Below are 53,469 nucleotides of genomic sequence, written 5' to 3' on the forward strand. Positions count from 1 at the left end.
CACCAGGTTGGGAGTCGCTCGCCATAACGGCGAGGATCCACAACGGTGCACCGGAAACCCGGTGAACGTTAGTGGACACCGCACTAGTCGGGCCCGAACCATCCTTGATCCACTCCAAGTCGCGGAAACGGCGGTAACCGACACCCGCCGACACCGCCACATCCCCGACGCGGCGTCGGGGGTGGCCGCCGCCGGGTACGACGCGTCGGGCTGGGACAGCCGCCTGTTGCCGCCGAACGTCGTGTTCCCAGACGTTCTGAGACATCGGCCCTCGACGGGGCGACGTCACACTTTCCCCGAAAACGGCACTCCGAGCGCCCAAAGGCCACACTTTCGGTGAAACCGCACGCTCGGGCCGTCCGGACCCGGGCACGGTGGGCCACACCCCTAAGCGCAACCAGAAACCAACCAGGGCACGCCGGGTCAGGTGGCGAGGAGGGCGTCGGCCGCGGCGGAGAGCAGCTCCCAGGCCTCGTCGACGTGCTCCTGCCCGGTGAGCGGCGAGCCGACCGCCAGGCGCAGCGCGTACCGTCCCTCGATCCGGGTGTGCGTGAGGTGCACCCGCCCGGTGCTGTTGACCCGGCGCAGCAGCTCCGCGCTCGCCTCGTCGCCGGCCCGCAGCCGGAAGCAGACCAGCGAGAACGGGTGCGGCGCGGCCAGCTCGAACCGGTCGTCGGCCGCCACCCGCGCGGCGAACCGGTCGGCGAGCGCCACCCCCGAGCGGATGTGCGCCCGCAGCCCCTCGACGCCGTACCAGCGCAGCACGAACCAGAGCTTGAGCGCGCGGAACCGGCGGCCCAGCGGGACCTGCCAGTCCCGGTAGTCGATCACCGCGCCGGACTCGGTCGCCGCGTTGCGCAGGAACTCCGGCATCACCGTCAGTGCCTCGATCAGCTCGCCCCGGTCGGCCACCCAGAACGCGTCGCAGTCGAAGCCGGTGAGCAGCCACTTGTGCGGGTCGAAGCAGTACGAATCGGCGTACTCGACCCCGGCGTGCGACCAGCGCAGCTCCGGGCAGACCGCGGCCGCCCCCGCGTACGCGGCGTCGACGTGCAGCCAGACGCCGTGCTCGGCGCAGATCGCGCCGATCTCCGGCAGCGGGTCGACCGCGGTGGTGGACGTGGTGCCGATGGTGGCGACCACGATCGCGGGCACCACCCCGGCGGACAGGTCCGCCTCGATCGCCGCGCGCAGCGCCGCCGGGCGCAACGCCTGCGTCGCCGGGTCCACCTCGATCGCCCGTACCCCGTCGGTGCCCAGCCCGGCGATCCGGGCCGCCTTCTCGATCGAGGAGTGCCCCTGCGTGGAGGTGTACGCGCGGTAGCGCCGGTCGACGCCGTCGGTCCGCCAGCGGCCCTTGCTGGCCCGGTGCAGCGCGCCCAGCGTGGCGACCAGCGTCGCCGACGAGGCGGAGTCCTGGATCACCCCGCCGCCGCGGCCGGTCGAGTGGAACCGCTCCGGCAGGTCGAGCAGGCCGGCGAGCCAGTCCAGCAGCACCGTCTCCAGTTCGGTGCAGGCCGGGCCGGTGGCCCAGAGCATCCCCTGCACGCCGAGCCCGGAGCTGACCAGGTCGCCGAGCACGCTCGGGCCGGAGGTGTTGGCCGGGAAGTAGCCGAAGAAGCCTGGGTGCTGCCAGTGGGTCAGCCGGGGCGTGACGATCCGGTCCAGGTCGGCCAGGACGGCCTCGACCGGCTCGCCCCGCTCGGTCGGCCCGGCGGGCAGCGCGGCGGCCACCGCGCCCGGCGGGTCCTGCGACGTCACCGGCCGCTGTCCGAGCGTCGTCCAGTAGTCGGCGATCCAGTCCACCACGGCGTGCCCGGCGCGGCGGAACTCCTCCGGGTCCATGTGCTCAGCCATGGGGTGGAGTCGATCAGGTGGGCCGCCGTGGGGGCAAGGGTCGGGCGGCGGGCGAGACCGGCCCGGACGAAAAAAGCACCGGGCCGCCAGCCGCGGAACCCGCAGCGCTGGCGACCCGGTGCACCACACCGCGGCACCCCCGACCCGTCCCGACCGGGAGTGCCGTACCACCACCGGTCATCAACCTACGGGTGCCGCGCGACGGAGGGGTGACACGGCTATGAAGAGCATGTTTCAGGCATCCCGGCGAAGCCCGCCGGCCACCTTCTCGGCGATCAACTCGAACGAACGGACCCGGTCCGCCACGTCGTACACCATCGTGGTCAGCATCAGCTCGTCCGCGCCGGTGCGCGCCAGCAGCGCGCCGAGCTGCCGGGCCACCGTCTCCGGCGAACCGGTCGCCTGGCCCTCCCGGCGCTGGGCCACGAAATCCCGCTCCAACTCGGTGTACGGGTAGGTCGCCGCCTCCTCGGGCGTCGCCAGCGGCTCCGGCCGGCCCGAGCGCAGCTTCAGGAAGGACAGCCCGGCCGGCCCGGCCAGCCACTCCGCCCGCTCGTCGGTCTCCGCGCAGACCGCGTTCACGGCGACCATCGCGTACGGCTGCTCCAGCCACTGCGACGGCCGGAAACTCTGCCGATAGAGCTGCAGCGCGGGCAGCGTGTTCTGCGCGCTGAAGTGGTGCGCGAACGAGAACGGCAGCCCGAGCAGCCCGGCGAGCTGGGCGCTGAAGCCGCTCGACCCGAGCAGCCAGACCGCCGGCGACTGCCCCCGGCCCGGGGTCGCGGTGATCGGCCCCGGCTCCGCGCCGCTGAAATAGTTCATCAGGTCGGCCAGCTCCCGCGGGAAGTGCTCGGCCGACAGCCCCTCCATGCTCCGGCGCAGCGCCAGCGCGGTCACCTGGTCGGTGCCGGGCGCCCGGCCGATGCCCAGGTCGATCCGGCCCGGGTGCAGCGCCTCCAGGGTGCCGAACTGCTCCGCGACCACCAGCGGCGCGTGGTTGGGCAGCATCACCCCGCCGGAGCCGAGCCGGATCGTCGAGGTGTGGGCCGCCAGGTGGGCGAGCAGCACCGCCGGGGCCGAACTGGCGATCGCGGGCATGTTGTGGTGCTCGGCCACCCAGAACCGGCGGTAGCCCAGCTCCTCGGTGCGCCGGGCCAGCTCGGTCGTGTGTCGCAGAGCCTCACCGGCGCTGCCGCCGGCCGCGACCGGAGCAAGATCAAGAACAGACAAGGGTACGTCGATCACGCCTCTGAGCAACCCGCCGCGCGCCGGACTTGTTCCGGACGGTGCCCTAACCCATACCGCGCGCCTGCTCGAAGATCAGGCTGGTCTGGGTGTGCTGCACCGCCGGATCCACCGCCAGATGGTCCAGCACGAAGTCCCGCAGCGCATCCCCGGACGCCGCCCGCACGTGCAGCACGTAGTCCTCCGCACCGGCCACGTGGAACACCGACACCACCCCCGGCAACCGCACCGACCGGGCCCGGAACGCGTCCACCACCGCCCGCTCGTGCGCGGCCAACCGCACCGACACCAGCGCCTGCAACGGCAACCCCACCGCCGCCGGGTCCACCTCCGCGTGGAACCCGCGGATCGCCCCGCACTCGCGCAGCGCCCGGGTACGCGTCAGACACGTCGACGGGGCCACCCCGACCCGCTCGGCGAGGGCATTGTTCGGCAGCCGGCCGTCGACGGCCAGCTCGGTCAGGATCGCGCGGTCGATGTCGTCCAGCGCCGCGAACGGCCGTACATCATTCGGTGCCACGGGCATGCGAGCATCATCCACCGAATCAGAGGATGGCGAAAGTGCAATCGGCAGAATCTTGTTCGCCTCTATTGCTCTGTGCTGGTCTGATGTTCGACGCTTCGGGACATGACCGCCGTGGACACCAGAGCCGTGCACGCCGGGCGCGACGACCTCGCCGGTCTCGGCGTCCACGTACCGCCCATCGACCTCTCCACCACCAACCCGCTGCCGTCGGTCGCCGGCGGCGGCGACGCCTACGAGACCCTCGCCACCGGCGGCACCCTCCCGCCCGACGGCAGCGCCGTCTACCAGCGGCTCTGGAACTCCACCGTGGCCCGCTTCGAGACCGCCCTCGCCGAACTCGAAGGCACCGCCGAAGCCGTCGCCTTCGCCAGCGGCATGGCCGCCCTCACCGCCACCCTGCTCGCCGCCACCCGCGACGGACGCCGCCACGTCGTCGCCATCCGCCCCCTCTACGGCGGCACCGACCACGTGCTCGCCACCGGCCTGCTCGGCACCGAGGTCACCTGGGCCCGACCCGACCAGGTCGCCGCCGCGATCCGCCCCGACACCGCCCTGGTCGTCGTCGAGACCCCGGCCAACCCCACCCTCGACCTCGTCGACATCGCCGCCCTCGCCACCGCCGCCGGCGACGTCCCACTGCTCGTCGACAACACCGTCGCCACCCCCGTGCTCCAGCAGCCCGCCCGGCACGGCGCCGCGCTCGTACTGCACAGCGCCACCAAGAGCATCGGCGGCCACGGCGATGTCCTCGCCGGCGTCGTCGCCTGCGACCCCGGCTGGGCCGCCCGGCTACGCCAGGTCCGCGCCGTCACCGGCGCGATCCTGCACCCGCTCGGCGCGTACCTGCTGCACCGCGGCCTGCAGACCCTGCCGCTGCGGGTCCGCGCCCAGCAGGCCGGCGCCGAGAAACTCGCCGGCTGGCTCGCCGGCCACCCCGCCGTCACGCGCGTGCACCACCCCGCGCACCACGACCCGGCCGGGCTGGTCGGCCGCCAGATGTCCGGCCCCGGCAGCCTGCTCGCCTTCGAGGTACGCGGCGGTGCCCCCGCCGCGGCCGCCGTCGCGGGTGCCTGCCGGCTGATCACCCACGCCGTGTCGCTCGGCGGCGTCGACACCCTCATCCAGCACCCCGCCTCGCTCACCCACCGACCGGTCGAGGGCGACGCCAAGCCGTGCGGGGGCCTGTTGCGGGTCTCGGTCGGCCTGGAGGACCCGGAGGATCTCCGGGCGGACCTGGAGCAGGCGCTCGCGGCGATCTGACCCGTCGGGCTGCGCCGCGGGCGCTGCTTGGCCTCAGGACTTCGGGCCGACGTGGCGGTCCAGCGCGGCGACCCCGTCCCGCCGGGCCACCGAGAGGCAGTTACGTCGGTTCATCTTCCACGCGATGCCGAGCAGGTCGAGCGCCCACTGGCAGAGGCCCATGATGTCGATGGATTCGTTGGTGAACATGTAGCGCGGGTAGACGTACTGCTTGCCCCGGACGGTGACTCGGTTGCTGAACCGGCAACCATCAGAGTGAAACAGGCCACGCAGAAGGTCGCCCGGCTGCGCCGTCGCGATCTCCTGCTGCCAGTCGGTCAGGACGATCGGCCGCTCATGCTTTTTGCCGGGGCCGTGCTGCGGCAACAGGCACGGCCAGTGTTTGCCGTAGCTCTGGACATTGACGCAGCCCTGTTGTTGGACGCGCTGAACCTTGGTTGCGAGCACCGCTCGCATGGCCTGGTCGCAGGCGTCGATCAGTCCTGGCCAGGCGTTGCTGCAAGAGATACGCAACACGGGCACCCGTGCCGACGTCACAAGGTGCCCGTCCCCGAGGTAGAGGCCGAGCAGGTAGGCGTAAGCGGCCGGATCTGTCGTATTGTCGACGTCCGGGCGGCAGCGGAAGCAGCGCAGCGCGGTGCCCTGGGTGATCGGCTCTGGCCGGTCCCGGCACCAGTGCCACACGGTGCGATAGGAGAGCCCGACGCTGCGGGCAGCATCAGCGATGCTGCTGCCGGACAGGTAGCGTTGCCGCGCTCGGGCGCGTATCTCGGGCGAGTGCACATGAGTATCTTCGAACGCCTGTATGACAGTTTGTGCCCCCGGTGGGATTCGAACCCACACTTTATGGCTTTTGAAACCATCGTCTCTGCCGTTGGACTACAGGGGCCTTCTGTTGATTGGCCATGACAGGTTACCCACTACGCTAGGGGCGGCGACACCCGGTATCGCGGGTGTCGAGGCTCAGACTGGTGGGAGAGGCTCGTGGCCGAGACGCAGACGGATGGGGAGCGCAGGCGCGTACTGATCGCCGAGGACGAGGCGCTCATCCGGCTGGACCTGGCCGAGATGCTGGTCGAAGAGGGCTACGAGGTGGTCGGCGAGGCCGGTGACGGCGAGACCGCCGTGAAGCTCGCCGAGGAGTTGAAGCCGGACCTGGTCATCCTCGACATCAAGATGCCGATCATGGACGGGCTGGCCGCCGCCGAGCGGATCGCCGGCGCCCGGATCGCCCCGGTGATCATCCTCACCGCATTCAGCCAGCGGGACCTGGTGGAGCGGGCCCGGGCCGCCGGCGCGATGGCGTATCTGGTCAAGCCGTTCCAGAAGAGCGATCTGGTGCCGGCGGTGGAGATCGCCCTCTCCCGCTACTCGGAGATCGCCGCGCTCGAGGCGGAGGTGGCCGGCCTCACCGACCGGCTGGAGATCCGCAAGACCGTGGAACGCGCCAAGGGCGCGCTGATGACCACGTACGGGATGACCGAGCCGCAGGCGTTCAAGTGGATCCAGCGGACGGCGATGGACCACCGGATGACCATGAAGGAGGTCGCCGAGCGGATCCTCGCCGAGACCGCCGGCGGCGAGGTGGCCCAGCCGGCCTCCTGACGGCGCCGGTCGGCCGGTGCGTTGGAGCGGCGGGGATCGATAGACTCCGGTCCGTGGCGGCGCGGCGGCTGGTGGCGATGCTCGGTGTCGTCGTCGTGCTGCTCGCCGGTTGCGTACGGGCGAAGGCGCACGTCGAGCCCGGGCCGCTCCGTCCGCGGTGGCAGCCGCTGGCGCTGCCGGTACCGCCGGGACCGCCCGGCCGGTTGCTGCTGCGCGACGTGGCGGCCTGCGCCGGGCGCTGGTTCGTGGTGGGCGGGGTGGCCGACCCGGCGGGGGAGACCCGCCCGGCGGCGTGGGCCAGCGTGGACGGTCTCTCCTGGTCGTCCGTGCCGATCGCGTCGTCGAGCTTCTACGGCGCGCGGCACGTGCTCTACGCGGCGGCCTGCCGGCAGGGTCGGCTGGGGGCGTTGGGTGCGCGGAACGGGGGCGTGCACGGCAATCCGCGTTCGGGCACCTGGGTGCAGGACGCCGGCGGCACGCTGCGGGAGGCGGTGGCCCCGTTCGAGCTGTACGGGGGGCCCCGGGCGGTGAGCGTCTCCCGGCTGGTCGCGGGGCCGGGCGGGTGGCTGGTGGTCGGATCCCGGGCCGACGGGGCGGCGGTGTGGACGTCACCGGACGGGGCGCGGTTCACGCTGCACGAGGGTGTGCCGGAGTTGGCCGGCGACGCTCGGGGCCGGACGGTCGGGTTGGACGCGGTGGCCGTACCGCCGGGGTGGCTGGTGGTGGGGGCGGTGCTGCCGCAGCACGGGACGGCGGCGCTGCCGCTCGCCTGGGCCTCGGTGGACGGGCGGGCCTGGCGGCGGATGGAGTTGCCGGCGTCGGACGGGCGGAGCCAGGCGCAGCGGGTCGCTCTGGTGGGCGGCGCGGTGGTGGCGGTCGGTCCGGTGCGGGACGGGTTCGGGGTGTGGCGGGCGGCGGACGCCGGCGGCGGTGCGGGGTGGGCCGGTGCCGCGGGCTGGCGGCGGGTCGGCGGTTTCGGTGCGGCGGGTCCGGGGGTGTCGTCGGTGCATGGGCTCGTGTCGGCCGGCGGCGGGTTGCTGGCGGTGACCGGCGACGGGAATCGTCACGGTCTGTGGTTCTCGGTCGATTCGGGCGGTTCATGGCGGCCGATGGTGCTGCCGGTCGCGGTGCCCGATGGTGGGGACACCGCGGTGGCGGCGGCGTTCGACGAGGATCGACTGATGTTGGTCGCTGACGACGGTGGAGAGTCTCGTGCCTGGTGGGCGGCGGTGCCGACCGTCGATCGGTAGCGGGTGGAGCGGCGTTTGCTGCTTACCGACGAAACAAAGGTGAAAGTCCCTCGCGACCGACGGTTCTTACAGCGATCGCTTCCAATCCGCCACGGCGTGTAACGGTTCGGTCAACCCGCTCTCCTGGGACTTACGCCACAGCTCCCACGTGGGATAACGTCCCGGCCCAGACCGGCGACGACGGTCTGGTTCGTTCGCCCCCCGCAAGGGCCAATTGGCAGCGGGTGGTTGGGGCCATGCGACGGAGGAGGGTTCGGGCCTTGAGGCAGAAGCTCGCGCGCGTGATCGGTGGAGCTGCCATGCTGGCGCTCGTCGCCGGCGGCACCGCCTGCAGCAGCAGCGGTGGGGACAGCGCGTCCGGTGGTGACAAGTGTGGCAACAAGATCGCGTTCTTCGGTGCGCTGACCGGCAGCTCGGCGGCACTCGGCATCAACGAGAACAACGGCGTCAAGCTGGCCGTCGACAAGTACAACAAGGAGAACGCCGACTGCAAGGTCGAGCTGGTTCCGCTCGACTCGCAGGGCAGCCCGGACCAGGCCCCGGGCCTCGCGCAGAAGGCCATCGACGACCCGAAGATCCTCGGCATCGTCGGACCGGCCTATTCCGGTGAGTCGGAGGCCGCCGACCCGCTGTTCGCCGAGGCGGGCCTGGTGCACATCACCGCGTCCGCGACCCGGCCCAGCCTGTCGCAGCAGGGCTGGAAGACCTTCTTCCGGGCGGTCGGCAACGACTTCAGCCAGGGTCCCGCGGCCGGTACCTACATCAAGGACGTGATCAAGGCCGACCGGGTCTACGTCATCGACGACCAGTCGGCGTACGGCGCGGGCCTGGCCGACGAGGTCAAGAAGGTGCTCGGCGGGGCCGTCGTCGGCTCGGACAAGGTCCAGGGCGAGGGCAAGCAGACCGAGTTCTCCGGCGTGGTCACCAAGGTGAAGGCCGCGAACGTCAAGGCGATCTTCTACGGCGGCTACTACCAGGAGGCCGGCCTGATCCGCAAGCAGCTCACCGCTGCCGGGGTCACCGCTCCGCTGGTCGCCGGTGACGGCGTGAACGACAAGGCGTACATCGACTCCGCCGGTGCGGCGGCGGCCGAGGGCACGATCCTCACCTGCCCGTGCCAGCCCGCCAGCGAGGCGCGCGGCACCTTCAAGGAGGAGTACAAGGCGCTCAACGGCACCGACCCGGGCACCTACAGCGACACCGCCTACGACGCGGCGAACATCCTGCTGGCCGGCATCAAGGCGGGCAAGACCGACCGCGCCGGCCTGCTGGACTTCGTGAAGAACTACAGCGGCGAGGGCGTGGCGGCCAACTACAAGTTCGTCGAGGGTGGCGAGCTGGACCCGGCGCAGGTGAAGGTCTGGGCCTTCAAGGTCCAGGGTGGTCAGGTCGTTCCGGACCAGGAGATCAAGAAGTCCTGACGCCGGTCGCTGCTACAGCGATTGAGTCGTGATCGCGGGTGCGGCCGGGAGCTCGCTCCCGGCCGCACCCCGTTTTTTTCGCCACACCTGATGGAGCGTCCCTCCCTTGAACTTCGACGGACTGTTCTCCAATTTCGGGGAACTCACCACGACCGGCCTGACACAGGGCGCCATCTACGCCCTGGTCGCGCTCGGCTACACGCTGGTCTACGGCGTGCTGAGACTCATCAACTTCGCCCACTCCGAGGTCTTCATCGCCGGCGCGTTCGCCGCACTGTGGACCTGGAACGGCTTCGGCCTCGACCAGAACTCACAGGTCAGCGGGGTCGGCTCGATCATGTTCTATCTGCTCGTGGCGGTGATCGCCGCGGCCATCGCCTCGGCGGGCACGGCGACCGTGATCGAGCGGGTGGCGTACCGCCCGTTGCGTAAGCGGAACGCTCCGCCGCTGGCCTTCCTCATCACGGCCATCGGCGCCTCGATCGCGATCTCGGAGGCGTTCGGCGTCTACACCCGCCGGCTCCCGCAGGGCGCGCCCGGGCTGGTCAACACCAAGCCGTTGTTCGAGATCGCCGGTGTACCCATCGACGCGGTGCAGCTGCTCACCGTCGGTGCCGCGCTGGTGATGATGGTCGCGCTGGACCTGTTCATCAACCGCAGCCGGCTCGGCCGCGGCGTCCGGGCGGTGGCCCAGGACGCCAACACCGCCGCGCTGATGGGCGTGAACAAGGACCGCATCATCATGCTGGTCTTCATCGCGGGCGGGTCGATGGCCGGCGTGGCCGGCCTGCTCTACGACGTGAAGATCGGCACGCTGACCTACAGCGTCGGCTTCCTGCTGGGCCTCAAGGCGTTCACCGCCGCGGTGCTCGGTGGCATCGGCAACCTGCGCGGCGCGCTGGTCGGCGGCCTGCTGCTGGGCGTGGTGGAGAACTACGCCTCGGGTCTGTTCGGCTCCCAGTGGAAGGACTTCGCGGCGTTCGCCGTGCTGGTGGTGCTGCTGATGTTCCGGCCGACCGGTCTGCTGGGCGAATCGCTGGGGAGGGCACGGGCATGACGACGACCGTTAATCCGCCGAACCCGGAGCAACGGGACGCGGCAATGGACCGGCTGCGCCACGGCCGCGAGGCGATCGCGCAGCGGTGGCGCGACGCGCCGCGGTGGGTGCGCTGGGCGGTGCTGGCGGCGGTCATCGTGTTCTTCTACGCGCTGCCGAACAAGGAGTTCTACCAGTACCTCGGGCCGATCCCGACCCCGGGCGCGAACTTCACCCAGGTGATGTTCACCGTCTCGATCTACGTGCTGATGGCCGTCGGGCTCAACATCGTGGTCGGCTTCGCCGGCCTGCTGGACCTCGGCTACTTCGGCTTCTTCGCCGTCGGCGCGTACACCGTGGCGGTGCTGACCTCGCCGAGCAGCAACATCAAGACGCTCTGGCCGTGGCTGCTGGTGGTGCCGGTGGCGATCGCGCTGACCATGGTCTCGGGTGTCATGCTGGGCACGCCGACGCTGCGGCTGCGCGGCGACTACCTGGCGCTGGTGACGCTCGGCTTCGCCGAGATGATCCGGATCGCGGCGGTCAGCTCCGACTTCCTCAAGGGGCAGCGGGGCTTCAACCAGATCCCGCACCCGCCGGGCAAGTACGCCGACGGCAAGCCGTTCTTCGGCGTGCTCGACGCCCGGCCGTACTACTGGCTGGTGCTCACGCTGATCATCCTGGTGGTGATCGGGGTGCGGAACCTCACCCACAGCCGGGTGGGCCGGGCGTGGATCTCCATCCGGGAGGACGAGGACGCCGCCCAGCTGATGGGCGTGCCGACGTTCAAGTTCAAGCTCTGGGCGTTCGCCTCGGGCGCGGCGATCGCCGGCCTGGCCGGCGCGCTCTTCGCGGGCAAGCAGAACTTCGTCAACTCGCAGAACTTCGAGTTGCTGAACTCGATCATCATCCTGGCCGCGGTCATCTTCGGCGGCTCCGGCAACATCGTCGGCGCCATCGTCGGCGGTGGCCTGGTGGCGTACATGATCGAGCGGTTCCGCGGCATCGAGCTGTTCGGCCTGGAGCTCTACGAGTACCGGTTCCTCTTCTTCGGCCTGGTGCTCGTGGGGATGATGATCTTCCGGCCGCAGGGCCTCATCCCGAACCGACGACGGGCGGCGGAGTTCAAGGACCGCCGCAAGGAGGTGATCGTCGGTGAGTGACATCGAGCAGACGCCGGCCGTCCCGGCGCAGGCTGCCGCACCCGCGGTGGAGGCGGTGCCCGCGCGGGAGCCGCTGTTGGAGGTCGACAACGTCACGCTGCGCTTCGGCGGTGTGGTCGCGCTGAACCAGGTGGACTTCACCCTCTACAAGGGTGAGATTCTCGGTCTGATCGGCCCGAACGGCGCCGGCAAGACCACCTGCTTCAACGCGATGACCGGCATCTACCAGCCCACCGAGGGGCAGATCAGGTTCCGCGGCGAGAAGATCAGCGGCAAGAAGCGCCACCAGATCACCAAGATGGGTATGGCGCGGACGTTCCAGAACATCCGCCTCTTCCCCGAGATGACCGCGCTGGAGAACGTCCAGGTCGGTGCCGACGCGCACCACAAGACCAGCGTCGTCTCCGCGCTGCTCCGGCTGCCGCGGCACTGGCGGGAGGAGCGGGAGGGTCGCGAGAAGGCCGAGCGCCTGCTGGAGTTCGTCGGCATCCGCAAGCGGATGCACGAGTTCGCCCGCAACCTCTCCTACGGCGAGCAGCGGCGGCTGGAGATCGCCCGCGCGCTGGCCACCGACCCGGTGCTGCTCTGCCTGGACGAGCCGGCTGCCGGCTTCAACCCGGCGGAGAAGGAGGAACTGCTCCAGCTCATCCGGCAGATCCGGGACACCGGCGTGACCGTGCTGCTCATCGAGCACGACATGCGCCTGGTCATGGGGGTCACCGACCGGATCGTGGTGCTGGAGTTCGGAAAGAAGATCGCCGAGGGTCTGCCCGCCGAGGTGCGGGACGACCCGAGGGTGATCGCGGCGTACCTGGGGGTGCCGGACGATGCTGCTTGAGATCGACGATGTGAGCCTGCTGTACGGGCGGATCCAGGCGCTGCACGGCATCAGCCTCACCGTGGACGAGGGTGAGATCGTCGCCCTGATCGGCGCCAACGGGGCCGGCAAGTCGACCACGATGCGGGCCATCTCCGGGATCCGGCCGGTGGCCTCCGGGCGGATCCGGTTCAACGGCGAGGACATCACCAAGCTCCGGGCGGACCTGCGGGTGCGGCGCGGGCTGTGCCAGGCCCCGGAGGGGCGCGGCATCTTCCCGGGCATGACGGTGCTGGAGAACCTGGACATGGGGGCGTACACCCGGCGGGACCGGGCGGGCGTCGCGCAGGACCTCAACCGGGTGATGGAGCTCTTCCCCCGGCTGGCGGAGCGGCGCAAGCAGGCCGGGGGTACCCTTTCCGGCGGCGAGCAGCAGATGCTGGCCGTCGGGCGGGCGCTGATGAGCCGACCGAAGCTGCTGCTGCTCGACGAGCCCTCGATGGGTCTCGCACCGATGTTGATCCAGCAGATCTTCAACATCATCACCGAGATCAACGAGCAGGGCACGACGATCCTGCTGGTGGAGCAGAACGCGCAGCAGGCGCTGGCCCGGGCGCACCGCGCGTACGTGTTGGAGACCGGACGGATCGTCAAGAGCGGCACTGGCGCCGAACTGCTGCACGACCCGTCGGTCAAAGAGGCCTACCTCGGCGTGGCCTGACCGGCCGTCACCCCTATCGCAAGGAGTAGGACATGTTCAACATCAGTGGTGGCCGGCGGGCGGTCGTCGGGGTCACCGGCGCCGCGCTGCTGGCCCTGTCGGTCGCCGGGTGCGGCGAGAAGGAAGCCACCGACCAGCCCGGTGGCGGCCCGTCCGTGACCGCCGCGGCGGACTCGGCGCTGGCCGCGAAGGTGCCGGACGCGATCAAGGCGGACGGCAAGATCGTGGTCGGCAGCGACACGTCCTACGCCCCGGCCGAGTTCCTCGACACCGACGGCAAGACGGCCATCGGGTTCGACGTCGAGCTGTTCACCGCGGTCGCCGCGAAGCTGGGGCTGAAGGCGGAGTTCGTCTCCGCTGACTTCGGCGCCATCATCACCGGCGTGTCGTCGGGCAAGTACGAGGTCGGCGTCTCGTCGTTCACCATCAACGACGAGCGCAAGGCCCAGGCCAACATGGTCAGCTACTACCAGGTCGGCACCCAGTGGGTGACCAAGAAGGGCAACCCGGCCGGCGTCTCGATCGACAACGCCTGTGGCAAGAAGATCGCCGTGCAGAAGGACACCGTCCAGGTTGAGGACATCGAGAAGCGGTCGAAGGCGTGCACCGACGCCGGCAAGCCGGCGATCACCGTCGAGCAGTTCCCGGGCCAGGACGCGGCGACCGCCGCCGTGGCTTCCGGCAAGGACGACGCGATGCTCGCCGACTACCCGGTCGGGGTGTACGCGGTGACCCAGTCCGAGGGCGCGCTGGACCTGCTCGACAAGATGTACGAGGCGGCGCCGTACGGCTACGTGGTGGCCAAGGACCAGACCGCGTTCGCCGAGGCTGTCCGGGACGCGACGAAGGCGCTGATCGCGGACGGCACGTACAAGAGCATCCTGGACAAGTGGAAGGTCGGGGACGGCGCGATCACGGACCCCGCGATCAACCCGTAACGCGATGACAACCGAGGAAACGAAGACCGTACGGGCGCGGCCTGAGCCGATCAAGGCCGTGCCCGTACGGCACCCCGGCCGCTGGGCCGCCATCGCAGTGCTGGCGGTCCTGGCGGCGATGTTCGTGCATCTGCTGGTCACGAACGACAAGTTCAAGTGGTCGTTCATGGTCGACAACATGTTCCGGCCACCGATCATCGAGGGACTGCTGCGCGGCACGGTGGTGATGACCATCTGTGCGATGGTGCTCGGGGTGTCCCTGGGCATCGTGGTAGCGATCATGCGGCTCTCGACCAACCCGATTCTGCGGGTGGTCGCCTGGCTCTACACCTGGGTTTTCCGGGCGGTGCCCCGGCTGGTGCTGCTGGCCGTCTTCGGCAACCTCGGCATCCTGTGGAGCCGGATCGAGTTCGGCGTGCCCTTCGACACCCAGATTGGCCAACTCTTCGGGATCGACAACCTGCAGCTGCGGGTCTTCGGGTTCACCTCCCGGGACGTGCTGACCGGCTTCGTGGCCGGCCTGCTCGGCCTGGCGCTCTCCGAGGCGGGCTACATGGCGGAGATCGTGCGGGCAGGCATCCAGTCGGTGGACGAGGGGCAGAGTGAGGCGGCCTCGGCGCTGGGCATGAGCCGGGGCCAGATCCTGCGCCGGATCGTGCTGCCGCAGGCGATGCGCGTGATCATCCCGCCGACCGGCAACGAGACCATCGCGATGTTGAAGGACACGTCGCTGCTGCTGGCCGTGCCATACAGCGTCGAGCTGTTCTTCCAGCTCGACGCGGTGGGGAAGCGGACGTTCCAGATCTTCCCGATGTACGTCGCGGCCGTTCTCTGGTACCTCTTCCTGACCAGCATCCTGCTGATCGGGCAGTACTTCCTGGAACGGCACTTCGGCAAGGGGTATGGAACGAGCGGACGGGCCCGGATGCGGCTCCGCGGGATGACGGCGGAGGCCGGAGGCAACGCGGGGGTGGTGGATCCGTCATGAGCGAGCTGATCGTTTCCGCCCAGGCGGGGGCGCCTGCAATGGAGTCGGGCCCGATGGTGCGGGCCGAGCAGGTGCACAAGTCGTTCGGGCCCCTCGAAGTGCTCAAGGGCATCGACCTGGAGGTCCGCGCCGGGGAGGTGTGCTGCCTGCTCGGGCCCTCCGGCTCCGGCAAGTCGACCTTCCTGCGCTGCATCAATCACCTGGAGAAGATCAACGCCGGCCGGATCTGGGTGGACGGCGACCTGATCGGCTACCGGGAGCGCGGCGGGAAGCTGCACGAGCTGCGGGACAAGGAGGTGGCCGCGCAGCGTCGGGCGATCGGCATGGTGTTCCAGCGGTTCAACCTGTTCCCGCACATGACCGTGCTGCAGAACGTCGTCGAGGCGCCGGTGCTGCTGCGCCGGGCCAAGAAGGCGGAGGCCCGGGACCGGGCGGCGCAGCTGCTGGACCGGGTCGGGTTGGGGGACAAGCTCGGCGCGTACCCGGGGCAGCTCTCCGGCGGGCAGCAGCAGCGGGTGGCGATCGCCCGGGCGCTGGCCATGCAGCCGAAGCTGATGCTCTTCGACGAGCCGACCAGCGCGCTGGACCCGGAGCTGGTCGGCGAGGTCCTGGACGTGATGAAGGACCTGGCCCGCGACGGCATGACGATGATCGTGGTGACCCACGAGATCGGCTTCGCCCGGGAGGTCGGCGACTCGCTGGTCTTCATGGACGGCGGCGTGGTGGTCGAGCAGGGCAACCCGCGCGAGGTGATCGCCGCCCCGAAGCACGACCGGACGAAGGCGTTCCTGGCCAAGGTCCTCTGATCGTCGGGTCCGGTGCGGCACGCGCCGCACCGGACCCGGCAGACCGGGCATCGCCGCCGATGTCCGGCGGATCGCGGCCGTTCGGGCCGCGCCGCGGGTCGGGGTTGTCGGCGGTACGGACTAGAGTCGCTGCCGTGACAGCTACGACGCCGCGCCTGCTCCTCGTCGACGGACACTCCCTGGCATACCGGGCCTTCTTCGCCCTGCCGGTGGAGAACTTCTCCACCACCACGGGGCAGCCGACCAACGCCGTCTACGGCTTCACCTCGATGCTGATCAACGTGCTCCGTGACGAGCAGCCCACGCACATCGTGGTCGCCTTCGACGTCTCCCGCCGTTCCTTCCGCACGGATAAATACGCCGAGTACAAGGCCGGCCGCAGCGAGACCCCGACCGACTTCAAGGGCCAGGTCAGCCTGGTCAAGGAGGTGCTGGCCGCGCTGCGTATCCCGGTGGTGGAGAAGGAGGGGTACGAGGCGGACGACGTCATCGCCACCCTCGCCTGCCAGGCCCGGGACCAGGGCATGGACGTGCTGATCACCACGGGCGACCGGGACGCGTTCCAGCTGGTCGGCGACCAGATCACCGTGCTCTACCCGCGCAAGGGCGTCTCCGACCTGGCCCGGATGGACCCGGCCGCGGTCGAGGCGAAGTACGGCGTCGGCCCGGACCGCTACCGCGACCTGGCCGCCCTGGTCGGCGAGAGCAGCGACAACCTGCCCGGCATCCCGGGCGTCGGCCCGAAGACCGCCGCCAAGTGGATCAACACCTACGGTGGGGTCGACGGCGTGGTGGCCCGGGCCGACGAGATCAAGGGCAAGGCCGGCGACAGCCTGCGCGAGCGGCTCGCCGACGTGATCCGCAACTACGAGATCAACTGCCTGGTGGCCGACCTGGAGCTGCCGGTGCGCCCGGAGGACGCCCGCTGGCAGGGCTGGGACCGGGAGGCTGTGCACCAGGTCTTCGACACCCTTCAGTTCCGCATTCTGCGCGACCGGCTGTACCAGTACCTGGAGGCCGTCGAGCCGGAGGCCGAGGCGGGCTTCGAGCTGGCCGGGCAGCTGCTCACCGAGCCGGGCGCCCTCGCCGGCTGGCTGGAGACGCACGCCCCGGCGGGCACCCCGGTGGGCCTGGCGGTCAAGCTCGACACCGGCCCGAACCGGCGGCACACCGCCTCGGTGACCGGGATGGCCCTGGCCACCAACGGCGGCGCGGCCGCCTGGTTCGACCCGGCCACGCTCGACCCGGCCGACGAGGCGGCGCTCGCGGGCTGGCTGGCCGACGCCGCCCGCCCCAAGGTGCTGCATGACAGCAAGCCGGCCGTGCTCGCCTTCGCCGCGCACGGCTGGGACCTGCAGGGCATCTCCCGCGACACCCAGATCGCCGCGTACCTGGCCCGCCCCGACCAGCGCTCCTACGACCTGACCGACCTGGCGCTGCGCTACCTGCACCGGGAGCTGCGGGTCGACGCGCCGGAGACCGGCCAGCTCACCCTGGAAGGGCTGGGCAACGACGGCGAGGCCGAGCAGAACCTCATGCTCCAGGCCCGGGCGACCCTCGACCTGGCTGACGCGATCGACGCCGAGCTGTCCCGCGACGGCGAGCAGTCGGCCCGGCTGATGGCCGGCGTGGAGCTGCCGCTCATGCGGGTGCTCGCCACCATGGAGCGCACCGGTATCGCCGCCGACACCGAATACCTGTCCGAGCTGGAGGCGCACTTCGCCGCCGAGGTGAAGGCCGCCGCGCAGGGCGCGTACGCGGAGATCGGGCGGGAGTTCAACCTGGGCTCGCCCAAGCAGCTCCAGGAGATCCTCTTCGGTGAGCTGGGCCTGCCCAAGACCAAGAAGATCAAGACCGGCTACACCACCGACGCGGACGCCCTCCAGTGGCTCTACGCCCAGCAGCCCCACCCGGTGCTGGCGCACCTGCTGCGCCACCGGGACGTCGCCAAGCTCAAGTCGACCGTCGACGGGCTGCTCAAGTCCGTCTCCGACGACGGCCGGATCCACACCACGTTCAACCAGACCGTGGCGGCCACCGGCCGGCTCTCCTCGACCGAGCCCAACCTGCAGAACATCCCGATCCGCACCGAGGAGGGGCGGCGGATCCGCCGGGCCTTCGTCGTCGGCCAGGGCTACGAGTGCCTGCTCACCGCCGACTACAGCCAGATCGAGATGCGGATCATGGCGCACCTGTCGTCGGACGACGCGCTGATCGAGGCGTTCAACTCCGGGCACGACTTCCACGCGGCCACCGCCTCCTCGGTCTTCGGCGTACCGGTGGACCAGGTCACCGCCGACCAGCGGCGCAAGATCAAGGCGATGAACTACGGCCTGGCGTACGGGCTGAGCGCGTTCGGCCTCTCCCAGCAGCTCGGGATCAGCGCCGAGGAGGCGCGCGGGCTGATGGAGAACTACTTCGCCGGCTTCGGCGGGGTCCGCGACTACCTCCAAGAGGTGGTGGCCCGGGCCCGGCAGGACGGCTACACCTCCACCATCCTGGGGCGCCGCCGCTACCTGCCCGACCTGGTTAGCGACAACCGGCAGCGCCGGGAGATGGCCGAGCGGATGGCGCTCAACGCCCCGATCCAGGGCTCGGCGGCCGACATCATCAAGGTCGCCATGCTGCACGTCGACACCGCGCTGCGCGAGGCCGGGCTGCGCTCCCGGATGCTGCTCCAGGTGCACGACGAGCTGGTCTTCGAGGTCGCCTCCGGCGAGCGGGCCACCCTGGAGGCCCTGGTTCGCAAGGAGATGGGCGAGGCGTACCCGCTGTCGGTGCCGCTGGAGGTCTCCGTCGGCGAGGGCCGCGACTGGAACAGCGCCGACCACTGACCGTCGCCCGCCCCCGCCCCCGCGCCCGCCCCGGGACCCAGGGGCGGGTGGCGTGGTGGTCCGCGGGTCAGCGGCGCGGCCCGCGGCGCGCCTTCGGCGGGGCGCCGTGCCGCTGCAAGGCCTTCCGGGACGGACCGCCCGGCGGGGGCAGCGGGGCCTTGACCGGGTCGTGACCCCAGTTCATCAGGGAGTACCGCCAGCGGGTTGCGCGGACGTCGCCGCTCGGTCGCTGCGCCATGTGCCGCCGGACGTATCCGACCACCTTGCGCATGTGCCGGTAGTCGCTCTCGGAGAGCTCGTCGCGCCTGCGGCGCAGCAGCTCGACGATCTTCCGGCCGGACTCGTGGCCGACCGACTCACCGCCCCCGCTGCCCTTCTTCCGCCAGCCGACATGCTTCGACTGGTCCGTCTCCAGCCACTTCTGGAGCTCGCCGGGCTTCATGTTCACCGCCTCGGTGAACTCCCGATAGGTGTCCCGCCCATCCTCACTTCGACTCACGGCGGAGCGCCTCCGGTCGGTGCGCGACATCCCGGCCCGAGTGGTCGTTGCGGATCCGGTACTGCGGGTCCTCCGGCGAGGCGTTCACCGGGTGCCCGCGGACGTGCGTCCGGTCGACCAGCTTTTCCTTCACCACGCCGTACGCCCGGCCGCTGTGGGCGGCCCAGGAGACGTGGTCGCCTTCGCGGAACTCCTTCTCGGCCATGCCCCCCGGGTACCCGGGGCCGCCGGGCGGAAACGAACGGCTACCCGTCGGCCGGCTTCTCCGCGACGAAGATCGCGGTGCCGGGGAAGAGCCGGCCGCGCAGCGGACTCCACTGCCCCCAGATCCCCTCGTGCCCCTCCGGCCACTCCGGCTCCACCAGGTCCAGCAGGCGGAACCCGGCGCCGACCAGCTCCCGGATCCGGTCGCCGAGGGTGCGGTGCTGCTCGACGTACGTGGCCACCCCGTGCTCGTCCTGCTCGACGTACGGGGAGCGGTCGAAGTACGAATGCACGGCGGCCAGTCCGCCCGGACCGGGGTCGTCGAGGAAGATCCACCGCATCGGGTGGGTGACCGAGAAGACCCAGCGACCGCCGGGTCGCAGCACCCGGGACACCTCCCGCATCACCGCCGCCGAGTCGGCCACGAACGGGATCGCGCCGAACGCCGTGCAGACCGTGTCGAAGGCGGCGTCGGCGAACGGCAGGGCGAGCGCGTCGGCCTGCACCAGCGGTATGCGTACCCCGGTGCGCGCGGCGGCCTGCGCGGCGTGCCGCAACATGCCCGCGGAGAGGTCCAGGGCGACCGGCCGGGCCCCCTGGGCGGCCAGCCAGCGGGCGGCGGCGGCCGCCCCGCAGCCGAGTTCGAGGATCCGCCGCCCGGCCACCTCGCCGAGCAGCCGCGCGTCGGCCTCGCGCAGCCCCTCGGGGCACCAGACGAAGTCCACGTCGCCCAGGAACGCGCCGTGCTCGGCCTGGTACTCGTCGGCGTCGGCGTCCCACCAGCCGCGGTTGGCCCGGCGAACCTCCGCGGCGCCCACCCGGCGCCGGGTCACCCTGTCCTCGTTCATCCGAGTCACGCTAGCTTCAACCCGGCGGGCCGCCGTCATGGGTCGGCTGGGGCTGATGTGACGGATGGGACAGCTACCGGACTTTACCGCGCGAAATCTCCGCTTTCGCAGCTGACGAGGTCGTCAGGACCCGGGAGGGCTTGCACGCTGTGGTAATGCAGCGGGTAGGCTAGAGGATGCGCTCGCGGATCGTGTGCCTCGGCAGGGAGCAGGTGCGCGGTCACCGGAGCCACTAATGATCTTCTGACGGCGATCGTTCGGTGTGCCCGGCGACGGATCCGCTGGCGCGGACGAGTCACCGCGACGCCCATGCCTGCTGTGACAACCCATCCGACCGGAGCAACCGCCCACATGACGAGCAGCATCGAGGCCACCTCGAGCGCCAACAAGGTCACCGTCGACGACCTCGGTTCCGAGGAGGCTTTCCTCGCCGCGATCGACGAGACCATCAAGTACTTCAACGACGGCGACATTGTCGAAGGCACCGTCGTCAAGGTCGATCGGGACGAGGTCCTGCTCGACATCGGCTACAAGACCGAGGGCGTGATCCCCTCTCGGGAGCTGTCGATCAAGCACGACGTGGATCCGGCCGAGGTGGTTTCGGTCGGTGACCACATCGAGGCCCTGGTCCTCCAGAAGGAGGACAAGGAGGGTCGCCTGATCCTCTCCAAGAAGCGGGCGCAGTACGAGCGGGCTTGGGGCACGATCGAGAAGATCAAGGACGAGGACGGGGTCGTCCGCGGCTCGGTCATCGAGGTCGTCAAGGGTGGTCTCATCCTCGACATCGGCCTGCGCGGCTTCCTGCCCGCCTCGCTCGTCGAGATGCGGCGAGTGCGCGACCTGCAGCCGTACGTCGGCCGTGAGCTCGAGGCCAAGATCATCGAGCTGGACAAGAACCGCAACAACGTGGTTCTGTCCCGCCGGGCCTGGCTGGAGCAGACGCAGTCCGAGGTGCGCACCGAGTTCCTCAACAAGCTGCAGAAGGGCCAGGTCCGCAAGGGCGTCGTCTCCTCGATCGTCAACTTCGGCGCGTTCGTCGACCTGGGCGGCGTGGACGGTCTGGTGCACGTCTCCGAGCTGTCCTGGAAGCACATCGACCACCCGTCCGAGGTCGTCGAGGTCGGCCAGGAGGTCGAGGTCGAGGTCCTGGACGTCGACCTGGACCGCGAGCGGGTCTCGCTGTCGCTGAAGGCGACCCAGGAGGACCCGTGGCGTCAGTTCGCCCGTACCCACGCGATCCAGCAGATCGTGCCGGGTAAGGTCACCAAGCTGGTGCCGTTCGGCGCGTTCGTCCGGGTGGACGACGGCATCGAGGGCCTGGTCCACATCTCCGAGCTGGCCGAGCGCCACGTGGAGATCCCGGAGCAGGTCGTCCAGGTCGGCTCCGAGGTCATGGTCAAGGTCATCGACATCGACCTGGAGCGTCGCCGGATCTCGCTGTCGCTCAAGCAGGCCAACGAGGGCTTCGTCGAGGGCGAGGAGCACTTCGACCCGACCCTCTACGGCATGGCCGCGACCTACGACGAGCAGGGCAACTACATCTACCCGGAGGGCTTCGACCCGGAGACGGGCGAGTGGCTCGAGGGCTACGACAAGCAGCGCGAGACCTGGGAGAACCAGTACGCCGAGGCACGCCAGCGCTGGGAGGCCCACACCAAGCAGGTGCAGACCTCCCGGGCCGCCGACGCCGAGGCTGCCGCCCACCCGGCTCCGGCTGCGGCCGGCGGCACCACCACCTCGACCACGGCCCCGAGCCGTCAGGCCGAGGAGCCGGCCGGCACCCTGGCCACCGACGAGGCGCTCGCCGCGCTGCGGGAGAAGCTCGCCGGCGGCAAGTGACCCTCCTGCGACGACACCTCCAAATCGGCGGGTCTGACGCCATGTCGATCTGGAGCCGTCGCTGACGACGACGGGCCCCGTCCCCGCGATCCGGTCTCACCGGGCCGCCGGGGGCGGGGCTCTCACGTATCTCCGCCCGACCCCGTCGTCGGCCGGCCCCGCCGGGCGGGCTTGATCGACTCGGCGGGTGTTGCCTTCCCGCCGACCGGACACCCCGCCACTCCGCGTCGGCCGCGCGGCCCGTCGAGGTTGGCGTCCGGTTTGGCACCGGCCCAGTGATCGGGTTGACTGGGCGGGTGCTGATGGTGGGGCTGACCGGTGGTATCGGGTCCGGCAAGAGCGCGGTGGCCAGCCGGCTGGCCGCGCTCGGCGCGGTGATCATCGACGCGGACCAGGTCGCCCGCGACGTGGTCGCCCCGGGCACCGAGGGACTGGCCGAGATCGTCGCCGCCTTCTCCGACCGGGTGCTCGACGCACAGGGCGCGCTCGACCGGGCGGCCCTCGGCGCCGTCGTCTTCGCCGACCCGGCGGCCCGCCGCCAGCTGGAGGCGATCACCCATCCCCGGGTACGCGCGCGTACCGCCGAACTGGCCGCCGCGGCGCCCCCGGACGCGGTCGTGGTCAACGACGTACCGCTGCTGGTGGAGGTGGGGCTCGCGCCGACGTACCACCTGGTGGTCGTGGTGCAGACGGCGGTGGCCACGCGGCTGGCGAGGCTGGCGCACGACCGGGGCATGGACCGCGCGGAGGCCGAGCGGCGGATCGCCGCGCAGGCCGACGACGCCCGCCGGCAGGCGGCGGCCGACGTGGTGCTGACCAACGACGGCCCGCTGGACGAGCTGCACGCGGCGGTGGACGCGCTCTGGCACGAGCGGCTGGTGCCCTACGAGCGCAACGTCCGCGAACGCCACGCGGTCCGGCCGGAACAGGTGGTGCTCACCGGACCGGACCCGTCCTGGCCCCAGCAGTACGCCCGACTGGCCGCCCGGATCCGCCGCGCGGTCGGGGCTGACATGCGCGTGGACCACATCGGCTCCACCGCGGTGCCCGGGCTGGCCGCCAAGGACGTCATCGACATCCAGCTCACCGTCTCGTCGCTGGCGGAGGCGGACGGGCCGCTCGCCCAGCGGCTGGCCGACGCGGGGTTCCCCCGGCTGCCCGGCGACTGGTGGGACAACCCCCGCCCACCGGGCAGTGCCCGGTGGGAGAAGCGGCTGCACGGCAGCGCCGACCCGGGCCGCCCGGTCTACCTGCACCTGCGGGTGGCCGGCACGCCCGGCTGGCGGTACGCGCTGCTGATGCGGGACCACCTGCGCGCCGACCCGGGCCAGCGGGCCGCCTACCTCCAGCTGAAGCGGGAGTTGGTCGCGTCGGCCCCGGACAGCGCCACGTACGGGACGTTGAAGGACCCCTGGTTCGACGAGGAGCACTTACGGGCCGAGGAGTGGGCCGCGCAGACCGGCTGGCGGCCCTGACCGGGTTCAGCGTGCGGTCGGTCCGGGCGCGGTCGCGGGCAGCACCGGCACCCTGCCTGGGGTGAGGTCGAGTTGGGCCCAGACGCCCCGCCCGGTCCGCAGCTCCAACCGACGCGGCAGACCGCTCCGGTCGATCCACCAGCGCAGCGCGGTCGCGCCGGACCGCACCTCGATGACGTCCACCGCGCGGTCGGCCACCCGGTCGTCCCGGACCCGCACCGTCGTCCCCGCCGGCCCGGGGCCGCTGCCGGCCCGCAGCGCCGCGTCCAGCAGCCGGTCCAGGTCGTCCGCCGGCGGCTGGTCGGCCGGCCAGGTCACCCCGGTCGGCGGCGGTAGCGGCGGCGCGGCCGGGATCTCCGTCGCCGCGCCGTCGCCCGGGACCTCCGCCCGGGCCACCTGCCCGGACCGCCACCGCAGGAGGGTCCGGCGTCCCGGGGTGTCGACCTCGACCAGCGCCAGGTACGCGGCGGACTGCGCCCAGCTCAGCCAGCCGGCGGCCCGCAGGTTGGCGGTCGGGCCGAGCGGGGCGGTCAGGGTCAGCGTGGCGCCTCCGCTCGCCCGCAGCCGGTCGGGCAGCCGGACCAGCCGGTCGGTCTCGCCGTCGGCGAGCGCGCGGGGCAGGCCCGGTCGGCCGCCGAGCGCGTCCACCGGGCGGAGCGTGGGGCGGTCGCTGCGGGCCAGCTCGACGGTGATCGGGGTGTCGTCCGGCAGCCGCCCCTCCAGCCGGTGCAACCGTGCGTCCCGGTCCAGCCAGAGACGCGGCCGCCAGCTCGGCCCGTCGCCGGTTGCCGGCCCGCTGGTGCCGCTGCTCGCGCCGGCGGCGGTCGGTACGGCGGCGGTCGGTACGGCGGTGGTCTGGACGGCGGTGGGCGGGACGGTCGGGGTCGGGGCCGTCGGCAGGGATGCCTGGAAGATGTCGACCGGGCTGCCCTCGGCGGTGTCCTGGCCCAGCCAGCGGGCCTCGGTGGAGGTGGGGTCGGTCCGGTTCGCGCTCAGCCCGAGGAGCAGGTCCCGGACGGCGGCCACGGCACGCCCGGCGGGCGGCTCCCGCAGCCGCCAGCGGTCGGCCGGGGGCACCAGCGGGGGCGGGGCGGGGCTGGGCGCCGCGGCCGGATCGGGCCGGACCACCAGCGCCGACCGGTTGGCCTGGACCAGCCCGCGTTCGGTGCCGGCACCCGGTCCGCCGACGTCCAGGTAGACCAGCGGCCGGGCCCAGTCGACCCAGCCGACGAACTCGGTGCGCGCGTCGCCCGTCCCGACCGAGCCCCGTACGCCGGCGCGGACGTCGCGCTGGTTGGTGACCCGCATCGCCGCCAGCAGCTCAGCCTCCGGCGCGGTGAGCGGCCGGGCCGGGTCGGCCGGCTCGGGCGACCAGCTCAGCAGCCCGGCGACCAGCGCCGCCGCCGAGGCCGCCGCGGTGACGCCGAGCGCGACCAGAACCGCTCGGCGCCGGGCCGACCGCTCCGGCGGATCGTCGCTACCGTCCGCGTCGGTCTCGGGCGGTGGTCCGGCCTCCTTGCCCGGCGGCAGCGGACCCGTGGCGGCTGCCGGGCCGGCCCGCCGACGGCGGAGCGGGAGGGCCAGGAGCCGGTCACCGGCCGTCGAGCGGGCGCGACGGTGGCGGCGGCCCGGTTCGCGTGGCACGGCGGTCGGCGCCGGTCCCCCGTCCGGGCCGGCGCTGGCTGGCTCGACGCGGGCGCCGGGGGTGGGGGTGGTGCGGCGTGGGGCCCTGCCGGCGGTGCCTGGTGGCGGCGGGCCGGTGCCGGGCCGGCCGGCGGTGCGTGGGGGCGCTGTGCCGGCGCCGGGCTGGTCGATCGCGCCGGGCGCCGGCGGGTCGGCGCCGGGCCGGTCGGCGGTGCGGGCGAGCGGTGCGCCGGCGCCTTGCTGGTCGGCTGCGTGCGGGCGTGGCGGGTCGAGGTGGGGCCGGTCGGTCGACTGCGGGGGAGGGGTGCCGGTGCCGGGCTGGTCGGCGGCGCGCGGGGTCCGGGTGCCGGGGGCCGGCTCGTCGGCGCCGTCGGTGGTCGGCTCCGCGGGACCGTCGGCGGGCGGGTGACGGCGGGTGTCGTCGGCGGGGGGCGGGCTGGCGTCGGGCGACGGAGCGGGCCGGGACCGGCGGCCGGGGGAGGTCTCCACGAGTGGACAACGCGGCTGTCGGGATCCGGTGACGAGCAGGGGCGCTCGCGGCGGCCGGTCAGCGCCTCCAGCGCGACCACCTGGGTGCGCACGCCGGTCGTCCCGGGTGCTGCGACCCTGTGCCGGGGGCGGCCGCGCCCTTGACGGGCGGCCACCGGGCCCGGTCGGCCGCCGCGAGCGGCCTACGGTACGAGGGTAGTCGGGTGTGCTGGGGCACACAATGGGAATATCGAAGCCAATCACGGACGGTCCGTGGTCGGCCCGAAGTGTCGGACCGCGGGCGTACCGTTGGGGTCATGGCGCTCGACATTCCCCGGCTCGACGGCCGCTTCCAGGTCGTGAGCGAGTTCCAGCCGGCCGGCGACCAGCCGGCAGCCATCGACGAGCTTGAGCGTCGCGTGCGGCGTGGCGACCGTAACACGGTGCTGCTCGGCGCGACCGGCACCGGCAAGAGCGCCACCACGGCGTGGCTGGTCGAGCGGCTGCAACGGCCGACCCTGGTGCTCGCCCCCAACAAGACCCTCGCCGCCCAGCTCGCCAAGGAGTTCAGCGAGCTGCTCCCGCACAACGCGGTGGAATACTTCGTCTCCTACTACGACTACTACCAGCCCGAGGCGTACATCCCGCAGACCGACACCTACATCGAGAAGGACTCCTCGATCAACGAGGAGGTCGAGCGGTTGCGCCACTCGGCGACCATGTCGCTGCTCACCCGCCGCGACGTCATCGTGGTGGCGACCGTCTCGGCGATCTACGGTCTGGGCACCCCGGAGGAATATCTGGACCGCGCGGTCCGGGTGGCCGTCGGCCAGGAGCTCGACCGTGACCAGCTGTTGCGCCGGCTGGTCGACATCCAGTACACCCGCAACGACATGGCGTTCCAGCGGGGCACCTTCCGGGTCCGCGGGGACACGCTGGAGATCATCCCGGCCTACGAGGAACTGGCCGTCCGGATCGAGTTGTTCGGTGACGAGATCGAGAAGCTCTACTACCTCAACCCGCTCACCGGGGACGTGGTCCGCGAGGTCGACCAGTTGATGATCTTCCCGGCCACGCACTACGCGGCCGGGCCGGAGCGGATGGAGCGGGCGATCCGCGACATCGAGACCGAGCTGGGCGAGCGGCTGGCCGAGCTGGAGCGGCAGGGCAAGCTGCTGGAGGCGCAGCGGCTGCGGATGCGCACCACCTACGACATCGAGATGATGCGGCAGGTCGGCTTCTGCTCCGGCATCGAGAACTACTCCATGCACATCGACGGCCGGTTGCCCGGCAGCCCGCCGCACTGCCTGCTCGACTACTTCCCCGACGACTTCCTCACGGTGGTGGACGAGTCGCACGTGACCATCCCGCAGATCGGCGGCATGTACGAGGGCGACGCCTCCCGCAAGCGGATGCTGATCGACCACGGCTTCCGGCTGCCCAGCGCGGCCGACAACCGGCCGCTGCGCTTCGACGAATACCTGGAGCGGGTCGGCCAGATGGTGTTCCTCTCCGCCACCCCGGGCCCGTGGGAGTTGGAGCAGGCCCAGGGCGAGTTCGTCGAGCAGGTGATCCGCCCCACCGGCCTGATCGACCCCGAGGTGGTGGTGAAGCCCACCAAGGGGCAGATCGACGACCTGATGCACGAGATCAAGCTGCGGACCGAGCGGGACGAGCGGGTCCTGGTCACCACCCTGACCAAGAAGATGGCCGAGGACCTGTCGGACTACCTCCTGGAGAACGGCATCCGGGTGCGTTACCTGCACTCGGAGGTCGACACGCTGCGCCGGGTGGAGCTGCTGCGCGAGCTGCGCAAGGGCGAGTACGACGTGCTGGTCGGCATCAACCTGCTCCGGGAGGGCCTCGACCTGCCCGAGGTGTCCCTGGTGGCGATCCTCGACGCCGACAAGGAGGGCTTCCTGCGCAGCGGCCGGTCGCTCATCCAGACCATCGGCCGGGCGGCGCGTAACGTGTCCGGCCAGGTCCACATGTACGCCGACAAGATCACTCCGTCGATGGCGGACGCGATCGAGGAGACCAACCGGCGCCGGGCCAAGCAGATCGCGCACAACGAGGCGCACGGGATCAGCCCCGAGCCGCTGCGCAAGAAGATCCACGACATCCTCGACGACATCTACCGCGAGGCGGAGGACACCGAGAACACCCGCGTCGGCGGGGCGGTCCGGCAACTGTCCCGGGGTAAGGCCCCGGTCAAGGAGACCCGCAGCCGCGGCCGGGGCGGTGCCGCCACCCCGTCCCGGGAGGGCATGGCCCGGGCCGACCTGGCCAACCTCATCCAGGAGCTCAACGACCAGATGCTCGCCGCCGCGCGGGAGTTGCAGTTCGAGCTGGCGGCCCGGATCCGGGACGAGGTGGCCGACCTCAAGAAGGAACTGCGCGGGATGGATGCGGCCGGCGTGAAGTGAGCGGGCCGGGCGGCGGTGGGCGTGCGCCCGGAAGGGAATCCACGTTGGTTGCACTGCGCGAGTGAGGTATTGCCGTGAGTGACGGCAATGCGTACTCTCCCACGGTGGGGAGGCTGGTATGCGGCTGTCAGCAAGTCCTGTCGTCCGGCGGGTGCGCCTCGGTGCGGAGTTGCGCCGGCTGCGTCGCCGGGAGGCGCTCACCCTGGAGCAGGTCTGTGTCCGGCTCGGGTGGGCGTCCACCTCGAAGCTGTCCCGCATCGAGCTGGGCCAGAGCCGGCCGGACCTGGCCGATGTGCTCGACCTGCTCGACGCCTACCAGGTGCCTGCCGACCAGCGCAACGAGCTGATCGTCATCGCCCGGGACGCCGCCACCGGGCGGGGCCGGTCCAAGGCACTGGGCGAGATGGGCGAGCGGCAGCGGGCGTACGCCGAACTGGAGGCCGGCGCCGCCCGCATCGTGGAGTACCAACCGGCCCTCGTGCCCGGGCTGCTGCAGACCCCGGCCTACGCCCGCTTGCGGGTGAGCGCCGGGGCGCTGCTCGGCGACGACGTGGACGTGGAGTCCGACGTACGGGGCCGGACGGTGCGCCAGGAGGTGCTGCGCCGCCTGGACCCGCCGCACTATACGGCGCTGGTCGACGAGCGGGTATGCGAACCGGGTGGCACGCCGGCCGACGTCTGGCGGGACCAGTTGCGGCACCTGATGGCCCTCGCCGAGTGGCCGCACATCACCATCCGGGTGGTGCCGAGCGACGCCGCCCCGGACGGCGGCCGCCCGCTGACCGCCTTCTCCTACTACGCGTACCCGGACCCGGCCGACCCCCGCACGGTGCTCGTGGAGACCCTCACCACCGACCTGCGGCTGGTCGCCGAGGCGGACATCGCCCGTTACGAGCGGCTGGTCGACCGACTGCTGGCGGCGGCGCTGCCCGAGGAGGAGACGGTCGAGCTGCTGGCCCGGCGGCTCGGCCCGGTGCACGTGCCGCGGCCCCGCGAGCCCCGCGACGCCCCGGTCCCCGAACTGCACTGAAAACGACGCCCCCGCGGCCGGACGGCGTCCTCCGGGCTGCGCGTGTATTGGCCGGACCGCGTCCTCCGGGGTGCGTGCGTGCTGGCCGCCCTTTCGGCCGGGGCGGGCGGCCGCGAACCCTGCCGCGTGCAGCAGGGGCGCCCGGAAGTTGATCAATCGGGCGCGGCCGCAGCCGAGCCCGCGCCGCCACCGGGCCCGGCGCCCCCGATGCCCGTCGGGACCGGTGGCCGGCGCGTCCCCCGCAGGCTATGCGAGGGGTATGACAGGTCAGGCCGGCACGTCCACGAAGTGCTCGACCAGCGGCGGGTTCGCGAAGTACGGACCGATCAGCGCTCGCCACTGCGGGAACCGCTCGCTCTGCCGGAAGTTGACGTCGTGCGCCTCGACGGAGTCCCACTCCACCAGCAGCACGAACCGGGACGGCGACTCCACGCCCCGGGTCATCCGCACCGAGCGGCAGCCCTCCGCGCCGCTGAGGAGGGGGTACGCCTGCGCGTAGGCGGCGGCGAAGGCGTCCTCTTGCCCGGGTGTCACGTCGATCAGCGCGACCTCAAGAACCATTCCCGAAGCCTCGCACGCCGGCCGTCGGCCCGTCCGCCCCGGGGGCTGTTCCGGCCGCCACACCATCCACCGGCCGCAGCACCATCCGTCGGGTGCCGCCCGACAGTCGCCTCCATCTCGCCGACCTGGCGGTGTTCCATCGGCCTGGATGCCGCCGTATCGCCGATCCGGCTGCCGACCACGAGCCTTTCACCTCGCCTCCTAGGAAGCGCTGCCGGAGGAGATCCGTCCAACGGCAGAAAGTGATTCCCTCATCAATCCGGGCACCGGGAGATGCGCGGAGCCGCCTTCATGGTGAACAATGGCGCCCGAGGAGGGGAGTATTCCCCCGCAACGGAGTCGTCAGCACGGAAGAGCGCCGGCCCCCCGGTGGCACGACCCGGCTCCGTTGGTCAGCGACCCGGCACCCCCGGTCGGTGGCGGAAGAGACCTCCGACAGTCACCAGAGTCAGCGTCGACGCACCTTGGCCCTTCACGGGGCGTACGGTGTGCCCGACGCTGTGTGTCTGCCGGAGGTTAGATCTTGAACGTGTCCGGATGGGTGTGGGCAGCGACCCTCGTCGCATTGACCGCCGTCCTGCTCGTCGACCTGCTCATCATCGGTCGGCGTCCGCACGAGCCCAGCGTCCGTGAGTCGAGCATCTGGGTCGGCTTCTACGTCGGGCTGGCCCTGCTCTTCGGCGTGGGGCTGTGGCTCGCCGCCGGGCCCAGCGTGGCCGGCCAGTTCTACACCGGGTGGCTCACCGAGTACAGCCTCTCGGTGGACAACCTCTTCGTCTTCGTGATCATCATGGGTCGCTTCGCGGTGCCCCGGCAGTACCAGCAGAAGGTGCTGCTCATCGGCATCCTGCTGGCGCTGGTGATGCGGGGTGGCTTCATCGCCGCTGGCGCCGCCCTGCTCGCCCAGTTCACCTGGGTCTTCTACATCTTCGGCGCGTTCCTGATCTACACGGCGATCAACCTGGCCCGGCAGGGCGAGCCGGACGAGGACGAGTTCAGCGAGAACGTGCTGATCCGGTGGAGCCGCAAGGCGCTGCCGCTGTCCCGGGACTTCGACGGCGCGAAGCTGACCACCCACGAGAAGGGGCGGCGGCTCTTCACCCCGATGCTGATCGTGATGATCGCGATCGGCACCACAGACCTGATCTTCGCGCTCGACTCGATCCCGGCGATCTTCGGCATCACCCAGGAGCCGTACCTGGTCTTCACCGCGAACGTCTTCGCGCTGATGGGGCTCCGGCAGCTCTACTTCCTGCTCGGCGGGCTGCTGGACCGGCTGATCTACCTCAGCTACGGCCTGGCCGTGGTGCTCGGCTTCATCGGGGTCAAGCTGGTGCTGGAGGCCCTCGCCGACAACAACCTGCCGTTCATCAACAACGGCGAGCACGTGGCCTGGGCCCCGCACATCCCGATCTGGCTGTCGCTGGCCGTCATCCTGGGCACCCTGGGGATCGCCACCGCGGCCAGCCTGGTCAAGTCGTCCCGGGACCGGCGCCGCGAGCTGGCCGCGGCGCGACACTGACCGGACCCACACCCGGCGAATGGGGCGCTCCCGCGGTCGGGAGCGCCCCATTCGCGTACGGAGGTCAGACGCGGTGGGCCGCGACCAGGGTGGCCTCCCGGTAATCGGGAAGCCGCTGCTCGATCACCACGCGCTGGATGTAGCAGGCGTGCAGCATCCGCCGGACCGCACCCTGCGGCTCGCTGCTCACGATGCCGATGTGGTGGATCCGGCGGCCGGGCCGGGCGAAGAAGTAGAGGTCGCCGGGGCGCTCCTCGCCAAGCGCCAGAGGGGTGGTCGCCTCGGCCTGGTCGTCGGCGTCCCGGGGCAGCGTCACCCCGTACCGCCGCCAGGCCAGGTGCACCAGACCGGAGCAGTCGATCCCGTGGCTGGAGACCCCGCCCCAGACGTAGACCAGGTCGTGCAGCCGCTCCGCCACGGCGAGCACCTCCTTGGCCTCCGGCCGCTCGGTGGGCAGCGGGACCACATCGGCCTCGGGCACCCAGAGCGGGTCCATCCGGCCGGCTACGTGCACCGGCCGCCATCCGTCCACCGTCCGGCCCGCCGGTGCGAGGCGGGTGCCGAGGACCACGTTGGCCAGGGCCACCGGGCCGTCCGGGGCGGTGCGCAGCGCGGTGAGCGTGGCGTCCACCACCAGCGGGCCCGCCGACGCGTCGGTCTCTGCCGGGGCGGTGAGCTGGGCGGTGGGCAGCCAGCCCGGGTAGCCCCGGGGGTCGAGCTTGGCGGCGGGCTGTTCGAGGGCGATGACCTGCGCCCAACCGTCCGCGCGCAGCTCGGTGACGAGCACCCGCTCGCCGAGCAGCAGCTGGCTCAGCACGCACTCGCCGACCTGCTGGTCGCGGTCCATGCCGGCGACCCAGGCGGCGGTGTCCGGCGTGTCGCCGAGTGCGGCACCGTCGATCGGGCGGACGGCCTCGGGGGCGCTCCATAGGGTCGCGACCGGGACCCGGACGACGGCCTCGCGGCCCGGCTGCAGCTCCACGTCCACTCCCACCTCGCGGTTCTCTCCGGCGACCCTATGAAAAATTTCACCAGCCATCAACTGCGGGCGTGCACATTGACTTCACGTACGGCCGAGATGCCGAGGCCGGGCTCGTCGGGCAGCAGGACGCTGGCGCCGTCGTACCGGATTCCGCCGCCCACCGGCGACCAGGCGAGCCACCAGGCGGCGTCGAGGTCGGAGACGGCCGTGGTGCCGTAGGCGGCGACCAGGCTGGCCGCGGCGCCCACGCCCACCGGGCTCTCCATCATCGAGCCGACGATGGTGCCCATCCCGTGCGCGGCGGCCAGGTCGAGCAGCGTCCGCGCGGTGTGCAGGCCGCCGCATTTGGCCAGCTTGACGTTGACCATGTCGGCCGCCCGCCGGCGGATCACCTCGACCAGGTCGCGGACGTCGAAGACCGACTCGTCGGCGAGGATCGGCAGGTTCACCCGGTCGCTGACCCAGGCCAGCCCGTCCAGGTCCCGCCGGTGGACCGGCTGCTCGACCAGTTCGACGTCCAGCCCGGCGTCCTCGATGCCCCGGATGACCCGGACCGCCTCGCGCGGGGTCCAACCCTGGTTGGCGTCCAGCCGGATGCGTACGTCGGGGCCGACCGCCGCGCGGACCGCGCGGACCCGGTCCAGGTCGCCCCGGGCGTCGGTGCCGACCTTCAGCTTGAGCACGGTGAACCCCTCGGCCCGGCGCTGCTTCGCGGCGGCGGCCAGGTCCACGGCGTCGCCGGCGGCCAGCGTGACGTCCGTCGGGACCCGCAGGTTGGTGCCGCCGAGCAGCCGCACCAGCGGTACGCCGAGCCGCCGCGCGGCCAGGTCGTGCAGGGCGACGTCGACGGCCGCCTTTGCGGACTCGTTGCCGACCACCGTCCGGCGCACCTCGGCGCAGCGGGCCTGGAGGTCGTCGGCGTCCCGTCCGGTCAGCGTGGGGGCGAGGAGGTCCCGGACGCACGCCTCGGCGCCGGCGATCGACGCCCCGGTGACCTGCCAGACCTGCGGGGCCTCGCCGAACCCGGACCGCCCGTCGCTGTCGACGACCTCGACGACCAGGGTGTCCACCGTGGTCGTGCGGCGCAGCGCGGTGACGAACGGGGTGTGCAAGGGGGCGGAGAGCCGGTGGGTGCGTACCGCGGCGATCGTCATGTGCGGCACCCTATACGGAGGTTTGCCGGCGACTGGGGAGGGCCGATGGCGGAACGGGACTGGGCACTGGTGGGCGCACCGAACGCGCGTGACCTCGGCGGTCTGCCGGCATCCGACGGGCGGCGGGTCCGCCCGGGTCGGCTGATCCGCACCGCCGCGCTGGGCCGGCTCACCGACGAGGACCTGCCGGTGCTGGGCAAGCTGGCGCCCGCCTGCGTGGTGGACCTGCGGCACGCCAGCGAGCAGGAGGTCGCCCCGCCGGACCGCCTGGCCGGTGAGCCGCGGGTGGTGCACCTGCCGGTCTACGACCCGGCCCACCCCGTCTTCACGTACGTCTCGGCGGTGCTGCTCGGCCACGACCTGAGCGCGTACGAGCAGCTGGCCCGGGAGGGTATGCCGGCGGCGATGGCGGCGATCTACCGGTGGTTCGTCACCGGGGAGTCCGCCCGCGCCGGGTTCGGGGCGGCGGTGCGGCTCGCGGCCGAGGGGGCGAACCTGCCGCTGCTGTTCCACTGCTCGGCCGGCAAGGACCGGACCGGCTGGCTGTCGGTGGTGCTGCTGACCGCGCTCGGGGTGGACGAGGCGGCGATCCGGGCCGACTACCTGCGGCACAACGAGTTGACCGAGAGCTTGCGCGAGGTGCTGCTGACGGCGATGACCCGGGGTCAGTCGAATCTGGACCCGGCGAGCGCGCGCCCGCTGCTGGAGGTGCGGCCGGAATACCTGGATGCCGCGTACGACGAGGTCCGGCGGGTGCACGGCTCGTTCGGGGCGTACCTGCGCGACGGGTTGGGGGTGACCGACGAGACGGTCGCCACGCTGCGCGCGCACCTGCTGGAGTGAGCCCGGGCCGCCGGCCCGCCCGTCGACGGGCCGGCGGGGTGCGGTCAGTCGGCCAGGTCGTGTCGGGACGCCCAGACCTGCGCGGAGACGTGCGCGATCAGGCGGCAGGCGTCGTCGTCCTCCTCGCCGCTCGGGCCGCCGTCGGCCAGGTCGGTGGTGGTGCAGACGACGATCACGTACGGCGGCGCGTCGGCCGGGAAGACCACTCCGGCGCCGTGCCGGATGCCGTGCACCCAGCCGTTCTTGTGCGCGATCCGGGTTCCCGCGGGCAGCCCGGCGGCGAGGTCCTCGCGGTGTTCCTGGGCGAACAGGACGTCCAGCATGGACGCGCAGCCGGCCGGGGAGGCCAGCGGGCCGGGCTCCCGGGCGCCGCGGGCCAGCCCGCCGAGCAGGGCGGCGAGGTCGGCCGCGGTGACCAGGTTGTCGATGCCCGCCTCCCGGGCGGCGGAGTCCTCGATGCCGCGGCCGGTGACGCTGTGCCGCGCCCCGCTCAGCGCCCACGCCTCGGCCACCGCCGGCAGTCCCACCGCGCCGATGACGATGTTGGTGGCCAGGTTGCTGGACCGGACGATCATGCGTTCGGCGAGCCAGCGCAGCGACGCGGTGCCGCCGACCCGGTCCCAGACCGCATCGTCGTTGTCGTAGTCCCGGGCGTTGGCGAACCGGGGTGCGCCCGGCAGGGCGGAGTCGAAGGCGTTGTGCACCGGCACCGGCGCGTCCAGGTCCAGCCGGCCGGCCTCGGCGGCGCGGTGCAGCGCCACCAGCACCCCGATCTTCATGGTGCTGGCCGCGTAGTGGGTGGCGTCGGGCAGGCGGGTCCAGGTGGGTGGGGCACCCAGCCGCCCCACGTACGCGGAGATGGTGCCGGGCGCCTTGTCGAGGTACGAGTCGAGATCCTCCCAGGTCATGCCGGTGACCGTAGCCGATCACCGGCGGGGCTGCGGCCCGCCCGACGGCTGGGCTGGCAGCCGGTCGGGGTCGACCTCTCAGGCGGGCAGCTGCGGTACGCCCGTACCCGGCTGGCGGTGGTCCGGGGCGACGCGGCCCGGCTTCCGGTCGCCGACGCGAGCGTCTGTGCCGTCACCTGCGTACTCGGGCACACCGACCTGCCCGCCTACCCGGCGGTGGTCGCGGAGGCCGCCCGGGTGCTCGCCCCCGGCGGGCGCTTCGTCCACCTCGGCGTGCACCCCTGTGACCCGCGTTGATCATGAGGTTGGCGGCGATTTTTCGCTGCCGGACTGCCGCCAACTCCATGATCGACGCCTGGGTGGGGCAGGGGTGGGGGGAACGGCGGAGCCCGGGCCGCTGGGGGCGGTCCGGGCTCCGGGGTGGGCTGGGGTCAGCCGGCGTGCTTGCGGCGGGCGGCCATCCGGCCGCGCTGGGTCTGGTCGAGGATCACCTTGCGGATGCGGACCGCGGCCGGGGTCACCTCGACGCACTCGTCCTCGCGGCAGAACTCGAGGGCCTGCTCCAGCGACAGCTTGCGCGGCGGGATCAGCTTCTCGGTCTCCTCGGAGGTCGAGGAGCGCATGTTGGTGAGCTTCTTCTCCTTGGTGATGTTCACGTCCATGTCGTCGGAGCGGGAGTTCTCCCCGACGATCATGCCCTCGTACACCTCGGTGCCGGGCTCGACGAAGAGTTGGCCGCGCTCCTGCAGGTTGGTCATGGCGAACGCGGTGACCGCGCCCGAGCGGTCGGCGACGAGCGAGCCGGTGGCCCGGGTCCGCAGCTCGCCGAACCACGGCTCGTACGACTCGAAGACGTGGTGCAGGATGCCGGTGCCGCGGGTCTCGGTGAGGAACTCGGTGCGGAAGCCGATCAGGCCCCGGGCCGGGACCAGCCACTCCATCCGGATCCAGCCGGTGCCGTGGTTGACCAGCTGCTCCATCCGGCCCTTGCGGGTGGCCAGCAGCTGGGTGATCGCGCCGAGGTACTCGTCGGGGGCGTCGATGGTCAGCCGCTCGACCGGCTCGCAGGTCTTCCCGTCGATCTCCCGGGTGACCACCTGCGGCTTGCCGACGGTCAGCTCGTACTGCTCGCGGCGCATCTGCTCGACGAGGATCGCCAGCGCCAGCTCGCCGCGGCCCTGCACCTCCCAGGCGTCGGGACGCTCGGTGGGCAGCACCCGCAGCGAGACGTTGCCGATCAGCTCCTTGTCGAGGCGGTCCTTGACCATCCGGGCGGTGACCTTGGCGCCCTTGACCCGGCCGACCAGCGGCGAGGTGTTGGTGCCGATGGTCATCGAGATGGCCGGCTCGTCGACGGTGATCAGCGGCAGCGGGACCGGGTTCTCCGCGTCGGCCAGGGTCTCGCCGATCATGATCTCCGGGATGCCGGCGACCGCGATGATGTCGCCGGGGCCGGCGGTCTCCGCCGGCTTGCGCTCCAGGCCCTCGGTCATCAGCAGCTCGGAGATGCGGACCCGCTGGGTGCTGCCGTCGGTGCGGCACCAGGCCACGGTCTGGCCCTTGCTGATGGTGCCCTGCCGGACCCGGCACAGCGCCAGCCGGCCCAGGAACGGCGAGGCGTCGAGGTTGGTGACGTGCGCCTGCAGCGGCGCGTCCTCCTCGTACGCCGGCGGCGGGATGGTGTCCAGTAGGGTGCGGAACAGCGGCTCGAGGTTGTGGCTGTCGTCCGGCACCGCGCCGTCGGCCGGCTGGGTCAGCGAGGCGATGCCGTCGCGGGCGCAGGCGTAGACGATCGGGAAGTCGATCTGCTCCTCGTCGGCGTCCAGGTCGAGGAAGAGCTCGTAGGTGTCGTCCACGACCTCCTTGATCCGGGCGTCGGGCCGGTCCACCTTGTTGATCACCAGGATGATCGGCAGGCGGGCCTTGAGGGCCTTGCGGAGCACGAACCGGGTCTGCGGCAGGGGGCCCTCGCTGGCGTCGACCAGCAGCACAACCCCGTCGACCATGGTCAGGCCGCGCTCGACCTCACCGCCGAAGTCTGCGTGGCCCGGGGTGTCGATGATGTTGATGGTGACCGGGTCGGACCCGTCCGCCGGCAGGTAGTGCACGCCGGTGTTCTTGGCCAGGATGGTGATGCCCTTTTCCCGCTCGAGGTCCATCGAGTCCATGACCCGTTCGGTGACCTCACCGCGGGCGCCGTAGGCGCCGGCCTGCCGCAACATGGCGTCGACCAGGGTTGTCTTGCCGTGGTCGACGTGGGCGATGATGGCGACGTTGCGGAGGTCGGTGCGAAGCTGCATACCCTCCATACTCCTGTCTGCGGTTGCCGGGGCGCGTGTCGGGGTCACCCCGAGATCGCCCGGATCTGTGCCGAAACTGCTGTCCCGACCGTTCCAGTGACTGGCATGCTGGTCCTCGTGCGGGGGACCGGATGCCTGACCTGCTGACGTGGCTGCAGGACCTGCCGGCCCCGCTGATCTACCTGGTCGCCGCGATGATCGTCGCGGGCGAGACCGCGGTGATCTTCGGACTGCTGGTGCCGGGCGAGGCGACCCTGCTGCTGGTCGGCTTCCTAGCGTACGCGGGGACGCTACGGCTCGTCCCGACGCTGTTGGCCATGACAGCCGCCGCCGTGATCGGTGACACACTCGCCTTCCGGGCCGGCCGCCGGTACGGGCCCCGGCTGCGCGCCTCCGGCCTCGGTGCCCGGATCGGCGCCGACCGGTGGCAGCGGGCCGACTCGCTGCTCGACCGGCTCGGCGGTCGCGGTGTGCTGGCCGCCCGCTGGGTGGCCTTCGCCCGTACCCTGGCGCCCCGGCTGGCCGGCGCGGCGGGCCTGCCGTACCGGCGGTTCGCGCCGTGGAACCTGGCCGGGGTGGTGAGCTGGGTCGGCGCGTCCGTGCTGGCCGGGTACGCCGCCGGCGAGTCGTACGCGCAGGTGTCCCGGCTGCTCGGCCGGGCCACCGGGGCGGTGCTGGTGCTGCTGCTCTGCCTGGTCGGGGTGGTGCTGGCCGGTCGCTGGCTCGGCCGCAACCCGGACCCGGCCCGGGCCCTGGCCGCCCGGGCGGCCGCCGTGCCCCCGCTGCGCTGGCTGCGCGCCCGGTACGGGGTGCTGTTCTTCCTGGTCGCCATGCGGATCGGGCCGGCCTGGACGCTGCTGCTCAACCTCGCTGCCGGCCTGCTGTTGCTCTTCACCGCCGGGCTGGCCGTCGCCGCGGTGCTGGAGGCGGTGGTCCGGCACAGCGGGCTCGGGGTGGTCGACGGCCTCATCGCGGAGTGGTTCGCCGCCCGGCGTACCCCCGGGGTGGCCGACGCGGCGCTGGCCGCCGTCTCGGTGCTGCGCGGGTCGTCCCTGATCGCCGCGGTGGCGGTCGTCGCGGCGGTGCTGGCCTGGCGGAGCCGCCCCTGGCGGGCCGACCTGCTCAGCGTGGTCGGCACGGTGGGGGCGTTCGTGCCGCTGGTCGTGCTGGCCGTGGTCGCCGACCTGACCGGCCCGGGCGGCCCTGGCGACACGCCGGTGCTCCTGCCCACCCAGATCACGGTGGTGACGGCGAGCTTCGGCACGCTGGCCTGGCTGCTGTCCCGCGGGGCGCGCTGGCCGGTCGCCGTGGCGGTGTGGACGGGTGCCGTGGCCGGGGTGTTCGCCGTCGGCGGCGCCCGGCTCTACCTGGGCTGGAGTACGGCCAGCGGCACCGCCACGTCCGTCCTGCTCGGCGCCGCCTGGACCACGGTGTTCATGGTCGCCTGGGCCACCCGGGACCGGGCCGTCGGCGTGGCCGTTCCGCCGTCCACAGCGGACCCTGACGGCCCGGCGGAGTGGCTGGGCGCGGGACCCCCGCCTCGGCCGCGCCCGTCCGGGGCGGCGTCGCACGCCCCCCGGGGCCCCGCCGATCCTGGTTAGGGTGCGGCGGACGACCACGAGGAGGACTGATGCGTCGAGGCACCGGCCGGTTGGCCACGTCGTTGATGACCTCGAGGCGGGAGCACCGGGACCCCGTCCGCGCGGCCCGGGGCGAACCGGCCCGACGGGCGGCGGGCGCCGACCCGGCCGCTGCGGGATCGCCCGCGGACTGAACATGGACTGGCTGCTCACCCGGCTCGCCGCCGCCGCGCTGCGGCTGCCCGCCGCCCGGACGCGGCGGGTCGCGGTGCGGCGGGACATCCCGGTCCGGGTGCGGGACGGGGTCACGCTGCGCACCGATCACTACGCCCCGGATCTGCCGGGCGCGCCCACCGTGCTCATCCGGACCCCGTACGGGCGCGGTGGGCCGATCCGGCTGCTGGGCCGGCTCGTCGCCGAGCGCGGCTACCACGTGGTGATCCAGTCCTGCCGGGGTACCTACGGCTCCGGTGGTGCGTTCGTCCCGCTGGTGCACGAGCGCGACGACGGTCTGGACACCCTCGACTGGCTGCGCCGGCAGCGCTGGTGGTCCGGGTCGTTCGGCACGTTCGGTGCCAGCTACCAGGGCTTCGTGCAGTGGGCGCTCGCCGCCGAGGCGGCCGACGAGCTGCGCGCGATGGTCACGGTGGTGACCGCCTCGGCCACCCGGGACTCGACGTACGCGGGGGAGTCGTTCGCCCTGGACACCGTGCTCACCTGGGCGGAGCTGCTGCAGGCGCAGACCGTGCCGTGGTTGGCCCGGCAGTGGGAGCTCCGGCGGGGGCAGCCCCGGTTGGTCCGCGCGCTGGCCCACCTGCCGCTGGCCGAGGCGGATCACATCGCCACCGGGGTGACCGTGCCGTTCTTCCAGGAGTGGTTGCGCCACCACACACCGGACGCCGACTACTGGCGGCTGCGGGTCTTCGGCGACCGGATCGCCGAGGTGCGGGCGCCGGTGGCGATGATCAGCGGCTGGCACGACATCTTCCTCCCCGCCCAGCTCGACGACTACGCCCGGCTCCGGTCGGCCGGGGTCCGGCCCCGGCTGACCGTCGGCCCGTGGACCCATGGCAGCCCGGGGCTCCTGGTGGCGGCCCTCAGGGAGGGACTGGACTGGCTCGACGCGCACCTGGCCGGCCGCCCGGCGGTCCGGCGCGCACCGGTGCGGGTGCACGTCGGGGGCGTCGGCGGCGGCTGGCGGGACCTGCCCGACTGGCCCCCGCCGGCCGTGCCGTCCCGGTGGCACCTGCACGCCGGCCGGGCCCTCGACCCGGCCGCGCCGGCGTCGTCCCCGCCCGACCGGATCTGGTACGACCCGGCCGACCCCACCCCGTCGCTCGGTGGCCCGCTGCTGGTCGCCCAGCGGGCCGGCGCCGTGGACAACCGGCCGGTGGAGGCCCGACCCGACGTGCTGACCTACACCAGCGAGCCGCTGGACGGCCCGGTTCAGGTGATCGGCCCGGTCCACGCCGAGATCCACGTCCGCAGTGAACTCTCCTACCTGGACGTCTTCGTACGCCTCTGCGATGTGGACCATCGCGGTCGGTCCTGGAACGTCTGCGACGGTCTGGTCCGGGTGGCGCCGGGGCGTTTCCCGGTCGATCCGTCCGGCGTGGTCCGGGTGCCGGTCACCCTCTGGCCGACGGCGTACCGCTTCGCGCCGGGGCACCGGCTGCGCGTGCAGGTGTCCGGCGGTGCGCACCCGCGCTACGCGCGCAACCCCGGCACCGGGGAACCGCTGGGCACAGCCGTCACCCTCCGTGCTGGATGGCGGGAGGTGCTGCATGACCCCGCGCACCCGTCCGCCCTGGTGCTGCCGCAGGCCACGGCGGCGCCCGCAGCCCCTTCATAGTTGCAGATAGTGCCTCTGAGCTGGGCAATTGCCTGTCGGCGTGGATATTCTCGGGTCAGTTGCCCGGCGCCGTGCACCGTACCGACCGGGTGCGTCCCCGGATCGTCCGCATCACGCGGAGTGATTGTCGTGCCCGGCCGGCTGACGATCCACAAGGGGGGAATCCGATGACGCGGGCCCCGAACAACCTGTTAGCCGTCCGCAGTTTGCTGCTCACCTATCTCAACGTCGACAAGAAGGCCGTGCGGCCGGAGGATCTCGAACCCGGCGAGGTCGGCATCGTCGGCGACACCAACCACCGGGGCGGATACCACTGCGGCTCCGACCGGGTCGTGAAGAACGACTACTCCGTGGTGGAGTCCACCCGGGACTCCTCCGGCCTGACCCTCGACGCGTCCGCCCTGGACGTCGGGATGTTCACGGTCCGCTCCGGCGGCCGAACCCACAACCTGCGCACCTTCTCCGCCTGGTGCGTCGCGCAGTGCGTCGCCAACACGACGGACACCCGGGACATCAGAGAGATCATCTACTCGCCGGACGGCAAGGTGGTGAAGCGGTGGGACCGGCTGCGGAAGCGCACCACCGGCGACTCCAGCCACCTGACCCACACCCATTTCAGCTTCTTCCGCGACTCCACCAAGGCGGGCCGGGACCAGACCCCGCTGTTCCGCCGCTACCTGACCGGCATCGGACTTCTGGAGGACCCCATGGCCCAGTTCACCGACGCGCACGCCGCTGTCCTCAACCAGCTCGCGGCGGTGCTGCCCACCCTGGTCAGCCAGTCCGGGTACACCGACGGGCGGATGGAGGCCATCGCCAACGGCCGCACCAAGATACGGAGCGACCTGAAGGGGGCCGGCGGGCCCGTGTGGCTCGTCGACCAGGTGAACGGCATCCGCGCCGACCTCGCCACGGTCGCCGGCCGACCGCCGGTCGACGTGCCGGCGTTGGCCGCCGCGCTCGCGCCGCTGCTGCTGGCGCAGCTCACCCCGGAGGCGATCGCCGCCGCGTTGTCGCCGGAAATCGCCCGGCAGGTCGCCGACGAGCTGTCCCGGCGGTTGGCCGCCTGACCGGCCGGCGCGCCCGATCGGGGATGCGCTTCGGCGGCGGTCGGGCGCGCCCGACCGCCGCCGCCGGCACGAAACTACATCGGGTGGACGTTGTCCGCCTGCGGGCCCTTCTGCCCCTGGGTCACCTCGAACTCGACCTTCTGACCCTCCTGCAGCTCGCGGTAGCCGCTGCTCTGGATGGCCGAGTAGTGGACGAACACGTCCGGACCCCCGCCGTCCTGCTCGATGAAGCCGAAGCCCTTTTCCGAGTTGAACCACTTGACCGTGCCGGTTGCCATGCGTCTCTCCCTGTTCAAAGCGGGTGAGCACCGGCCGCGGCCGATGATCGCCCTAGTACCTTCCCGACAGTAACTGGCCGAACCGGGATCTGCTGGCGGAAGTGCCGGCGTGCCTCGCGAATACGCGTCGAGCGGAAAAATCCCTCCGAGCGGAGTCAGCACCCGGCATGCTTGGCCCGATGAGGGCACAGACCGCGCTGGCCGACCTGGAACGGGAGATCGCCGCGCCCGGCGGCGGCCTGGACCGGCTCCAGCTGGTCGCCACGCCGTTCGTGCCCGAGGTACGGCTGCACGTCGCCGAGGACGCCATCCTCTGGTGGGCCCGGATGGAGGCGGCCGCCGGACAGCCGCTGCCGCCCCCGTACTGGGCCTCGGTCTGGGCCGGCGGCCAGGCGCTGGCCCGCCACCTGCTCGACCATCCCGAGCTGGCCGCCGGCCGGCGGGTGCTCGACCTGGCCGCCGGGTCCGGGCTGGTGGCCATCGCCGCCGCGCTCGCCGGGGCGGCGCGGGTGGTCGCCAACGACGTCGACCCGTACGCGGTCGCCGCCGTCACGGTCAACGCCCGGGCCAACCGGGTGGCCGTGGCCGCCACCGCCGGCGACCTGCTGGACGGCACCGTCCGCACCGACCTGCTGCTGGCCGGGGACATCCTCTACGACGCCGCGCTGGCCGAGCGGGTGCTGCCGTTCCTGCAGCGGGCCGCCGACCGGGGTGTCCAGGTGCTGGTCGGCGACCCCGACCGGGGACACCTGCCGCCGGACCGGCTGGAGGTGGTCGCCAGCTACCCGGTGCCGACCACCGAGCCCTCGGTCGACTCCCCGGTACGCCGGGTGCAGGTGCTGCGTCCCCGATGACCGGTGCGGGCCGGTTCGGGGCGACCCCGAGCCGAAATCAGGGGAGGGTGGGGGATCCGGCCGGATGTGCGCCCCTAGCGGGGGCCATAGCGTACGCGGCATGACGGATCTGCTGGCCCAGGTCGGGGAGCTGCCCACCACCCTGCTGATGGGGATGCTGGGCATGGTCATGCTCGCCGACGCCGTACCCCTGATCGGGGTGCTGGTGCCCGGCGACGCCGCGGTGCTCGCCGCGGTCGGCGCGGGCCGGCCGGCGACCGGGCTGGCCACCCTGGCGGCGGTGGTGGCCGGCTGCCTCGCCGGCTGGTCGCTGAGCTTCCTGGCCGGGCGGCGCTGGGGCGAGCGGCTGCGCCGCAGCCGGCTGGGTGACTGGATCGGTGAGTCGCGCTGGGTGGCCGCCGAGGCGCTCCTGCACCGCGGCGGCGGCCGGATGGTGCTGGTCGCCCCGTTCCTGCCGGTGTTCAACGCGCTGCTGCCGCTGGCCGCCGGCGGACTGCGGATGCCGTACCGGAGGTTCGTGGCCTGCGCGGCGCTCGGCGCGACGCTCTGGGCCGGCGCCTACGTGGCGCTGGGCATCACCGCCCGGGCGCTGACCGGGCTGCTGCCCGGGGTGCCGAACCCGACGGTGCTCACCATGGCGGTCGGCCTGCTGCTCGCCGCTCCGGTGCTGCTCGGCACCCGGCGCCGGCTCCGCGCGGTGACCGGCGCGGGCGCGGCGTCCTGAGTGGGCCGGCCGGAAACCTGACGCCGTCGGCGCCGACCCGCCGGGCCGGCGCCGACGGGCGGCTCACCAGCCGCGGGCCCGCCACTGCGGCAGGGCAGGGCGCTCGGCGCCCAGCGTGCTGTCCGTGCCGTGCCCCGGGTAGAACCAGGTCTCGTCCGGCAGCCGGTCGAACAGCTTGTGCTCGACGTCGTCGATGAGCTGCCCGAACCGCTCCGGGTCCCGGTCCGTGTTGCCGACGCCGCCCGGGAAGAGGCTGTCGCCGGTGAACAGGTGCGGGATGCCGGACGGGTCGCGGTAGAGCAGCGCGATCGAGCCCGGGGTGTGGCCCTTGAGGTGGATCACCTGCAGGCCGCAGCCACCGACCGCGACGGTGTCGCCCTCGCGGAGCGGCTCGGCGGGGATCGGCAGCCCCTCGGCGTCGTCGGCGTGCACCAGCGGGCGGGCCCCGGTCTTGGCGACCACCTCCTCCAGGGCCACCCAGTGGTCCATGTGCCGGTGCGTGGTGACCACCGCGGTGAGCCCGCCGTCGCCGACCAGGTCGAGCAGGCGCGGCGCCTCGTTCGCGGCGTCGATCAGCAGCTGCTCGCCGGTGTCCCGGCAGCGCAGCAGGTAGGCGTTGTTGTCCATCGGACCCACCGACACCTTGGTGATGGTGAGCCGGTCGAGCTCGCGGACGGCCGGCTCGCCGCCGGGCGTGACGTCTCCGGTGTAGGTCATGGGACAGCTATATCCATTCCGGTGGGTTCGGCAGGGGACCGTCGGGGGTGACGGTGAGCACCTCGCCCGCGGTGCGGCCGATCAGCCAGGCGGCGAGGTCCGGCGCGGCGCCGGAGACCGTGGGCGCGCCGGCCGGGTCGCCGATGCCCAACTCGTGGCAGCCGCTGCCGGAGAAGCGCAGCACCATCGCGGGTGCGGCGGCCCGGTCGGCCAGGTCGGTGGCGACCTCGTGCAGCAGCCGGTGGCTGAACGCCTCCGGCCAGTCCGCGGGCCGGTAGCCGGCGGCCAGATCCACGTGGTGCACCTCCACCTCGCGCAGCCGGCCCCAGACCAGCAGGGCGGCCACCCGGGGGCCGCGCGGTGTCCGCACCGTCGCGGTCCACGCCTCAGGCGGCATGGCGGCGACCGCCGCCGCGAACCGGTCCGCGGACCGGCGCAGGTCCTCCAGGTGGGCCGCCGGCGGCCGGACGGCGCCGGCCTCGATGTCGGCGACCCGGGCCGCCGGGCTGGCGTACATCGGGACGGCCTCGCCGGTGCGGGCGGCGGTGAGCAGGTTGACGAAGCCGTCGGCGTTGCGGGCCAGGTGGGTCAGCACATGCCCGCGGGTCCAGCGCGGCAGCAGCGAGGCGGCGGCGACGTCCGCGGCGTCGAAGGCGGCCACGGTACGCAGCAACCGGGCGGTGGCGTCGGCCACCTCGCCGGTCAACAGCAGCGGATCGATGCTCACGGCGCCACCTCGGTTCGCTCCCCGGCGGCGCGAGGCGCCCTGCCACAGAGCCTCATGGTTCGCTCGCTGCGCTCGCTCACGAACCGACCCTAACGGTCGGGCGCCGCCGCGTCGTCGGGGAAATCGCTTTCGGCGCGTCGGCCCGCGCCCTTACCGTCTGCCCGACGGCTTCAGGTCGCGGCGCGGCGTTAGACCAGCCTTCATTCGGTCCGGAGCGCCGCCTGGCGGCGCGCAGGCCGAATTACGGGCGCCGGCCGAGCTGAAGTCGTCGCAGAACGCGGCACCGGGAGTCGGGACGGAGGTGGTGAGCATGCCGGTCCTAGCACGCGTGTTCCGCCATGAACCCCCTCGACACCGATGAGGACACCATGACACTCGATCTGACCGCTCTCGGCTGGGACGCCGACTGGGCGGCACACGTACGACGGCGCACCGACCACCGTCCGGGCCGGGTGGCCCGGGTCGACCGGGGGATCTGCACCGTGCTCTGCGCGGAGGGCCCGGTTCGGGCCAGCCTGGGCGGCGCGGTGCTGGCCGCCGCCGCCCGCGACCTGACCGCACTGCCCTGCGCCGGTGACTGGGTGCTGCTGGCCACCTGGCCGGACGGGCCGGTGACCGTCGAGACGGTGCTGCCCCGCCGCACCGCGCTGGTCCGCCGTACCGCCGGCAAGGACGCCAGCGGCCAGGTGCTCGCCGCCAACCTGGACGCCGCCGCGGTGGTCGAACCGGTGCACCCCGAGCCGGACACCGCGCGGATCGAGCGGCTGCTCTCCCTGGCCCACGAGTCCGGGGCCGAGCCGCTGCTCGTACTCACCAAGACGGACCTGGCCGCCGACCCGGCGGCGGTCGCCCGGCAGCTCGAAGCCGTCGCACCCGGGGTGCCGGTGCTGCCGGTCAGCGCCGAACGCGGCGCCGGGCTGGGCCCGCTGCGCCGGTACGTCGCGCCGGGGCGGACGCTCGGGCTGCTCGGGCCCTCCGGCGCGGGCAAGTCGAGCCTGGTCAACGCGCTCGCCGGGGCGGACGTGATGCGGACCCAGGCGATCCGCCGGGTGGACGGCAAGGGCCGGCACACCACCACCTGGCGGGCGCTGGCGCCGATCCCCGGCGGGGGCGCGGTGCTGGACACCCCGGGCGTCCGGGCGGTCGGCCTGCTGGACGGCTCGGCCGGGCTGGACCGGGCCTTCGCGGACATCGCCGAGCTCGCCGCCGGCTGCCGCTACGCCGACTGCGCACACGAGGCCGAGCCGGCCTGCGCGGTGCGGGCGGCGCTGGAGAGCGGCGAGCTGTCCGTCCGGCGCTGGGAGAGCTGGCGCCGGCTCCAGCGGGAGGTGGCGTACGAGAGCCGGCGCCGGCAGACCCGGCTGGCCGCCGAGCGGCGGGGAAGCTGGCGGGGCGAGCGGCGGCGCACGGCGCGCCCGGCGTCGCCGCCGTCGCCCGGCGGATACTGAGTCGAGCACCGGTCGCGCCGGCCCGTCGGAGCCGGCGCGACCGGGCCGACCTGGGGGAATGTGCGCACGACGAAAGTTGTCGTACCTCGGGGCTAGAGTTGCTCGGGCGTCTTCCCTGCGCCTCGACAACCTCGAAAAACCGCTCAGACCACGCTCCGAGCGGACAGATCCGCCTCACATTCTTTCTCCGGGAGCACACGCACCGTGGCCGACCGACTGATCATCCGTGGCGCGCGCGAGCACAACCTCCGTGACGTCAGTCTCGACCTGCCCCGGGACGCCCTGATCGTCTTCACCGGCCTCTCCGGGTCGGGCAAGTCGAGCCTGGCGTTCGACACCATCTTCGCCGAGGGCCAGCGCCGCTACGTCGAGTCACTGTCGTCGTACGCCCGGCAGTTCCTCGGCCAGATGGACAAGCCCGACGTCGACTTCATCGAGGGGCTCAGCCCCGCGGTCTCCATCGACCAGAAGTCCACCTCACGCAACCCACGTTCCACCGTCGGCACCATCACCGAGGTCTACGACTACCTCCGCCTGCTGTTCGCCCGCATCGGCGAGCCGCACTGCCCGATCTGCGGCGAGCGGATCTCCCGGCAGACCCCGCAGCAGATCGTCGACCGGGTGCTCGGCATGGCCGAGGGCACCCGGTTCATGGTGCTCGCCCCAGTGGTGCGCGGCCGCAAGGGCGAGTACGTCGACCTCTTCGCCGAGCTCCAGGCCAAGGGCTACGCCCGGGCCCGGGTCGACGGCGTGGTGCACCCGCTGACCGAGCCGCCCAAGCTCAAGAAGCAGGAGAAGCACACCATCGAGGTGGTCATCGACCGGCTCAGCGTCAAGGCCAGCGCCAAGCAGCGGCTGACCGACTCGGTCGAGGCGGCGCTCGGCCTCTCCGGCGGCCTCGTGCTGCTCGACTTCGTCGACCTGCCCGAGGACGACCCGGCCCGGGAGCGCCGCTACTCCGAGCACCTGGCCTGCCCCAACGACCACCCGCTCGCGATCGAGGACCTAGAGCCCCGGGTCTTCTCCTTCAACGCCCCGTACGGCGCCTGTCCCGAGTGCACCGGTCTCGGCACCAAGAAGGAGGTCGACCCGGAGCTGGTGATCCCCGACCCGGAGCGCACCCTGCGCGAGGGCGCGATCCAGCCCTGGTCGACCGGGCACAACCTGGAATACTTCCTCCGCCTGCTGGAGGCCCTCGGCGAGGCCGAGCACTTCGACATCGACACGCCGTGGCGGGCGCTGCCGTCCCGGGCGCAGAAGACGATCCTGCACGGCGCCGACGACCAGGTGCACGTCCGCTACCGCAACAAGTACGGCCGCGAGCGCTCCTACTACACCGGCTTCGAAGGCGTGGTGCAGTGGATCGAGCGCCGGCACACCGACACCGACTCGGAGTGGTCGCGGGAGAAGTACGAGGGCTACATGCGGGACGTGCCCTGCGCGGCCTGCGGGGGCGCCCGGCTCAAGCCGGAGGTGCTCGCGGTCACCCTGGCCGGCAAGAGCATCGCCGAGGTCTGCAACCTCTCCGTCGGCGAGGCGGCCGACCTGCTGGCCGGCATCGAGCTCACCGACCGGCAGAAGATGATCGCCGAGCGGGTGCTCAAGGAGATCAACGCCCGGCTGAAGTTCCTGCTCGACGTCGGGCTGGACTACCTCTCCCTGGACCGCCCGGCGGGCACCCTCTCCGGCGGTGAGGCGCAGCGCATCCGGCTCGCCACCCAGATCGGGTCCGGCCTGGTCGGCGTCCTCTACGTGCTGGACGAGCCGTCCATCGGCCTGCACCAGCGGGACAACCACCGGCTGATCGAGACCCTGCTGCGGCTGCGCGGGCTGGGCAACACGCTGATCGTGGTGGAGCACGACGAGGACACCATCCGGGTCGCCGACTGGATCGTCGACATCGGCCCGGGCGCCGGCGAGCACGGCGGCAAGATCGTGCACAGCGGGTCGGTGCCGGCGCTGCTGGAAAACGCGGAGTCGGTCACCGGGGCGTACCTGTCCGGGCGGAAGGTGATCCCGACGCCGGGCCACCGCCGGCCGCAGACCCCCGGTCGCGAGCTGGTGGTGCACGGGGCGCGCGAGCACAATCTGCGCAACCTCACGGTGAACTTCCCGCTCGGCCAGCTCATCGCGGTCACCGGGGTCAGCGGCTCGGGCAAGTCCACGCTGGTCAACGACATCCTGTACGCGGTCCTGGCCAACCAGATCAACGGCGCCCGGCTGGTCCCCGGCCGGCACACCCGGATCAGCGGCCTGGAGCACGTGGACAAGGTGGTGGGCGTCGACCAGTCGCCGATCGGGCGTACGCCGCGGTCCAACCCGGCCACCTACACCGGCGTCTGGGACCACATCCGCAAGCTGTTCGCCGAGACCACCGAGGCCAAGGTCCGGGGGTACGGGCCGGGCCGGTTCTCGTTCAACGTCAAGGGCGGCCGCTGCGAGGCGTGCTCCGGCGACGGCACGATCAAGATCGAGATGAACTTCCTCCCGGACGTCTACGTCCCCTGCGAGGTGTGCAAGGGCGCCCGGTACAACCGGGAGACTCTCGAGGTGCACTACAAGGGCAAGACGGTCGCCGAGGTGCTGGACATGCCGATCGAGGAGGCGGCCGAGTTCTTCTCCGCCATCCCGGCCATCCACCGGCACCTCAGGACCCTGGTCGACGTGGGTCTCGGGTACGTCCGGCTGGGCCAGCCCGCCCCGACGCTCTCCGGCGGTGAGGCGCAGCGCGTCAAGCTCGCCTCGGAACTGCAGAAGCGCTCCACCGGCCGGACCGTCTACGTGCTGGACGAGCCCACCACCGGCCTGCACTTCGAGGACATCCGCAAGCTGCTGATGGTGCTGGAGGGTCTGGTCGACAAGGGCAACACCGTGATCACCATCGAGCACAACCTCGACGTGATCAAGACGGCCGACTGGATCATCGACATGGGCCCCGAGGGCGGTCACCGGGGCGGCACGGTGCTCGCCACCGGCACGCCTGAGGAGGTCGCCGAGGTGCCGGAGAGCCACACCGGCCAGTTCCTGCGTCCGATGCTCAAGCTCGACGGCGAGGCCAAGGGCGCCACGGCGGCCACCACCCGGGCGGCGCGGGCCAACGGCACCGCCAGGTCACGTGCCCGTAAGGTGCCAGCCGGCGCCCGCTGAGCCGAGCGCTGCGGCGGCCCGGCGCACCCGCCGGCCCGCCGCATGGCCCGTCCGCGCAGTCGGGTGGAGCCGGGGCGTTCTGGGTTTCGGTACCCATTTCGTGACGCGCTCGTATGAACCGCGCGGCACAGTCATCCGTGTCCAGAAATGGACACGAATCATGATGGGTGGCGGCAGTCGAGAGAGAGGCCGGACATGAGTGACGATCAGGTGGGAACCGAGCCGGGTACGCAGACGCGCCGGGCCCTGCTGGCGGGTGCCGGCGCGGTCGGTGCGGCAGTGGTGTTCGCCGCCTGCGGCGAAAACGAGGGCTCGGGTTCGGGGACCCCGGCGCCGACCAGCGGCGGCCCGGGTGCGACCGGCGCCGGCGACGCCGGGGGCGGTAACCGGGACAGCATCGGTCCGCTGACCCGGACCACCGACATCCCGGTCGGCGGCGGCGCGGTGTTCGCCAGCAAGGGCGTCGTGATCACCCAGCCGGAGCCGGGCAAGTTCAAGGGCTTCGACCCGATCTGCACGCACCAGGGCTGCCCGGTGTCGAACGTCGACGGCGGCACCATCAACTGCACCTGCCACAACAGCAGGTTCTCGATCGTGGACGGATCGGTGAAGCAGGGCCCGGCCACCCGGCCCCTGGCCCCGAAGAACATCAAGGTCACCGGCGACCAGATCACCCTCGCCTGAGTGCTCGGTGGCGTCCCCCGCCCGCGGTCCGGGTGGGGGACGCGTGGCGGCGGTGGGGTGTCGGGGGTGCGGACTAGGCTTGCGGCGTGGCTGACCCCTCGACCTATCGTCCCGCACCCGGCACCATTCCGGAGTCGCCAGGGGTCTACCGCTTTCGTGACGGCACCGGCCGGGTGATCTACGTCGGCAAGGCACGAAGCCTGCGCAGCCGGCTCAACTCCTACTTCGCCGACCCGGTCAACCTGCACCAGCGCACCCGGCAGATGGTCTTCACCGCCGAGTCGGTGGACTGGATCACCGTCGCCACCGAGGTCGAGGCGCTCCAGCAGGAATACACCTGGATCAAGCAGTACGACCCGAGGTTCAACGTCCGCTACCGCGACGACAAGTCGTACCCGTACCTGGCGGTGACCCTGGACGAGCAGTATCCGCGGCTGCAGGTGATGCGCGGTGCCAAGCGCAAGGGGGTCCGCTACTTCGGGCCGTACTCGCACGCCTGGGCGATCCGCGAGACGTTGGACCTGCTGCTCCGGGTCTTCCCGGCGCGGACCTGCTCCTCCGGCGTGTTCAAGCGGGCCGGCCAGGTCGGCCGCCCCTGCCTGCTGGGCTACATCGGCAAGTGCTCTGCGCCCTGCGTCGGCAGCGTCACCGCCGAGCGGCACCGGGAGATCGTCAACGGCTTCTGCGACTTCATGGCCGGCCGCACCGACACCATGGTCCGGCGGCTGGAACGGGAGATGCAGGAGGCCAGCGAGGAGCTCGAGTTCGAGCGGGCCGCCCGGCTGCGTGACGACCTGGCTGCGCTGCGCCGGGCGATGGAGAAGCAGACGGTGGTGCTTGGCGACGGCACCGACGCCGACGTGGTGGCCTTCGCCGACGACCCGCTCGAGGCCGCGGTTCAGGTCTTCCACATCCGCGACGGCCGGGTACGCGGCCAGCGCGGCTGGGTGGTGGAGAAGACCGAAGACCTGAGCACCGGCGATTTGGTGCACCACTTCTGCACCCAGGTCTACGGCGGCGAGCAGGGCGAGGCGGACGTCCCCCGCGAGCTGCTGGTCCCGGAGCTGCCCAGCGACGTGGACGCGCTCGCCGACTGGCTCTCCACGCGCCGGGGCAGCCGGGTGTCGTTGCGGGTCCCACAGCGAGGCGACAAGCGGTCGCTGCTGGAGACCGTGGAACGCAACGCCAAGGACGCGCTCGCCCGGCACAAGCTCAAGCGGGCCGGCGACCTGACCACCCGCAGCAAGGCCCTCGACGAGATCGCCGAGACGCTCGGCATGCGGACATCGCCGCTGCGCATCGAGTGCTTCGACGTCTCGCAGATCCAGGGCACCGACGTGGTCGCCAGCATGGTCGTTTTCGAGGACGGGCTGCCCCGCAAGAGCGAGTACCGGCGGTTCATCATCCGGGGTGCCAGCGACGACCTCTCCGCGATGTCCGAGGTGCTTCGCCGGCGTTTCGCCCGCTACCTCGACGCGCGCGCCGAGACCGGGGAGATCGGCGAGGAGACCGCCGGCGATCCGGACCGGCCCGGCATCGATCCCACCACCGGGCGTCCGCGCCGGTTCGCGTACCCGCCTCAACTGGTCGTGGTGGACGGCGGCGCGCCACAGGTGGCCGCGGCCGCGCAGGCGCTCGCCGAGCTGGGCATCGACGACGTGGCGCTCTGCGGACTGGCCAAGCGGCTGGAGGAGGTCTGGCTGCCCGACGACGAGTTCCCGGTCATCCTCCCGCGCACCTCGGAGGCGCTCTACCTGCTGCAACGTGTCCGTGACGAGGCGCACCGGTTCGCCATCACCTTCCACCGGCAGCGGCGCTCGAAACGGATGACTGAGTCGGCGCTCGACAACATCCCAGGCCTGGGCGAGGTACGCCGGAAGGCCCTCCTGCGCCACTTCGGCTCGCTCAAGCGCCTCTCCGCCGCCACGGTCGAAGAGATCACCGAGGTGCCCGGGGTGGGGAAGCGGACGGCGGAGGCGATCCTGGCCGCCCTCGACGAAGGCGCCAAGCCGACTCCCACCCCCTGACTCGCCCCAGCCCGCCGCGTCCCAGGTCTTTGGAGAATCGGTGCCGCGCCGGTCAGCGCTGAGTCAGCGCGAGGCCCTGCCGAGCCTTTCCGCGCGCACCGGCCGCCCCTGACCGGGGTTTGGGCCCTCTCGCGGTGCCTCTTGGCGGCTTTGCCCTCCGCCCGAGCGGAAGTCTCCAAGGTCCGGGTCGCGCGCGTGCTGCCCGAACCTGCGCATGTGCCCGGTCTGGCCGTCACGAGGGTGTGCGGGCGACGACGTGCGGGACGTCACCATCGCCCCGCCTGCCATCGAAGTGGTTTGACGGAACGTGACGGCCGGCTGATTCGGCCTTGAGCACGCACGGTAACCGGGAGGCGTTCTTGACGACTACGCATGCCAGCCATCGGAGAGGGGGCTGAGCAGGTGTTTCCCCCGCCGCCTTCGCAAAGGGGGATTGTCCCCGTCCTCGCTTTGCTCTGCAGCCAGATACGCAGCTGCCACGTTCGGTGAGTGTTGCGTATGTGGCTGCAGAGCAAAGCAGGGTGCGGATGGGTCTGGCCCACGGCGGGATGTGATATTGGGTGAGGATCGACCCGTGCGTGTGGCCCTGGGCTGTTCGTGCCGGGGGTCGGTGGACGTCCGTTCGGTCCGGCCTGTGCGGGATGGGCTGTCTGGGTTGGGGTCGGGCTGGACGTGGTGTCCGGTTCGGGCGTGGGTGTCCGGTGGCGGGGGTGGGCTCGGTGGAATCAGGCTAGGGCCGGGGGCGTTGTACATGGCTGACCGCGCCGGATCTGCGACCCCCTGAGGGTGGCCCCGGCTGCGGCGGAATGGTCGGCCGCCGGCCGTGGTTACATCCCCGGCCGCGCAGCAGATCCCCTCCGGATCCGCCAGCCGGTCCCCGGGAAGCCGGGTGGAATGATCCCCGGTCCCCGGTCGTTACATCCCCGGGCCGTCGAGCAGGCCGCGAGGCCTCGGCCAGGCCCCCGGGAAGCTGGGTGGAATGATCCCCGACCCCCGGTCGTTACACCCGGGACACCCCGTGCAGGCCCCCAGGGCCGCCGGGCAGATTCCCCCTTCTGACTTTTCCTTTCACGCGGCGCCCGCGCACCCCCCTTTCGCGTGTGTGTGCCGTTCCCCCGACCGAAAGGCTTGTGATCATCATGCGTACCAACACCATCCTGCGTAAGACCCTGCTGACCACTGCCGGCATCG

General features: G+C 72.2%; 45 protein-coding genes and 1 tRNA gene (1 of these 46 cut by a window edge). 29 read left to right on the forward strand and 17 right to left on the reverse strand.

All coding sequences use genetic code 11. The features are described 5' to 3' along the window. Nucleotides 1-65, forward strand: partial view of an RNA-guided endonuclease InsQ/TnpB family protein gene (locus ACGF4F_RS31945; RefSeq protein WP_393083294.1) — the final stretch only. 1,285 nt of this gene lie to the left of the window's left edge; only the last 65 of its 1,350 coding nucleotides appear in the window; its start codon lies beyond the left edge, outside the window; the stop codon is at nt 63-65. A 358-nt stretch (nt 66-423) separates the two neighbouring features. Here ACGF4F_RS31945 and ACGF4F_RS31950 read toward each other — a convergent pair whose 3' ends face one another. From ACGF4F_RS31950 to ACGF4F_RS31960, 3 genes are all read right to left on the reverse strand, one after another. Then, complete coding sequence (locus tag ACGF4F_RS31950) at nt 424-1,857, reverse strand: pyridoxal-dependent decarboxylase (RefSeq protein WP_393083297.1); 1,434 nt, start codon at nt 1,855-1,857, stop codon at nt 424-426. 234 nt (nt 1,858-2,091) lie between these two features. Further along, nucleotides 2,092-3,102, reverse strand: a complete 1,011-nt coding sequence (locus ACGF4F_RS31955; RefSeq protein ID WP_393083300.1) for an LLM class flavin-dependent oxidoreductase — start codon at nt 3,100-3,102, stop codon at nt 2,092-2,094. Between the two features lie 46 nt (nt 3,103-3,148). Beyond that, entirely contained in the window at nt 3,149-3,628 is a 480-nt protein-coding gene (locus tag ACGF4F_RS31960; RefSeq protein ID WP_073833840.1) for an Lrp/AsnC family transcriptional regulator, read from the reverse strand. A 102-nt stretch (nt 3,629-3,730) separates the two neighbouring features. Here ACGF4F_RS31960 and ACGF4F_RS31965 point away from each other — a divergent pair, with 102 nt between their 5' ends. Beyond that, nucleotides 3,731-4,888, forward strand: coding sequence for a trans-sulfuration enzyme family protein (locus ACGF4F_RS31965; RefSeq protein WP_393083303.1), 1,158 nt, complete (start codon nt 3,731-3,733; stop codon nt 4,886-4,888). 33 nt (nt 4,889-4,921) lie between these two features. Here the strand turns inward: ACGF4F_RS31965 and ACGF4F_RS31970 are convergent, their stop codons facing one another. Both ACGF4F_RS31970 and ACGF4F_RS31975 read right to left on the reverse strand, forming a co-directional pair. Further along, the gene (locus ACGF4F_RS31970; protein WP_393083306.1) at nt 4,922-5,671 is read right to left on the reverse strand and encodes a transcriptional regulator; all 750 of its coding nucleotides are present in this window, start codon (nt 5,669-5,671) and stop codon (nt 4,922-4,924) included. A gap of 33 nt (nt 5,672-5,704) precedes the next feature. Beyond that, nucleotides 5,705-5,777 (reverse strand) — tRNA-Leu (locus ACGF4F_RS31975). Nucleotides 5,778-5,872: 95 nt separating this feature from the next. Between ACGF4F_RS31975 and ACGF4F_RS31980 the strand changes: the two genes are divergently transcribed. The 11 genes from ACGF4F_RS31980 (at nt 5,873) to polA (ending at nt 18,467) form a co-directional block, all read left to right on the forward strand. Further along, nucleotides 5,873-6,493 carry an ANTAR domain-containing response regulator gene (locus tag ACGF4F_RS31980; RefSeq protein WP_073833838.1) on the forward strand — a complete coding sequence of 207 codons (621 nt, stop codon included), beginning with the start codon at nt 5,873-5,875 and terminating at the stop codon, nt 6,491-6,493. A 53-nt stretch (nt 6,494-6,546) separates the two neighbouring features. Next, nucleotides 6,547-7,743, forward strand: a complete 1,197-nt coding sequence (locus ACGF4F_RS31985; protein ID WP_393083309.1) for a hypothetical protein — start codon at nt 6,547-6,549, stop codon at nt 7,741-7,743. A 260-nt stretch (nt 7,744-8,003) separates the two neighbouring features. Further along, nucleotides 8,004-9,164, forward strand: a complete 1,161-nt coding sequence (locus ACGF4F_RS31990) for a branched-chain amino acid ABC transporter substrate-binding protein (protein ID WP_357446369.1) — start codon at nt 8,004-8,006, stop codon at nt 9,162-9,164. Nucleotides 9,165-9,270: 106 nt separating this feature from the next. After that, nucleotides 9,271-10,221 (forward strand): branched-chain amino acid ABC transporter permease, encoded by a 951-nt coding sequence (locus tag ACGF4F_RS31995; RefSeq protein WP_357446366.1) that lies wholly within the window; start codon nt 9,271-9,273, stop codon nt 10,219-10,221. Continuing rightward, nucleotides 10,218-11,363, forward strand: a complete 1,146-nt coding sequence (locus tag ACGF4F_RS32000) for a branched-chain amino acid ABC transporter permease (RefSeq protein ID WP_393083312.1) — start codon at nt 10,218-10,220, stop codon at nt 11,361-11,363. Before ACGF4F_RS31995 ends, ACGF4F_RS32000 begins: the two co-directional genes overlap by 4 nt. Next, on the forward strand, nt 11,356-12,201 hold the full coding sequence (locus tag ACGF4F_RS32005; protein ID WP_393083315.1) for an ABC transporter ATP-binding protein: 846 nt from the start codon (nt 11,356-11,358) through the stop codon (nt 12,199-12,201). Before ACGF4F_RS32000 ends, ACGF4F_RS32005 begins: the two co-directional genes overlap by 8 nt. Continuing rightward, nucleotides 12,191-12,901 carry an ABC transporter ATP-binding protein gene (locus tag ACGF4F_RS32010; protein WP_073833833.1) on the forward strand — a complete coding sequence of 237 codons (711 nt, stop codon included), beginning with the start codon at nt 12,191-12,193 and terminating at the stop codon, nt 12,899-12,901. The genes ACGF4F_RS32005 and ACGF4F_RS32010 overlap by 11 nt, the downstream gene beginning before the upstream one ends. 32 nt (nt 12,902-12,933) lie before the next feature. Next, nucleotides 12,934-13,839, forward strand: coding sequence for an ABC transporter substrate-binding protein (locus ACGF4F_RS32015; RefSeq protein ID WP_393083319.1), 906 nt, complete (start codon nt 12,934-12,936; stop codon nt 13,837-13,839). A 4-nt stretch (nt 13,840-13,843) separates the two neighbouring features. Then, the gene (locus ACGF4F_RS32020) at nt 13,844-14,827 is read left to right on the forward strand and encodes an amino acid ABC transporter permease (protein WP_393083321.1); all 984 of its coding nucleotides are present in this window, start codon (nt 13,844-13,846) and stop codon (nt 14,825-14,827) included. After that, on the forward strand, nt 14,824-15,633 hold the full coding sequence (locus tag ACGF4F_RS32025; protein ID WP_393083324.1) for an amino acid ABC transporter ATP-binding protein: 810 nt from the start codon (nt 14,824-14,826) through the stop codon (nt 15,631-15,633). Before ACGF4F_RS32020 ends, ACGF4F_RS32025 begins: the two co-directional genes overlap by 4 nt. A 134-nt stretch (nt 15,634-15,767) precedes the next feature. Then, a complete protein-coding gene (gene polA, locus ACGF4F_RS32030) occupies nt 15,768-18,467 on the forward strand; it encodes a DNA polymerase I (RefSeq protein WP_393083326.1) in 2,700 nt (899 codons plus the stop codon). A gap of 67 nt (nt 18,468-18,534) precedes the next feature. Here the strand turns inward: polA and ACGF4F_RS32035 are convergent, their stop codons facing one another. From ACGF4F_RS32035 to ACGF4F_RS32045, 3 genes are read right to left on the reverse strand one after another with little or no spacing between them, the layout of a single operon-like run. Continuing rightward, nucleotides 18,535-18,966 (reverse strand): DUF3140 domain-containing protein, encoded by a 432-nt coding sequence (locus ACGF4F_RS32035; RefSeq protein WP_393083329.1) that lies wholly within the window; start codon nt 18,964-18,966, stop codon nt 18,535-18,537. Then, complete coding sequence (locus ACGF4F_RS32040; protein ID WP_073833827.1) at nt 18,953-19,171, reverse strand: DUF2945 domain-containing protein; 219 nt, start codon at nt 19,169-19,171, stop codon at nt 18,953-18,955. The genes ACGF4F_RS32035 and ACGF4F_RS32040 overlap by 14 nt, the downstream gene beginning before the upstream one ends. A 40-nt stretch (nt 19,172-19,211) precedes the next feature. Beyond that, the gene (locus tag ACGF4F_RS32045; RefSeq protein WP_393083332.1) at nt 19,212-20,018 is read right to left on the reverse strand and encodes a class I SAM-dependent methyltransferase; all 807 of its coding nucleotides are present in this window, start codon (nt 20,016-20,018) and stop codon (nt 19,212-19,214) included. A 309-nt stretch (nt 20,019-20,327) separates the two neighbouring features. Between ACGF4F_RS32045 and rpsA the strand changes: the two genes are divergently transcribed. Together rpsA and coaE are read left to right on the forward strand one after the other, a co-directional pair. Continuing rightward, complete coding sequence (rpsA, locus tag ACGF4F_RS32050) at nt 20,328-21,857, forward strand: 30S ribosomal protein S1 (RefSeq protein ID WP_357446343.1); 1,530 nt, start codon at nt 20,328-20,330, stop codon at nt 21,855-21,857. A gap of 296 nt (nt 21,858-22,153) precedes the next feature. After that, the gene (gene coaE / locus ACGF4F_RS32055; protein ID WP_393083335.1) at nt 22,154-23,332 is read left to right on the forward strand and encodes a dephospho-CoA kinase; all 1,179 of its coding nucleotides are present in this window, start codon (nt 22,154-22,156) and stop codon (nt 23,330-23,332) included. Between the two features lie 6 nt (nt 23,333-23,338). On the opposite strand, the gene ACGF4F_RS32060 is transcribed toward coaE, so the two are convergent. Then, entirely contained in the window at nt 23,339-25,465 is a 2,127-nt protein-coding gene (locus tag ACGF4F_RS32060; protein ID WP_393083338.1) for a hypothetical protein, read from the reverse strand. Nucleotides 25,466-25,761: 296 nt separating this feature from the next. Between ACGF4F_RS32060 and uvrB the strand changes: the two genes are divergently transcribed. Together uvrB and ACGF4F_RS32070 are read left to right on the forward strand one after the other, a co-directional pair. Then, nucleotides 25,762-27,870 carry an excinuclease ABC subunit UvrB gene (gene uvrB, locus ACGF4F_RS32065; RefSeq protein WP_357446334.1) on the forward strand — a complete coding sequence of 703 codons (2,109 nt, stop codon included), beginning with the start codon at nt 25,762-25,764 and terminating at the stop codon, nt 27,868-27,870. Nucleotides 27,871-27,988: 118 nt separating this feature from the next. Then, on the forward strand, nt 27,989-28,900 hold the full coding sequence (locus tag ACGF4F_RS32070; protein ID WP_393083341.1) for a DUF5753 domain-containing protein: 912 nt from the start codon (nt 27,989-27,991) through the stop codon (nt 28,898-28,900). Nucleotides 28,901-29,167: 267 nt separating this feature from the next. On the opposite strand, the gene ACGF4F_RS32075 is transcribed toward ACGF4F_RS32070, so the two are convergent. Beyond that, a complete protein-coding gene (locus ACGF4F_RS32075) occupies nt 29,168-29,461 on the reverse strand; it encodes an antibiotic biosynthesis monooxygenase family protein (protein ID WP_393083344.1) in 294 nt (97 codons plus the stop codon). A 523-nt stretch (nt 29,462-29,984) separates the two neighbouring features. Between ACGF4F_RS32075 and ACGF4F_RS32080 the strand changes: the two genes are divergently transcribed. Next, nucleotides 29,985-30,983 (forward strand): TerC family protein, encoded by a 999-nt coding sequence (locus tag ACGF4F_RS32080; protein WP_357446320.1) that lies wholly within the window; start codon nt 29,985-29,987, stop codon nt 30,981-30,983. Nucleotides 30,984-31,047: 64 nt separating this feature from the next. Here ACGF4F_RS32080 and ACGF4F_RS32085 read toward each other — a convergent pair whose 3' ends face one another. After that, a complete protein-coding gene (locus ACGF4F_RS32085) occupies nt 31,048-31,965 on the reverse strand; it encodes an NlpC/P60 family protein (protein WP_393083347.1) in 918 nt (305 codons plus the stop codon). 56 nt (nt 31,966-32,021) lie between these two features. After that, nucleotides 32,022-33,119 carry a mandelate racemase/muconate lactonizing enzyme family protein gene (locus ACGF4F_RS32090; RefSeq protein ID WP_393083350.1) on the reverse strand — a complete coding sequence of 366 codons (1,098 nt, stop codon included), beginning with the start codon at nt 33,117-33,119 and terminating at the stop codon, nt 32,022-32,024. A gap of 45 nt (nt 33,120-33,164) precedes the next feature. On the opposite strand from ACGF4F_RS32090, the gene ACGF4F_RS32095 reads away from it, so the two are divergent. Continuing rightward, nucleotides 33,165-33,962, forward strand: a complete 798-nt coding sequence (locus ACGF4F_RS32095) for a tyrosine-protein phosphatase (protein ID WP_393083353.1) — start codon at nt 33,165-33,167, stop codon at nt 33,960-33,962. A gap of 44 nt (nt 33,963-34,006) precedes the next feature. On the opposite strand, the gene ACGF4F_RS32100 is transcribed toward ACGF4F_RS32095, so the two are convergent. Next, entirely contained in the window at nt 34,007-34,870 is an 864-nt protein-coding gene (locus tag ACGF4F_RS32100) for a serine hydrolase (RefSeq protein WP_357446307.1), read from the reverse strand. Between ACGF4F_RS32100 and ACGF4F_RS32105 the strand changes: the two genes are divergently transcribed. Further along, on the forward strand, nt 34,757-35,167 hold the full coding sequence (locus ACGF4F_RS32105) for a class I SAM-dependent methyltransferase (RefSeq protein WP_393083356.1): 411 nt from the start codon (nt 34,757-34,759) through the stop codon (nt 35,165-35,167). The two genes, ACGF4F_RS32100 and ACGF4F_RS32105, sit on opposite strands and share 114 nt — an antisense overlap. A 134-nt stretch (nt 35,168-35,301) precedes the next feature. On the opposite strand, the gene typA is transcribed toward ACGF4F_RS32105, so the two are convergent. Beyond that, nucleotides 35,302-37,170: a translational GTPase TypA gene (gene typA / locus ACGF4F_RS32110; protein ID WP_357446301.1), complete on the reverse strand. Its 1,869-nt coding sequence runs from the start codon at nt 37,168-37,170 to the stop codon at nt 35,302-35,304. A gap of 131 nt (nt 37,171-37,301) precedes the next feature. On the opposite strand from typA, the gene ACGF4F_RS32115 reads away from it, so the two are divergent. From ACGF4F_RS32115 to ACGF4F_RS32125, 3 genes are all read left to right on the forward strand, one after another. Then, the gene (locus ACGF4F_RS32115; RefSeq protein WP_393083359.1) at nt 37,302-38,771 is read left to right on the forward strand and encodes a DedA family protein; all 1,470 of its coding nucleotides are present in this window, start codon (nt 37,302-37,304) and stop codon (nt 38,769-38,771) included. Nucleotides 38,772-38,946: 175 nt separating this feature from the next. Next, entirely contained in the window at nt 38,947-40,602 is a 1,656-nt protein-coding gene (locus ACGF4F_RS32120) for a CocE/NonD family hydrolase (RefSeq protein WP_393083362.1), read from the forward strand. A gap of 167 nt (nt 40,603-40,769) precedes the next feature. Next, a complete protein-coding gene (locus tag ACGF4F_RS32125) occupies nt 40,770-41,672 on the forward strand; it encodes a hypothetical protein (RefSeq protein ID WP_393083365.1) in 903 nt (300 codons plus the stop codon). 74 nt (nt 41,673-41,746) lie between these two features. On the opposite strand, the gene ACGF4F_RS32130 is transcribed toward ACGF4F_RS32125, so the two are convergent. Further along, nucleotides 41,747-41,950, reverse strand: a complete 204-nt coding sequence (locus ACGF4F_RS32130) for a cold-shock protein (protein WP_073833810.1) — start codon at nt 41,948-41,950, stop codon at nt 41,747-41,749. A 179-nt stretch (nt 41,951-42,129) separates the two neighbouring features. Here ACGF4F_RS32130 and ACGF4F_RS32135 point away from each other — a divergent pair, with 179 nt between their 5' ends. Together ACGF4F_RS32135 and ACGF4F_RS32140 are read left to right on the forward strand one after the other, a co-directional pair. Next, a complete protein-coding gene (locus tag ACGF4F_RS32135; RefSeq protein WP_357447738.1) occupies nt 42,130-42,804 on the forward strand; it encodes a 50S ribosomal protein L11 methyltransferase in 675 nt (224 codons plus the stop codon). A gap of 100 nt (nt 42,805-42,904) precedes the next feature. Further along, entirely contained in the window at nt 42,905-43,528 is a 624-nt protein-coding gene (locus ACGF4F_RS32140; protein WP_393083369.1) for a DedA family protein, read from the forward strand. 63 nt (nt 43,529-43,591) lie between these two features. Here the strand turns inward: ACGF4F_RS32140 and ACGF4F_RS32145 are convergent, their stop codons facing one another. Continuing rightward, nucleotides 43,592-44,245 carry an MBL fold metallo-hydrolase gene (locus tag ACGF4F_RS32145; protein WP_393083372.1) on the reverse strand — a complete coding sequence of 218 codons (654 nt, stop codon included), beginning with the start codon at nt 44,243-44,245 and terminating at the stop codon, nt 43,592-43,594. Between the two features lie 7 nt (nt 44,246-44,252). Then, on the reverse strand, nt 44,253-44,972 hold the full coding sequence (locus ACGF4F_RS32150) for a maleylpyruvate isomerase family mycothiol-dependent enzyme (protein WP_393083374.1): 720 nt from the start codon (nt 44,970-44,972) through the stop codon (nt 44,253-44,255). A 368-nt stretch (nt 44,973-45,340) separates the two neighbouring features. Here ACGF4F_RS32150 and rsgA point away from each other — a divergent pair, with 368 nt between their 5' ends. From rsgA to uvrC, 4 genes are all read left to right on the forward strand, one after another. Further along, on the forward strand, nt 45,341-46,420 hold the full coding sequence (gene rsgA / locus ACGF4F_RS32155) for a ribosome small subunit-dependent GTPase A (protein WP_393083377.1): 1,080 nt from the start codon (nt 45,341-45,343) through the stop codon (nt 46,418-46,420). Between the two features lie 204 nt (nt 46,421-46,624). Further along, on the forward strand, nt 46,625-49,567 hold the full coding sequence (gene uvrA, locus ACGF4F_RS32160) for an excinuclease ABC subunit UvrA (RefSeq protein ID WP_357447753.1): 2,943 nt from the start codon (nt 46,625-46,627) through the stop codon (nt 49,565-49,567). 195 nt (nt 49,568-49,762) lie between these two features. Further along, entirely contained in the window at nt 49,763-50,251 is a 489-nt protein-coding gene (locus tag ACGF4F_RS32165) for a Rieske (2Fe-2S) protein (protein ID WP_393083381.1), read from the forward strand. Between the two features lie 86 nt (nt 50,252-50,337). Continuing rightward, the gene (gene uvrC / locus ACGF4F_RS32170; RefSeq protein WP_393083384.1) at nt 50,338-52,278 is read left to right on the forward strand and encodes an excinuclease ABC subunit UvrC; all 1,941 of its coding nucleotides are present in this window, start codon (nt 50,338-50,340) and stop codon (nt 52,276-52,278) included. Nucleotides 52,279-53,469 lie beyond the last annotated feature (1,191 nt).

This window comes from Micromonospora sp. NPDC047740 (assembly GCF_043204735.1).
GTDB lineage: Bacteria > Actinomycetota > Actinomycetes > Mycobacteriales > Micromonosporaceae > Micromonospora.

Coding starts and splice junctions, on each gene's coding strand:
- ACGF4F_RS31950 (WP_393083297.1), bottom strand. CDS start 1,857: ATGGCTGAGCACATGGACCCGGAGGAGTTCCGCCGCGCCGGGCACGCC.
- ACGF4F_RS31960 (WP_073833840.1), bottom strand. CDS start 3,628: ATGCCCGTGGCACCGAATGATGTACGGCCGTTCGCGGCGCTGGACGAC.
- ACGF4F_RS31965 (WP_393083303.1), top strand. CDS start 3,731: ATGACCGCCGTGGACACCAGAGCCGTGCACGCCGGGCGCGACGACCTC.
- ACGF4F_RS32000 (WP_393083312.1), top strand. CDS start 10,218: ATGACGACGACCGTTAATCCGCCGAACCCGGAGCAACGGGACGCGGCA.
- ACGF4F_RS32010 (WP_073833833.1), top strand. CDS start 12,191: ATGCTGCTTGAGATCGACGATGTGAGCCTGCTGTACGGGCGGATCCAG.
- ACGF4F_RS32015 (WP_393083319.1), top strand. CDS start 12,934: ATGTTCAACATCAGTGGTGGCCGGCGGGCGGTCGTCGGGGTCACCGGC.
- ACGF4F_RS32020 (WP_393083321.1), top strand. CDS start 13,844: ATGACAACCGAGGAAACGAAGACCGTACGGGCGCGGCCTGAGCCGATC.
- ACGF4F_RS32025 (WP_393083324.1), top strand. CDS start 14,824: ATGAGCGAGCTGATCGTTTCCGCCCAGGCGGGGGCGCCTGCAATGGAG.
- ACGF4F_RS32040 (WP_073833827.1), bottom strand. CDS start 19,171: ATGGCCGAGAAGGAGTTCCGCGAAGGCGACCACGTCTCCTGGGCCGCC.
- ACGF4F_RS32045 (WP_393083332.1), bottom strand. CDS start 20,018: ATGAACGAGGACAGGGTGACCCGGCGCCGGGTGGGCGCCGCGGAGGTT.
- rpsA (WP_357446343.1), top strand. CDS start 20,328: ATGCCTGCTGTGACAACCCATCCGACCGGAGCAACCGCCCACATGACG.
- uvrB (WP_357446334.1), top strand. CDS start 25,762: ATGGCGCTCGACATTCCCCGGCTCGACGGCCGCTTCCAGGTCGTGAGC.
- ACGF4F_RS32070 (WP_393083341.1), top strand. CDS start 27,989: ATGCGGCTGTCAGCAAGTCCTGTCGTCCGGCGGGTGCGCCTCGGTGCG.
- ACGF4F_RS32075 (WP_393083344.1), bottom strand. CDS start 29,461: ATGGTTCTTGAGGTCGCGCTGATCGACGTGACACCCGGGCAAGAGGAC.
- ACGF4F_RS32090 (WP_393083350.1), bottom strand. CDS start 33,119: ATGACGATCGCCGCGGTACGCACCCACCGGCTCTCCGCCCCCTTGCAC.
- ACGF4F_RS32095 (WP_393083353.1), top strand. CDS start 33,165: ATGGCGGAACGGGACTGGGCACTGGTGGGCGCACCGAACGCGCGTGAC.
- ACGF4F_RS32100 (WP_357446307.1), bottom strand. CDS start 34,870: ATGACCTGGGAGGATCTCGACTCGTACCTCGACAAGGCGCCCGGCACC.
- typA (WP_357446301.1), bottom strand. CDS start 37,170: ATGCAGCTTCGCACCGACCTCCGCAACGTCGCCATCATCGCCCACGTC.
- ACGF4F_RS32115 (WP_393083359.1), top strand. CDS start 37,302: ATGCCTGACCTGCTGACGTGGCTGCAGGACCTGCCGGCCCCGCTGATC.
- ACGF4F_RS32120 (WP_393083362.1), top strand. CDS start 38,947: ATGGACTGGCTGCTCACCCGGCTCGCCGCCGCCGCGCTGCGGCTGCCC.
- ACGF4F_RS32125 (WP_393083365.1), top strand. CDS start 40,770: ATGACGCGGGCCCCGAACAACCTGTTAGCCGTCCGCAGTTTGCTGCTC.
- ACGF4F_RS32130 (WP_073833810.1), bottom strand. CDS start 41,950: ATGGCAACCGGCACGGTCAAGTGGTTCAACTCGGAAAAGGGCTTCGGC.
- ACGF4F_RS32135 (WP_357447738.1), top strand. CDS start 42,130: ATGAGGGCACAGACCGCGCTGGCCGACCTGGAACGGGAGATCGCCGCG.
- ACGF4F_RS32140 (WP_393083369.1), top strand. CDS start 42,905: ATGACGGATCTGCTGGCCCAGGTCGGGGAGCTGCCCACCACCCTGCTG.
- ACGF4F_RS32145 (WP_393083372.1), bottom strand. CDS start 44,245: ATGACCTACACCGGAGACGTCACGCCCGGCGGCGAGCCGGCCGTCCGC.
- rsgA (WP_393083377.1), top strand. CDS start 45,341: ATGACACTCGATCTGACCGCTCTCGGCTGGGACGCCGACTGGGCGGCA.
- ACGF4F_RS32165 (WP_393083381.1), top strand. CDS start 49,763: ATGAGTGACGATCAGGTGGGAACCGAGCCGGGTACGCAGACGCGCCGG.